This window comes from Pseudomonas sp. EA_35y_Pfl2_R5, assembly GCF_963970805.1.
GTDB lineage: Bacteria > Pseudomonadota > Gammaproteobacteria > Pseudomonadales > Pseudomonadaceae > Aquipseudomonas.
Map to the genome: position 1 here is coordinate 1 of NZ_CAXAOW010000004.1, position 55385 is coordinate 55385.

A 55385-nucleotide genomic window follows, 5' to 3' on the forward strand; every position below is an offset into this window, starting at 1 on the left:
ATTACTCACCATGTCGTCCACTCGCGCCCTGGCGAGCGGGTACGCCAGGGTGCTTTCCACATTCAGAATGTTAATGCCTACCACAGCCGACTGAAGAGTTGGATGACTCGCTTTCATGGTGTCGCCACCCGCTACCTCCCGAACTACCTGGGCTGGCGCCGCATGCTTGAACGCTATCAGCAGCGTATTCAGCCCGTTCACTGTATCCAGGAGGCGGTTGGTCGGACCATGCAACACGCGATTGGGACATAGCCAATAAAAAAGGGAGGCCTAAGCCTCCCTTCTTCATATCGTTGCCGCGCTTAGAACAGTACGCGGCTACGGATGGTGCCTTTAACGTGTTGCAGCTTCTCCAGCGCCAGATCGGAGTAATCGGCGTCGACGTCGATGACCACGTAGCCGACCTTGTCATTGGTCTGCAGGAATTGGCCGGAGATGTTGATGCCGTTTTCGGCGAACACGTTGTTGATCTCGCTCATCACGCCCGGGATGTTGGCGTGGATGTGCAGCAGGCGGTGCTTGCCCGGGTGCGCCGGCAGGGCCACTTCAGGGAAGTTGACCGAGGACACCGAGGTACCGTTGTCGCTGTACTTGACCAGCTTTTCAGCCACTTCCAGGCCGATGTTGGCCTGGGCTTCGGCAGTCGAACCACCGATATGCGGGGTCAGGATCACTCGGTCCAGGCCACGCAGCGGGCTTTCGAACTCTTCGTCATTGGACTTCGGTTCGACCGGGAACACGTCGATGGCGGCGCCAATCAGGTGCTCGTCCTTGATCGCGGCGGCCAGGTGATCCAGCTCGACCACGGTGCCGCGAGCGGCGTTGATCAGGATGCCGCCCTTTTTCATCGCGCGGATTTCCTTCTCGCCGATCATCCACTGGGTGGATGGCAGCTCAGGCACGTGCAGCGACACGATGTCGCACATGCCCAGCAGGTCGTGCAGCTTGGCGATCTGGGTGGCGTTGCCCAGCGGCAGTTTGGTCACGGTGTCATAGAAGAACACCTGCATGCCCATGGCTTCAGCGAGTACCGAGAGCTGGGTGCCGATCGAGCCGTAACCAACGATACCCAGCTTTTTGCCGCGGATTTCGAAGGAATTGGCTGCTGATTTGATCCAGCCGCCACGGTGGCAAGAGGCGTTCTTCTCGGGAATGCCGCGCAGCAGCAGGATGGCCTGGGCCAATACCAGCTCGGCTACCGAGCGGGTGTTCGAATACGGTGCGTTGAACACGGCGATACCGCGCTCGCGGGCGGCGTCGAGGTCCACCTGGTTGGTGCCGATGCAGAAGCAACCGACGGCCACCAGCTTGTTCGCGCAGTCGAACACTTCGGCTGTCAGCTGGGTGCGCGAGCGGATACCGATAAAGTGCGCGTCGGCGATCTTTTCTTTCAGCTCGTCGTCGGAGAGTGCGCCCTTGAGGTACTCGATGTTGGTGTAACCAGCGGCCTTCAGGGTGTCCACTGCATTCTGGTGGACGCCTTCAAGAAGAAGGAACTTGATCTTGCTCTTGTCGAGAGAGGTCTTGCTCATCGGAGTACCTGTTGTCCCACAAATAGTGTCAGGGAAGAGGCCGAGCGCCGCCGGCCGCAGGCCGCAGATCGGCGCGGGGGCACGATTCACGGGGGGCGTATGCTAGCATACGAGCCCCGCGAAACACCTACCCTGGCAGATGAAGCGTGCTCAGGGTGACCATGAATCGTTTGAGAGTTCCGTAGATGACCAACCCTGCGCTGATCGAAGAGCTGAAGACCCTGGTTGAGCCCGGCAAAGTGCTCACCGATGCCGATTCCCTCAATGCTTACGGCAAGGACTGGACCAAGCACTTCGCCCCAGCGCCGCTGGCGATTGCCTTCCCCAAGAGCATCAAGCAGGTCCAGGCTATCGTCCGTTGGGCCAATCAGCACAAGGTCGCGCTGGTGCCCTCCGGTGGCCGTACTGGGTTGTCCGCTGGCGCTGTGGCAGCCAATGGCGAAGTGGTCGTCGCCTTTGACTATATGAACCAGATTCTCGACTTCAATGAATTCGATCGCACCGCCGTTTGCCAGCCAGGTGTGGTGACCAAGCAGCTGCAGATGTTCGCCGAGGACAAAGGGCTGTATTACCCGGTGGACTTCGCCTCGGCCGGTTCCAGCCAGATCGGCGGCAATATCGGTACCAATGCCGGCGGCATCAAGGTGATTCGCTACGGCATGACCCGCAACTGGGTGGCCGGGCTGAAGGTGGTTACCGGCACCGGCGAGCTGCTGGAGCTGAACAAAGACCTGATCAAGAACGCCACCGGTTATGACATGCGCCAGCTGTTTATCGGTGCCGAAGGCACTCTGGGCTTCGTGGTTGAGGCCACCATGCGCCTGGATCGTGCACCAAAGAACCTTACCGCGATGGTGCTCGGCACCCCGGACTTCGACTCGATCATGCCGGTGCTGCATGCCTTCCAGAACAAGCTCGACCTGACGGCTTTCGAGTTCTTCTCCGACAAGGCCCTGGCCAAGATCATGGCACGTGGTGACGTGCCTCCAGCGTTTGAAACGGATTGCCCGTTCTACGCCCTGCTGGAATTCGAAGCCACCACCGAGGAAGTCGCCGAAGCAGCACTGGCCACCTTCGAGCATTGCGTTGAGCAGGGCTGGGTGTTGGACGGGGTGATGAGCCAGAGCGAGCAGCAGCTGCAGAACCTGTGGAAGCTGCGTGAGTACATCTCGGAGACCATCAGCCACTGGACGCCGTACAAGAACGATATCTCGGTTACTGTCTCGAAAGTTCCGGCATTTCTGCACGATATCGACGCCATCGTCGGCGAACACTACCCGGATTTCGAAATCGTCTGGTTCGGCCATATCGGCGACGGCAACCTGCACCTGAATATCCTGAAGCCGGAGAATCTGTCCAAGGACGAGTTCTTCGCCAAGTGCGCCACGGTCAACAAGTGGGTGTTCGAGACCGTGCAGAAGTACAACGGCTCGATCAGCGCCGAACACGGCGTGGGCATGACCAAACGCGATTACCTGACCTATAGCCGCTCGGAAGCCGAGATTGGCTATATGAAGGCGATCAAGGCGGTGTTCGACCCGAACGGGATTATGAACCCAGGCAAAATCTTCCCGCTCTGATGGCGTGGCGGCTGTTGCCTGCACCTTTGGTCGCAACGACAGCCCGTGAAGGTTCGTCCACCATGGGCGATCAACGATTCAGATCGTAGGGCGGGGTTACCGCTCTACGCCGCCTGCTCGCACAACGAGCGGCGTTATGCATTCCCATCAGGAGTTGCTTATGAGTTACCAGCATCAGTATGTCGATGGCACCCATATCCATTTCCCCATGGGCAAGGTGGTGTGTATCGGCCGCAATTACGCCGAGCACGCCAAGGAACTGAACAACCCGGTGCCAACCGAACCGTTACTGTTTATCAAGGCGGGCAGTTGTGTGGTGCCGCTGGATGACGGCTTCACCCTGGTCGAGGGCAAGGGTGACGTGCATTACGAAGCGGAAATTGCCGTACTGATCGGCAAGCCGCTGTCGCGTACGCCGAACGCCGAAGAAGTGCGTGATGCTATCTCCGGTTTCGCTCCGGCATTGGACCTGACCCTGCGTGACCTGCAGGCCACGCTCAAGGCCAAGGGTTACCCCTGGGAAACCGCCAAATCCTTCGACGGTGCCTGTGTGCTGGCACCGTTCGTACCGGGCGATGTCGTAGAAGACCTGGCCGATATCGGCATCCGTCTCTCGATCAACGGCGAGCTGCGTCAGGACGGCAGCAGCCGTGACATGCTCAACCCGATTCTGCCGATGATCCAACATATCTGCGGCCACTTCAGCCTGCAGCCTGGCGATGTAATCCTTACCGGTACGCCAGTGGGGGTCGGCCCGCTGCACAAGGGCGATGAGCTGGTGCTGGAGCTGGTTGGTCATAGCCACTTCGAGAGTCGCGCGCTCTGACTGCAATGCCTGAGTCGCCCCGTTGGTAACGGGCACCTGGAGGTGCCCGCTGACTGATGGCGTAACAGAAACTTAAGCGTTGCTCTCTAGTCTGATAGCCATCGTTCTTATTGGGTGTGTGCGATGTCGATCTGGATTTCTTGGTTGGCGCGTCTGCGCTGGCTAATCCTGCTGTTATTGCTTGTAGCCTGTGGGTTGCTGGTCAGTTATAGCCACTGGGACGATCGCCTGTCCTTCTGGGTTCACGAACAGCAGGTGAGCGCTGCCGAACAGTCGCGTAGCATCTGGCTGCCGGGCTATAGGGCCGTATTACAGGGCAAGCCGTTGCAGGGGCTGGATGAGGTGTCGGGACTCACCTACAGCGCCGCCAGCAATACCCTGTTTACCGTGACTGGCTACGATCCTCAACTGATCGAGTTGTCACTTGATGGTCAGGTGATGCGGCGTATCGATCTGCATGGTTTTGCCAATCCAGAAGGCGTGGAAATGCTCACTGATGGGCGTTTGGCGATCATCGATGAGCGCAAGCATACCCTGACAACTTTCAAGCTGGACGCTCTAACTCGCAGTCTGGAATTTGCCGACTATCCCTCGTTTGACCTCGGCTTTGCAGGCGCTGGCAATAATGGCTTCGAGGGCATCGCCTGGGACTCGCGCAATAAGCGTGTATTGCTAGGCAAGGAGCGTGCGCCTTTAGGGTTATTCAGCATGCCGTTCCCGGGTGAGGATGGGGCCGCAGGTACTTTGCAACCGCTGTCCTCGGAACGCTTGTTTCTGCGTGATATTTCTTCACTGACCTACGATGCCCGAACTGGTAACTCCCTGGTGCTTTCTGATGAGTCCCGCTTGTTACTGGAAGTGGACGGCGGAGGTGAGCCGGTCAGTTTTATTAGCCTGGCCACGGGCATGAATGGCCTGCGCAGTGGTATCAAACAGGCCGAAGGGGTAACCATGGATTCGGCCGGCAATATCTATATCGTCAGCGAGCCCAACCTGTTCTATGTCCTGCGCAAGGAGCCGGTGGCTGAACAGCCCGCTGCTGCGGATTAAGTTTGGCTTAAGCACCGTTTAAGCCTGGCTTCAGCTAGGCCCTCTAATCTGACCCCATCACCTAACTGATTAGAGGGTTACCCATGAAGCGTTTCACTTTGGCTCTGTTGCTGGTCCCACTGTTTTCCACTGCCGCGATGGCCACCGGTTACACCGGCCCAGGCGCCACTGCTCAGGTCACCACCGTGGCTGCGGCGCTGGACGCTGCCGACGATACGCCGGTAGTGCTGCAAGGGCAGATCGTCAAGCGTCTGCAGGATGAGCTGTATGAGTTTAAAGACGCCAGCGGCACCATCAATGTTGAGATCGACGATGAGCATTGGCCAGCCCAGGCCGTTTCCGAAACGGCTAAGGTGAAAATCACTGGCGAGGTCGACCGAGACCTGACCAGCCGCGAAATCGATGTCGAGTACCTCGAGCTAGTCAAGTAAGCCGCATCCATCATCTGCCCGCGTCAGCCCGAAGCTCTGCTTCGGGCTGACGCCGTTGTGTCCCCCGTTATTGTTGAGAGTGAAGCGCCATGCGAGATCATTTAACCCTGAAGCGCCTGTTACTCAGCCTGGTTGCGCTGGCGCTGTTGCTACTTGGCTTGGCCGCCCAGGAGTACCGTCTGTTTGAGCGTGCCTGGTTCAATGTGCAGCAATGGCAACAACCGGGCAAAGGGCTGCAAACTTCCGTGCTGTTGTCGGATTACCAGGTGGATATCGAGGCCAAGGTGATTCAGGGGCTAAATGATGATGTCTCTGCGCTGACCTACGATCCGGACCGCAATAGCCTGTTTACTGTGACCAACCAGAATCCGCAGTTGATTGAGCTGTCGCTGGATGGCGAGCTGTTGCGGCGTATCGACCTACATGGTTTTGGCGACGCCGAGGCAGTCGAGTACATCAGTCCTGGCTTGTACGTCATCAGCGATGAGCGCCAGCATCGTCTGATCAAAGTGCGGGTGGACGATGCCACCACTGAGCTGCATGCCGACCAGGCGCAGCAGTTCTCCCTGGGTATCGGCCTGAATGGCAACAAGGGCTTTGAAGGGTTGGCCTACGACTCGGTCGGCCAGCGCCTGTTTGTTGCCAAGGAGCGCGATCCGATGCGTATCTACGAGATTCACGGCTTCCCCCAGCGGGATCCGCAGCAACCCTTCGCGGTGCATGTGGTGGATGATCAGAAGCGCGATGCCGGGTTGTTTGTCCGCGATCTGTCCAGTCTGCAGTTTGATGAGCGCAGCGGCCATCTGTTGGCGTTGTCCGATGAGTCGCGACTGGTGCTGGAGCTGAATATCAAGGGCAAGCCGATCAGCAGTTTGTCGCTGCTCGGTGGGCGTAATGGTCTGAGCCGCAGTGTGCCCCAGGGAGAGGGCATCGCCATGGATAACCAGGGCGTGCTCTATCTGGTCAGCGAGCCCAATCTGTTTTATCGCTTCAAGAAACCAGGCGTCTAGCGCGTGACGTGACTGCTGCGACCGCCGGTGGCAGCAGGCGTGCGGTCTTCCATTCAAAGCCCAGGGTCAGGCCAATAGCGGCACAGGCCAGGCCGCCGGCCAGCCCCCACCACACGCCTTCAGCGCCCCAGCCCAGCGGGAAGGCTAGAGCCCAGGCCAGTGGCGCCCCAACAGCCCAATAGCAGCCGAGGCCGACCCAGAAGGTGGTCTTGGCATCCTTGAGGCCGCGTATCGCGCCCATGGCGATGGTCTGGATGCCGTCAAAAAACTCGAACCAGGCGGCAATCGCCAGCAGCGCTACGGCCAGGGATACCACCTCGGCATAGGTGCTGTCCGTGTGGTCGAGAAACAGTCCGACCACCCAGTGCGGCGCCAGCCAGAACAGGCAGGCGAAACCCAGCATGCACAGCGCGCCCAATCCCAGGCCCAGGCGACCGGCGTGGCGTGCCTGTAGCAGGCGGCCGGCACCGAAGTGTTGACCGATGCGGAAGGTTACCGCGTAGGAAATCCCCACCGGCACCATAAAGGCCACGTACACCGACATGATCGCGATCTGGTGCGCCGCCAGCTGGGTGCTGCCCAGCGCGCCCATGCACAGCGCGGCAAAGGCAAACAACCCGGACTCCACCGCATAGGTGCCGCCAATCGGCAGGCCCAGGCGCAGCAGCTCTTTCAGCTCGGCCCAGACCGGCCGCAGCAGCCCGCGCCATAGCGGGTAAGGGCTATAAGCGCTGTGGTGCAGCACATGCCAGGCCAGCAGCAGCGCCATGACATTCATCACCACGGCGGTGACTAGGCCGATGCCAGCCAGGCCCAGTGGCGGCAGGCCGAACCAGCCCTTGATCAGCGCATAGTTGAGGATGAAGTTGGCCAGCGCGCCGCCGATGCTGATGGCCATCACCGGGCCAGGGCGGCCGATGGCGCTGGTAAAGCCGCGCAGCGCCATAAAACTCATATAGCCGGGTAGGGCAAATACCAGGGTGGAGAGAAACTGCATGCCGCCACTGACGTTCTCCGGCTGCTGGCCGAAATACAGCAGCGCCGGGCCTAGGTTCCACAGCGCCAGGCCGGCCAGCAGCGCTAGACCCCAGCCGAGCCACAGACCGTTCTGCGTCAGTCGGGTAACGCCGGCGGCGTCTTGCGCGCCGTGACGGATCGCCACCAAATTGCCGACCGAGGCAATCACCCCAACGCAGAATATCGACACAAAGGAATAACTGGCCGCGCCCAGCCCGCCGGCCGCCAGGGTTGCGGGGCCGAGTAGGCCCATCATCACCGTATCGGTAAATACCATCAGTACATGTGCCAGTTGCGCAGCAATCAACGGCCCGGCGAGTTTCAGGATGGCGCGCAGTTCGTCACGAAGCGGATGCAGCATGATGAGTTCTACTCAGTTAGAAGGCTTGCCCGGGTCATCCGCGCAGGCAGAGAATGCGCCTATTCTCATAAGCCAGCCGTGGCAGCACAAAAGGATAATAGCGATGACACGCATGACTATTACTCATGGATTACGGTCGTGAGCCAGCGCTTGCCGCCGCTCTATGCCCTGCGCGCTTTCGAGGCGGCAGCACGGCACAGCTCCTTTACCCGCGCCGCCGAAGAACTGGCGATCACCCAGAGTGCGGTCAGCCGGCATGTGCGCACTCTGGAGGAGCACTTCGCCTGCCGGCTGTTCGAGCGCCGCGGCCGCAGCCTGCAACTCAGCGAAACCGCGCGCATGCTGCTGCCGGGGCTGCGCGATGGTTTTGAGGCGTTGGAGCGCGCCTGCAACACCCTGCGCGTCGACGACGCGGTGTTGCGTCTGAAGGCCCCGTCGACCTTGACCATGCGTTGGTTGCTGGCGCGCCTGTCGCGCTATCGCCTGAGCAGCGCCAGTGAGGTGCAACTGACCAGCGCCTGGATGGACGTGGACAAGGTGGACTTTCTGCATGAGCCGTTCGACTGCGCCGTGCTGCTCAGTCAGGGCGACTTCCCGGAGGAGTGGGAGAGCACCGAGCTGTTTGCCGAATGGTTGATTCCGGTCTGTGCGCCTGAATCCTTGAGCGAACAGCCCTGGGATCTGCCACGTCTGCAGGCCGCCGAACTGCTGCATCCGACGCCAGATCGCCGTGACTGGCGACAGTGGCTGCAGGCAATGGGCCTGGCGGATCAGGTGCCGCTCAAGGGCGGTCAGGTATTCGACACCCTGGAGTTGGGCATGGTGGCGGCGGCGCGTGGCTATGGCGTGTCGATCGGTGATCTGGTGATGGTCGCCGAGGATGTCGCGCAAGGGCGGCTCGGCCTGCCATGGCCCAGCGCGGTGCCCAGCGGTTGCAGCTACTACCTGGTATGGCCCAAGGCACGCCGAGGCCAGGAGCGTTTTCGTCGTTTGCGCGACTATCTGGTGGCGGATGTGGCGGCGATGCAGTTGCCCGTGGTCGAACGGGTGGGCAATCGGGCGCGTTAGCACGGCAGCGCATAAGGCGTAAAAAATATTGGACTATCGTTTGGCGGCTTTATCAGACTAATGCTGTTAAAACAGCAGCTTGCTTTGTTTTTTGGGCTGAGTTGTCTGCTGCTTGCGGTCTGATTTCTTAACAATACGCGCTTATTTGTTTGACATATTTTACGGCTTTGGCAGACTGGCTTCCGGGTTGTGACTGCCAGGTGAGCGTTTCTTGCGCAGCTGATGCCGCTGTGGCGGACATCTAGACAGGCACAATCAGCCGTAAAACAGAAGGCGCGCGACAGCCGTCAGCCTTCTGCACAACAACGGCAGCCAATCCCGGCTGCCCCAAGGTGATGTATGTCCAACAACAATACGAAACAGCGCCCAGGCGCGCGTAAACCGGTTGTCCTGATGTCCATGGGCGCTCAAGAGCGCAAAGGGCATGCCTATCAAGTCATGACCCACAAATACATATCTCCTCTGGTTGAACTGTCTGGCTGTGTGCCGCTGCTGGCGCCGAGCTGCTGCGGCGCCGACGATATCGAGCAATACCTGTCAATGGTCGACGGCGTGTACCTGACCGGTGCGGGCAGCAATATCGACCCAGCCCTCTACGGCCAGGAAAACCTGACTCCGACCAAGGGCCAGGATAAGGGCCGTGATCTGTTTGATATTCCACTGATTCGCGGCGCGTTGGCCCGTGGTCTGCCGCTGTTCGCGATCTGCCGTGGCATGCAGGAAATTAACGTGGCCCTGGGCGGCAATATTCACCAGAAGGCTTACGAGGTCGACGGCATTGATGACCACCGCGAGGACTCCGGCGATCCGGTAGATGTGCAGTACGCCGACAGTCATACCGTACAGGCGTTACCCGGCAGTTGGTTTGCCGAGTTGATGGGTGATGCGCCGTTTGCGGTCAACTCGTTGCATGGTCAGGCGCTGGACAAGCTGGGTGAAGGCATCGAAGCCTTGGCCCATGCCGACGATGGCCTGGTTGAGGCGATTCACCTGCCGGGCACTGAGCAGTTCACTCTGGCGGTGCAGTGGCATCCAGAGTGGCAGGCGGCGCAGAACCCGCACTCGGTGAAAATCTTCCAGGCGTTCGGTGATGCCTGTCGTGAGCAGCTGGCCCGCCGCGAGCAGTAAGGGTTCTAGCTCCATATAAAGAAGCCCCGCATGCGGGGCTTCTTTATGGCTGCGATTCAGGTACCGCTGATACTGAGGCGGTATTGCAAGGCTTCACCCAGGTGGCTGCGGTGGATATGCGCGGCACTGTCCAGGTCGGCCAGGGTGCGCGCCACCTTCAACACCCGGTGCGCCGCACGCAGGCTCAGGCCGAGGCGTTCGCAGGCGTTTTCCAGCCACTGGCGGTCTTCGCCCTGCAGGCTGCAATGCTGCTGGACGCCGTTAAGATCCAGATGCGCATTGGCGCAGCCCTGGCGTGCCTGTTGCTGCTGGCGAGCCTGTACGACCTGGGCGGCCAGTTCGGCGCTGCTTGGGCCGGGTTCGGCGTTGGCATCCAGCCGGGTGGTTTCCCGTGGCACGCTGAGGTGCAGGTCGATGCGGTCGAGCAGCGGGCCGGAGAGTTTGCCGCGGTAGCGCTGGATCTGCTCGCTGGAACAGCGGCAGCGCCCGGACGGATCGCCTAGATGTCCACAGGGGCAGGGGTTCATCGCCGCCACCAGCTGAAAGCGCGCGGGAAAGCGCACCTTGTCGCGGGCGCGGGCAATCACGATTTGCCCGCTTTCCAAAGGCTCACGTAAGACCTCCAACACTTTTCTGTCGAATTCAGGCAGCTCGTCCAGAAAAAGCACGCCGTGATGGGCCAAGGTAATTTCGCCAGGTTGCGGGCGACTGCCCCCGCCGACCAGCGCCGGGCCGGATGCACTGTGATGAGGCGTTCTAAAGGGCCTTTGCGGCCAGGCGCTTAGCGGCGTGTGACTGGCCACGGAATGAATGGCCGCCACTTCCAGTGCTTCCTGTTCATCCAGTGGTGGCAGCAGGCCCGGCAGGCGGCTGGCCAGCAGGGTTTTGCCGGTGCCGGGTGGCCCAGTAAACAGCAGGTTGTGCGAGCCGGCCGCCGCCACCAGCAGCGCGCGTTTGGCGGCGATCTGCCCCTGTACCTCGGCCAGATCGGGGTAGGGCAGCACTTGGCGCAGCAAGCCCTGAGCCTGATAGGGCGCAATCGGCGTTTGGCCATTGAGGTGGGCGGCGACTTCCAGCAGGTGCTCGACGGCAATCACCGTCAGCCCGGACGCCAGGCTGGCTTCTTCGGCATTGGCCTTGGGCACCACTAAGGTGCGTCCGGCGGCACGGGCGGCCAGGGCTGCGGGTAAGACGCCCTGTACTGGGCGGATCGCCCCGGACAGCGCCAACTCGCCGAGGCATTCGAGGTGTTCCAGCGCGCTGGCCGGCACCTGGCCACTGGCTGCGAGAATGCCGAGGGCAATCGCAAGGTCAAAGCGCCCGCCGTCTTTGGGCAAGTCCGCTGGAGCCAGGTTCAATGTGATCCTGCGTGGGGGAAAATCGAAGGCGCAGTTGAGGATGGCGCTGCGCACGCGGTCCTTGCTTTCCTTGACGGCGGTTTCCGGCAAACCGACCAGTGCCAGCGAGGGCAGGCCGTTGGCCAGATGGGCTTCAACAGTGACGGAGGGGGCTTCAACTCCCACCTGGGCGCGGCTGTGGACTATGGCCAGGGACATCGATCACTCCTTGATCGGCTGATGCATCCGCTGCGGGCGTTACTCGCTGGGGGCTGGGGCGTCTGCGCTGCGCGCTTCCATCTCGGCGACTTTAGCTTCGAGGGCTTCCAGGCGAGCGCGGGTGCGGGCCAGTACGACCATCTGGCTGTCGAACTCATCGCGGCTGACCAGGTCGAGCTTGCTGAAGGCGCTCTGCAATAGCACTTTGAATTGGGCTTCGAATTCGCCGCGGGGCAAGGGGGCGTCGCCGTTGAACAGGCGCGAGGCATGGGTGGTCAGGGCGTCTAACAGGGCTTTAGGTGGCAGCATGGTGAGGTTCCGTTTACAGGTGGCGGCAGTGTAGCACGCAGCTTTATCTGGCTTGCCGGGCGGGTCCGGAACGGCGTTGGCAGGTTCTGCACAGTTTTCGCGCGCTGCTTGGCGGGCCGTTGCACCGTTGTTGTGCGCTGGCTGTTGGCTATTACCGCGCTAAAACGCCTGTTTAACGGGTAACTGCATGAAATAAATCGGTTTTGCCTGATCTGGCAAGCTTTCTGCTTTGTCTCTGCTGACGCATGCACCGATGCAGTTCCGGTGCGTCAGGCGAAGCGGGGAAGTGTTTCGTCGGGAGCGGTTGGTGAGCATCGGTGCCGCTGGGTCAGGGCTGCGATGCATTACAAAAGCCAGGCACTGCGCTTAGACTTGGGCCGGGTTCGTAATTCCTGGGGCAAGTCCACCATACACGGGAGAGAGTTACATGAAGCTAGTCACTGCCATCATCAAGCCGTTCAAGCTGGACGACGTCCGTGAGTCACTGTCGGAGATCGGCGTGCAGGGCATCACTGTCACTGAAGTCAAAGGCTTCGGTCGTCAGAAAGGCCATACCGAGCTGTACCGCGGCGCTGAATACGTGGTCGATTTCTTGCCAAAAGTGAAAATCGACGTGGCCATCGCTGATGATCAACTCGATCGCGTGATTGAGGCCATCACCAAGGCTGCTAACACCGGCAAAATCGGTGACGGCAAGATTTTCGTTGTAAACCTGGAACAGGCGATCCGCATCCGTACCGGCGAAACCGGCACCGACGCAGTTTAAGCCTCCGAACGAACCCCACGCCCCAGGAGTTAAACCATGACTCTGCGAAAAATCGCAGGGCTAGGAGCCCTTTTGTCTCTCGTTCCTGGCTTTGCCATGGCAGAAGAGGCAAGCCTGAACAGCGGCGACACCGCTTGGATGTTGGTCGCCACTGTACTGGTGCTGTTTATGACCATCCCCGGTCTGGCGCTTTTCTACGCCGGCATGGTGCGTTCGAAGAACGTGCTGTCGGTGTTGATGCAGTGTTTTGCAGTAACCGGGTTGATCAGCATTCTGTGGGTCGTCTACGGCTACAGCCTGGCCTTTGATACCACTGGCATGGAGCAAGGGGTGGTCAACCTCAACTCCTTCGTCGGCGGTTTCTCCAAAGCCTTCCTATCTGGTTTGACCCTGGACAGCCTGGTGGCTGGGATTCCAGAGAGCGTGTTCATCACCTTTCAGATGACCTTCGCCATCATCACCCCGGCGTTGATCGTCGGTGCCTTTGCCGAGCGCATGAAGTTCTCGGCCATGCTGATCTTCATGGCGGTGTGGTTCACCCTGGTTTATGCGCCCATCGCGCACATGGTCTGGGGCGGCGATGGTGCATTGATGTGGGACTGGGGCGTGCTCGACTTTGCGGGCGGCACCGTGGTGCACATCAACGCCGGTATCGCCGGCCTGGTGGCCTGTCTGGTGCTGGGCAAACGCAAGGGCTTTCCAACGACTGCCATGCCGCCGCACAACCTTGGCTACACCCTGATCGGCGCAAGCATGCTCTGGGTCGGCTGGTTCGGCTTCAACGCAGGCTCTGCACTGGCCGCTAACGGTAGCGCCGGTATGGCCATGCTGGTAACCCAAATTGCCACCGCTACCGCGGCGCTGAGCTGGATGTTCGCCGAGTGGATCACTCACCGCAAACCAAGCGTTCTGGGCATTGCCTCGGGCGCTGTGGCGGGTCTGGTGGCGATCACTCCGGCGTCCGGTACGGCGGGGCCGATGGGCGCTCTGGCGATTGGTCTGGCAAGTGGGGCGATCTGTTTCTTCTGCGCCACCAGCCTGAAACGCAAGCTGGGTTATGACGATTCCCTCGACGTGTTCGGCGTGCATGCCGTGGGCGGCATTGTCGGTGCCATTCTCACCGGGGCGTTCGCCGCACCGGCCTTGGGTGGCTTCGGCACGGTGGAAGATATTCCGGCGCAGTTGTGGATCCAGTTCGAGGGGGTGGCCTTCACCGTGGTGTACACCGCGGTGGTGACCTTCGTGATTCTGAAAGTGATCGACCTAGTAATGGGCCTGCGTGTCAGCGAAGAGGAAGAGACCATCGGTCTCGATCTCGCCCTGCATAACGAGCGCGGCTACAACCTGTAAGCACACGGAGCGCGTCCGGCGCCAACCCGGACGTCTTAACCGAATAGCGCTAAAAAGCGCACGGCAAGAGGTGAACCATGGACAACACAGCATTGACTGCATTGCAGTACGGTTTTGATACCTTCTACTTTTTGGTTTGCGGCGCCCTGGTAATGTGGATGGCAGCGGGTTTTGCCATGCTCGAATCCGGTCTGGTGCGAGCCAAGAACACCACCGAAATTCTCACCAAGAACATCGCCCTGTACGCAGTGGCGAGCATCATGTACCTGGTGATCGGCTACCACATCATGTACTCCAGTCCAGAAGGCGGCATCCTGCCAAGCCTGGGCTTCCTGCTGGGTGACGAGAACAGCGTTGAGTCGGTTCTGGCTGGCGGTGACGATGCCCCTTACTACTCGGCTCGTTCGGACTTCTTCTTCCAGGTGGTGTTTGCCGCAACCTGCATGTCGATCGTTTCCGGTGCCGTGGCTGAGCGCATGAAGCTGTTTGCCTTCCTGGCATTCGCTGTGGTCATGACCGGTTTCATCTACCCGATACAGGGCTTCTGGAAATGGGGTTCGGGTTTCCTTAACGAAGCGGGCTTCCTCGACTTCGCCGGTTCTGGCGTGGTGCACATGGCCGGTGCGACTGCTGCTCTGGCTGGCGTACTGCTGCTCGGCGCACGTAAAGGCAAGTACGGCCCGAACGGCCAGGTCAACGCCATCCCGGGTGCCAACCTGCCAATGGCAGCGCTGGGTACCTTTATCCTGTGGATGGGCTGGTTTGGCTTCAACGGTGGCTCGCAGCTGAAGATGAGTACCATCGAAGATGCCAACGCCGTGGCCAACGTGTTCGTTAACACCAACATGGCGGCTGCCGGTGGCTTGATCGCGGCACTGATCGTGGCGCGCATCCTGTTCGGCAAGGCTGACCTGACCATGGCCCTCAACGGTGCCCTGGCTGGCCTGGTGGCAATCACTGCCGAGCCGCTGACCCCGACTGCCCTGCAAGCCACCCTGATCGGCGGCGTGGGTGGCGTGCTGGTGGTGTTCTCGATCCTTGGCCTGGACAAGCTCAAGCTCGACGATCCAGTCGGTGCCATCTCCGTTCACGGTGTGGTCGGTATCTGGGGCCTGCTGGCTGTCTGCCTGACCAATAGCGACGCCACCATTGGCGCACAGCTGTTGGGTATCGGCGCGATCTTCGCCTGGGTCTTTGTGGCCAGCCTGATCGTCTGGTCCATCATCAAACTGGTGATCGGCCTGCGTGTCAGCGAGGAAGAAGAATACGAAGGCGTGGACATCGCCGAATGCGGTATGGAAGCCTATCCGGAATTCACCAAGCGTTGATTTCCTCGGGTTTCAACAAGGGCGCCTCAGGGCGCCCTTTTTTATAGCCTGCCATCCCTGGCGGCCACCCTCCGGGCCGTCGCTGCGCGACGTTAAAAATTGCTCCAGGCAATTTTTTCTGCAGCCAGTTCAAGGTTGTGGTTTTTCAGCGTGCGCGCGGTTGTGATGGAGCGGCAACAGACCCTAGAATGCGCGCCGTTGAGCGCAATTTGCCGATGAGCAGCGCTCAGCCCAAGGCAAGGCCACTGGATTTTTTATCAGCGACGTTAGAAAGCTGACGCAGCTGGGCTATAACTACTCTGCTTTTCGCAAGTCATGAGGTTGGAACATGAGCGACGAAGATCTGGAACAAGACGAATTAGAAGGCGCCGACGAGGACGAAGGCGAGGAGCTGGCTGCCGCCGATGATGGCGATAGCAGCGATGATGGCGATGGTGACGACGAAGTCGTACCCGCCAGCAAAGGCAAAAAGGCTAAAGCCGCCGTCGACGTAGAAGAACTGCCGAGCATCGAAGCCAAGCAGAAAGAGCGTGATGCGCTGGCCCGCGCCATGGAAGAGTTCCTCTCCCGTGGTGGCAAGGTGCAGGAAGTCGAGCCGAATGTGGTCTCTGATCCGCCCAAAAAGCCGGACAGCAAGTACGGCAGCCGCCCTATTTAAGCGCTTGCCGTAAAAGTAAAAAGCCCGCAGGCCATAAGTCTGCGGGCTTTTTTGTGTGCGATGTCTTGTGAAGGCTGATTTTGTAGGGTGGATGACGCTTTATCCATCCACCGCTCATCGTCTGCCGGCGCCGTGCGTCTTCAGCCTACGTCCAGCTATGCAGTAACGTTGGCAGCTCGGCCAGGCTGCGAATTTGTCCGTCCGGCGTGTTGTCAGCTTCCCAGGCTTTGCCCTGGGGGTTGAACCAGATCGCTCGCATGCCGGCAGCCTGCGCGCCGCCGATATCGTCGCTGGGGTGATCGCCGATATGCACGGCGTGCTCCGCGGCGATTCCCGCGCGCTTCAGAGCTTCGGTAAAAGGTTTCGGGTCGGGTTTACCGACGCCAAGCTCCTCGGCGCAGAGGGCGAACTGGAAGTAATCGGCTAGGCCCAGGCGGCGCACATCGGCATTGCCGTTAGTGATCACCCCTAGCTGGAAACGATTGGCCAGGGCTTCGAGCGTGGGATGTACTTCTGCGAACAACTGGACCTGATGGCGTGCGGCGAGAAATACCTGAAAGCCGGCTTCGGCTAGCGCCTGTGCATCCGCGTTGGCATAACCGGCATCCGTCAGGGCGTGCAACAGAATGCGCCTGCGCAGTTCGCTAAGGCGATGCTTGAGCATCGGCTCGGCCTGCAGCAAGGTGCCGCGAATCGACCACAGGTGCTCCACTGGTACTGCCCCGAGGCGCGGCGCGTGCATTGCCAGCCAGTTGCGCAGCGCCGCTTCGGCGTCCTGCATCACCGGGGTGACATCCCACAGGGTGTCGTCGAGGTCGAAGGTAATCAGCTGAATGCTCATTCTGTACTGCCTTTGCGTTTGGCCCTGGGGTGCGCCTGGTCATAGACCGTGGCCAGGTGCTGGAAATCCAGGTGGGTGTAGACCTGGGTGGTGGCGATATCGGCGTGGCCAAGCAGCTCCTGCACCGCGCGTAGGTCCTGCGACGACTCCAGCATATGACTGGCGAAACTGTGACGCAGCATATGCGGATGCAAGTGCTGACCCAGCTCACGCACGCCGGCCTGGCGCACTCGCAGTTGCACGGCGCGCGGGCCGATGCGCCGGCCCTGTTGGCTGATAAACACCGCGCCATCTGCTGGGTTGGCCAGTGCACGCAGCGGCAGCCATTGCTCCATGGCCTCGCGTGCCATGCGCCCGAGCGGTAATTCGCGGGTCTTGTTGCCTTTACCGATGACGCGTACTAGGCCGGCGGGCAGATCGAGGCCTTCCAGATTGAGGCCCACCAGCTCCGATAGGCGCAAGCCTGAGGAGTAGAACAGCTCGAGCATGGCCTGGTCGCGGCGGGCAATAAAGTCGTCTTCCAGTGCGCCATCGAGCAGCTGCGCGGTGCGGTCGGCGTCGAGGGTTTTCGGCAGGCGACGTTCGCCCTTGGGTGGCATCAGGCCGCTGGCTGGATCACTTTGGCAATGGCTCTCGCGAATCAGGTAACGGTACAGGCCGCGGGTAGCCGAGAGCAGGCGCGCCAGGCTGCGGCTGGACTGACCCTGCATATTCAGGCGACCGACCATGCGGCGCAGGCGCGCGGTGTCGAGTGCCGCCCAGCTATCGATCTGCTCTTGGGTGCAGAGCCCTAGCAGCGTGCTCAAGTCGTGGCGGTAGCCGGTCAGGGTGTGAGGGGAAAGCTGGCGCTCGCTGCGCAGGTGTTCTAGGTAGGCATCCAATAGGTCTTGCATGGAAGCTCCCTGTGGCGTGCTCGGCGCGATATTTGCGACGTTAGCGTACCGAGCGAAGGGGGGTGGCAAAACCCGGCACCACACGACCCAGAACCTCGGCGATGTAACCGAGGAACAGGGTGCCCAGTGAGCTTTTGTAGTGCTGCGGGTCGGCGCTACCAATCGCCAGCACGCCATGCAGGCCTTGGTGGTTAATGCCCACCACCGCCGCTGAGCCGACCTGCGCGCCGTCTTCGCTGCCAAACAGGAAATTCAGCTCATGCTCGCGCAGCACGCCGCAGATGGTTTTGCCGCCGGCCAATAGACCGCCGATGGCTTGATGTGCTTCGGCGCTACTGACCGAACGGCCGACCGGTAGCGGCGCGTCGCTGAACAGAATCAGGCTAACGAAGGGCACCTGGAACTCACTGCGCAGGCTGTCTTCGACGCAACTGACCACACCTTCCAGGCTATTGGCGTCGAGCAGGTCGAGCACCAGGCGGCGGGTTTTGTCGAACAGACGATCGTTATCGCGGGCCACGTCCATCAGCTGCGAGAGACGATGACGCATCTCGATATTACGCTCGCGCAGCAGTTTCACCTGGCGTTCGACCAGCGACACGGTATCGCCGCGCTGGTGCGGAATGCGCAGCTCGGGAATCAACTCGTCGTGGTCGATAAAGAATTCCGGATGCAGGCGCAGGTACGCGGCAACTGTTTCCGAATCCAGTGGCTTGGGTGAATTCTGCTTGTCGGTCATAAACGAACCTGTCCTTCGTACACACGTACTGCGGGTCCGGTCATCATAACGGGCTGGCCGGGGCCTGCCCACTCGATACTCAGTTTGCCGCCGGGCAGTTCGAGCTGCACCGGTGAGTCCATCCAGCCCTGGCTAATCGCCGCGACCGCCGCAGCGCAGGCCCCGGTACCGCAGGCCTGAGTTTCTCCGGCGCCGCGCTCCCAGACGCGCAGCTTGGCCTGCTTGCGGTCGACCACTTGCAGAAAGCCAACATTGACCCGCTGCGGAAAGCGCGGGTGATGTTCGAGTTTCGGCCCCAGGCTGTGCACCGGCGCGTTGTCCACACTGTCGACGCGCAGCACCGCATGCGGATTGCCCATGGACACGGCGGCCAGCTCAACGGTTTGGCCGTCCACGGCCACGCTATAGCTCAGCGCCTGCTGTTCGGCCTGGAACGGGATATCGGCCGGCACCAGGCGCGGCGCGCCCATATTTACGCTGATCTGCCCGTCGTTGCGCACGTCCAGCTCGATAATGCCGCCCTTGGTTTCCACGCGGATCTGTTTCTTCACGGTCAGGCGCTTGTCCAGCACAAAGCGGGCGAAGCAACGTGCGCCGTTACCGCACTGCTCCACTTCCGAGCCATCGGCATTGAAGATGCGGTAGCGAAAATCCACGTCCGGGTTGCTCGGCGGCTCGACCAGCAACAGCTGATCGAAGCCCACGCCGGTGTGGCGATCGCCCCACTGCTTGGCGTTCTTCGGCTGGATATGCGCGTGCTGGCTGACTAGGTCGAGGACCATAAAGTCATTACCGAGGCCGTGCATCTTGGTAAAGCGCAATAACATCGCCTTGTCCTTTTAACTCGCGGGCGGCAGGCAGCTTTCGCCCGCAAAGAGTTCGCTGAGCGTCTCACGGCGACGCACTTCGAAGGCCTGGTCACCATCCACCATCACCTCGGCGGCGCGGCCGCGGGTGTTGTAGTTGGAACTCATGACAAAACCGTAGGCACCGGCCGAGCGCACGGCCAGCAGATCGCCTTCGGCCAGGGCCAGCTGGCGATCCTTGGCGAGGAAGTCGCCGGTCTCGCAGATCGGTCCGACGATGTCGTAGTTGCGGGTTGCGCTGTCGCGCGGCTGCACGGCCGCCACCTCCATCCAGGCCTGGTACAGGGCCGGGCGGATCAGGTCGTTCATCGCCGCATCGACGATGGCGAAGTCCTTGTACTCGGTGTGCTTGAGGTACTCGACCTGAGTCAGCAGCACGCCGGCATTGGCGACAATCGAGCGGCCCGGCTCGAATACCAGCGCCAGATCACGGCCGGCAATGCGCTCGCGCACGGCCTTGATGTAATCGCCGGCCAGCGGCGGCTGCTCATCGCGGTACTGCACGCCAAGGCCGCCACCCAGGTCCAGGTGCTTGATGCGGATGCCGTCGGCGGCGAGCTGATCGATCAGCGCGAGCAGGCGGTCGAGGGCATCGAGAAACGGCGGCAGGCTGGTCAGCTGCGAGCCGATATGGCAATCGACACCAACGATCTGCAGGTTTGGCAGCGCAGCAGCGCGGGCATACACAGCTGGGGCTTGCTCGATATCGATGCCGAACTTGTTTTCTTTAAGACCCGTGGAAATATACGGGTGGGTACCGGCGTCGACGTCCGGGTTGACCCGCAGTGAGATCGCCGCAGTCTTACCCAGCTCAGCGGCGACCAGTTGCAGGCGCTCCAGCTCGTCTGTGGATTCGACGTTGAAGCAGTGCACGCCCACTTCCAGGGCGCGGCGCATGTCGTCACGGCTCTTGCCCACGCCGGAGAAGACGATCTTGCTCGGCTCGCCGCCGGCGCTGAGCACGCGCTCCAGCTCGCCACGGGAGACGATGTCGAAGCCAGCGCCGAGGCGCGCCAGCACATTCAGCACACCGATATTGGAGTTGGCTTTCACCGCAAAACACACCAGATGCGGCATGCCCTGCAGGGCATCGGCATAGGCGCGGTACTGCGCCTCGATGTGCGCACGCGAGTAGACGTAGGTCGGCGTACCGAAGCGTTGGGCGATGGCGGACAACGCCACGCCTTCCGCGAACAGCGCACCGTCGCGGTAGTTGAAGGCGTTCATAAGCTGTCCTTATTCGGTTTGCGCAGGCGCTGGCTGGCTTTCTTCCGGCAGGTACAGCGGGCCTTTCTGGCCGCAGCCAGCAAGCAGGGCGCTGACGGCAAGCATCGTGATAAAGGCAGTAAACAACCGCTTCATGGTGGAATCCTTGTAATAAAGCATGATTGCGCCGGAGTATACCGACCCCCCGGCGCCTTGCCTATGCGCCGGGGTTCCCGTCTGACGGGGCTTTGCCTGTATCTTTGGCGATGCACCCATCACCAGTGATCAGGAGGCTGGATGGACAACCCTGTACCCGTGAGTAGCTCGGTTTCCGTTGCCTATCTGCAAGGTTTGCTCGATTACCTGGCGCGCCAGGGCGTCGACAGTGCTGAACTGCTGGAGCGGGTGCAGCTCAGCCCGCAGCTGCTCGCCCAGCGTGATCAGCGCATCGCCGCTAGCACCTACCTGGAGCTGCTCGGTCATGGCGTGCGGTTGACCGGGGATGAGCTGCTGGGTCTGCACCTGGGCGAGGCGGTGCGCCCCGGTTACTACGGCGTGCTCGGTTATCTGATCATGAGCTGCGCGACCCTCGCCGACGCATTGCATCGCCAGGCGCGTTACGCCGCGTTGGTCGGTAATCTGGGGCAGGTCGATCTGGCTGATGAGCCGCCGCGCCCAGGGCTGGAACCGCAGGTGGCACACAGCTGGCAGCCGTTGTTGCCGCAGCAGAAACGTCAGCTCAGTGAGGAGACATTGGCCGGCTGGGTAACCTTCGGCCACTGGATTAGCGGCCTGGACATTCCACCGACCGAAGTGCGCTTCCAGCATTCGGCCCCGGCGGATACCTCGGAATATCAGCGGATTTTTCGCTGCTCGGTGCTGTTCGATCAGGCCGATAACGCTCTGGTATTCCCCAAGCGCCTGCTCGCCACGCCGCTTGGTCAGGCTGATGCGCAGGTGCGGCTGATGCTCGATGCCTATGCTGATCGTCTGCTCGGTGAGATCCAGCAGGGTCACAGTGTGCTCGATCGCGCACGCCTGGAATTATCCCGGCAGTTGCCGGAAGTGGGCGCGGATTTGCAGCAAATCGCCGCGCGTTTGGCGCTCAGTCCGCGTACCCTGCAGCGGCGTTTGCGCGAAGCCGGGTTATCCTTTAATCAGTTGGTGGATGAAACGCGCCAGCAGCTGGTGCTGCATTACTTGCGCGACCCGGCGCTGGAATTGGCGGAAATCGCCTTCCTGGTTGGCTTCAGCGAGCCTGGCTCGCTGGCCCGCGCGTTTCGCCGTTGGACCGGGCAGAGCCCAGGCGAATATCGCCGTCAGCTGACGCCATGAAAGCGATTTGCGCCTTGCCTAGCCTTCGCTCGCCACGCTTTCATATGCGCCAGTTTCCATGACTTTTGCAGTCGCTGAATTTTTTGAGGTAGTCGTAATGAGTTTGACCGAAGCCCGCTTTCACGATCTGGTCGATGCCACCCAGCAGGCGGTGGAAGATATTTTCGATGACAGTGACCTGGACCTCGACCTGGAAAACTCTGCCGGGGTGCTGACCGTGCGGTTTGAAAACGGCACCCAGCTGATCTTCAGCCGTCAGGAGCCGCTGCGCCAACTATGGCTGGCAGCACGTTCGGGTGGCTTCCACTTCGACTACGACCAGGCCAGCGAGCGCTGGATCTGCGACAGCAGTGACGAGCAGCTGGGCGAAATGCTGGCGCGCATCACCCTGGAACAATCCGGTGCCGACCTTGAGTTCGAAGAACTCTGAGGTCGCGGGCCAGGAGGTCGCCTCGCCCTGTCGGCGTCAGTGTTGTCTGGATGATCAGGATATCTGCCTGGGCTGTGGCCGCACGCTGCAGGAAATTCTTGACTGGAGCAAGGCCGATATACCTGGCAAACGCGCTATCTGCACGGCTGCCGAGGCGCGCTTGCAGCAGCGCCATGGCATACCCTGACCGGGCGGTCTTGTTTATTTGAGTGGCTGTGATACGGTCGGCCCAACCTCTGCAAACCCCATCTCCTCGATGGGGTTTTGCTTTTTTGCCCCTAGGTAGGAGATGTATCCGCACCATGACCAGCGCACCCTCGATAACCATTACCCGTCTAGATCTGCAGCGCCTTGAGCATCTGCTCGACAGCCTGGATGACTTTGGTCCCAGTGCCGCCGCCTTGCAGGCCGAACTGGACCGTGCCGACGTGGTTGGCCATGACGAGGTGCCGGCCGGGGTGGTGACCATGAATTCGCGGGTGCATTGCCGTGAAGAAAGCAGCGGCAAGGATTACCACCTGACCCTGGTCTATCCGCAGGACGCCGGTGGTGAAGGCTGTGTGTCGGTACTGGCGCCGGTCGGCACGGCCCTGTTGGGGTTGTCCGTGGGCCAACATATCGACTGGGCCGCACCCGGCGGCAAGGTGCTCAAGCTGACGCTGCTGGCGGTGGAGTATCAGCCGGAAGCGGCGGGCGAATACAGCCGTGCCTAGTCTAGAGTAGAGCTACGCCAATCTCGGCATGGAGGCCGTATGTCCAGTCTACCGCTGTACTTCCCCCAAGGTTTTGCCCTCTCCAGGGCACTGCTCTGTGCGCAATTGGTCAGCTCGGCCTATGACCAATACAACCAATGGCAAGCACAGCAGCGCCCGCGGCGGCCCCAGGATTTCACCTGGCAGCCGCCTGTGTTACCTGGCTGGGGCTTTTCCGCGCCGATCTGGAGTGTGCTCAGCGAGCTGCACTTTCTCAACGAGTCGGAGCCCTTTGGCTTTGCCGCGCGTGACCCGCAGGGCGAGGTCTATCTGGTGTTCCGCGGCACGGACACGGCGCAGGACTGGCTGGATGATCTGGATGCCGATCAGCGCCCTTACCCCTGGCAAGCTGGCCTGGGTAATGTGCATGACGGCTTTATCAAACTCTATATTTCGCTACGCGATCAGGCCCTGCAGGCGGTCGACACTCAGCAGCCCGGCGGACCGCTGTGGGTATGTGCACACAGCCTGGGTGGCGCTTTGTCGAGCTTGGCCGTGCTGGATCTGCGTGAGCGCTGGCCGGATTTGCCGCTGCAACACTACAGCTTTGCCAGCCCGCGCCTGGCCGCACCGGATTTTGCCGCGTACTACAACGGGCTGCAGGTGCCGACCTTCCGCGTGGTGAACGACAGTGATCTGGTGCCGGAGGTGCCGCCGGGGGTTACCGGCAAGTGGCTGTATCAGCACCTGGGGCTGGCGGTGACCTTCAGCGCCAGTTACGCCTCGGTGGGCGACAATCACAGCCTGGCTGACTGCTACCTGTACGCGCTGCAGAACCCGCAGGCGCCGATGCGCGGTTGATCAGGCATGCGTCAGGCCTTCTGCAGCGCCTGATTAAGCGCCGCTTCCAGGCGGCTCTTGTAGCGCAGGTAATGCACGCTCTGCATATGCCCTTCGCCGAGTACCGCCGACAGGTCGAGGTCGGTGATATAGCAGGGGTAGCGTGCGCCATCGCGGCGTTGCGCGAGGATATGCTGGGCCACGGCGGCGAACAGGTCGCCAGCGTATTCCAGCTCGGAAAATTCGCGGTGATTGCAGTACAGGGTGACATGCGAGCGCTTGCCATCTGCCGGCTCGACGATGGCCTGCACGTCATAGAACGGGTGGCTGATCGGTGACAATGGCGGCGGCCGGCGTTCCAGACGCTGGGCGCGCAGGGGCGCGTCAGGCAGCACCTGGTAATACAGCACCTCCAGCGGCTGATGGGCTGGCAGATTATCCAGCGGCAGCAGGGCATTGCGCCGGTACAGCACCGATTGCAGAAAACGTTGCAATGGGGTCAGCAGGCTTTGCTCATCACGGAACGGCATCTGCTGGCGCCACAGCGCATTGTGCTCGTCGAGCACGCTGAGTTCGGCCGAAGCGCTACCTTCGTTAAGCCGGTAGAACACCTGAATACACTGCGGCCGGCCGAGCGGCAGGATCAGCGCCAGGTCTTCACCTTCCAGAGCGCTGCGGTCCAGATGCAGCTCGCTGTAGCCGGGCAGCTCCTCGCCCAGATGGTCGATCAGTGTGGGCAGGTCTTTCAGGCTGGTGTGGCTGACGTGGCCGGGCTTCAGTTCGAGCAGGTGGTACTGCTGTTTGATCTGCAGCAGGTAGCGGTTGGCTTGTTCACTGCTGAAGCTGCTAAGGGTTTCACGGAACAGCTCCTCGACCCGTTCGGCAATCGCCGTGGCGCGATTGCGGCAGAAGCAGCGCACGCGCAGGTTGGGTTTCCTGCCGCTGGCGGGCAGGGCATTGAGAAAATCGCGCAGGCAGTCGAGTAGCGCGTGTGGGCCGTCATAGCGGGTCACCAGCAGCTCGTTCCAGCTGTTCAGAGTGACCTGGTCGATGGTCAGAATCAGGTTTTCGCGCACGCCGGAATAACCCAGTGCATCGGTGCGCTCGGTGGTCATGTGCATGTTCATCTGGCTGAACTGCTTGAGCGGATCAACACCGACATTGACCAGCAACAGTATCTCGCTGGGCACACTGGCGCTGAGCAGGGCCGCTTCGTCAACCGCCGGCAAAGGTAGCGGCACCACCTGCTGTAGGCTGCTGAGCAAGTTGGACAGCTCATATTCGGTCAGGTCGCTGCTGCCTGGGTGCAGCGACAGCCGCGTGCTGTTGTCGATCACGCCATTGCGCTGGCACCAGGCGAGCAGTTCGATCAGCTCGCGCGAGCGCTTGAGCGGCGAGAAGTCCTCCAGGTCCTGGACGTTGACGCTGCCGCTGTAGAGCGCCCACAGCGTCTCATTGGGCTCATCCGGGTTGGGGCTTTGCGCCAGCGTCAGGATGTCTTCGGCGAGGTCCGGGGCGATGCCCGGGTTGATAAATTCGATCTTGCCGGCCTTGCGCTCGAACGCTGCATACAGACGGCGGCCGAGGATGCCCAGGTCGCGGCTGTTGAGCGAACTGCCGGCATGTTCGCTGCGGGCAAATTCGGAGAGAAAGCGGTAGCTGTAGGTCAGCTCGTTAACCAGCATGCGTCGTTCGGCGCTGACCTGGCGCACCTTCCACTGGCTGCGGCTGTCGAGCATCGCCAGCTGGCGGCTGTCCCAGTTCCAGTCCCGGGTCAGGCGTTCGAGCAGCAGGCGTTGCCAGCTCTTGCGGTTGTTGCGCGGCGGGCGGCTGAGCTTCTTGTCGACCTTGAGGTACAGGCAGCGGCGGATCAGCTCCAGGCGCTCATGCTCGCCGCGGGCCTTGAGGTATTCCTCGAGACGACGGTACACCACGATATAGGGATCGAGCTCATCAACGTCGAGGCGATTGGCGAACACCGCCTGTTTGAAACGCAGCGACAGGCATTCGACCTTGGGGTGTTCGCTGGCGTAGACCTCGGTGAGCAGCAGCTTGAGCACCGACTTGTACGGCGACTCGATGCCCTTGAACAGTTGCCACAGGCCGGCGCCGATAAACTCTTCCGGCGGAATGCGCGCCAGGTGGCCGAGGTCGAGCACGTCCTCGGCGCGGATAAAACGCTTGGCCAGCAACGTGCTGGTGTAATGCTGGTAGCGCTGCTCTTCATACACCGGCACTAACCACCACAGCGGCGTGCGTCCGCCGAGCCAGATAGCGGTGCGGTAGAACTCGTCGAGCAGCAAGTAGTGCTGGGTGGTGCCGCAGTCGTCCGAGGTCAGTTGCGCTTCGCGTTCGCCCTGGGTAAAGCGCGCCGGGTCGATCAGAAAGAAATGCGCTTCGGCGCCAAAGGTGGCCGCCCAGCTTTCCAGCAGTGCGCATTTTTTGTTCAGTTCATGCAGCTGTTGCTGGCTCAGGTCGCTGGCGTGGCACACCCACAGGTCCATATCGCTTTGCTCAGCTTGGGCCACGGTGCCGAGGCTGCCCATCAGAAACAGGCCGTGGATCGGCAGCGCCTGTTTGCCGCGATACGGCTTGTAGGCGAATGAGCGGGTCAGGCGCTGTACTTCGGAGAGCAGTTCGTCATCCGGCTCGAAGCCACTGAGGCCGGCCGGAGTCAGCCCGGAAACGTAGCCCGGCAGCAGCGGATGATTGACGTGAAACAGCAGCGGCAACAGCTTGAGTACCAGCTGCTGGCGTGTAGACAGTGCCTGCATGGCGCGTTGCAGACGGCCCTGGTTGAGTTTGAGGAAGCGCGCACGCAGCTGCGTCAGTACCTTGCGGTCGATACCGTCGTCAATGTCTGGGCGAATTTCCTCGGTACGACTCATGCTCAGGCTCTGCAGGGCGGTGCGTGATCATGCCTTGCCAGATGGCTGGCGGGCGGCGGTGAATACTGGGTTATCGCCTGCGTTGCGGGCAGCTTGAGGAAGCCGTTGCAACGCAGGCTAGGTTGGCTCAGAAGCGGTTTCGATCGCGCTCTAGTTGACGAGATTTGCGGGTGCTTATTAGGCCGCTTCAGTCACATTGAGAATGGTCAGCAGAGTTTGCGCGTGTTCGGCGGCGTCGAGGCCCAGGCTGGTCAGATAACCGCCATCTGGCTGGTTGATCAGGCCTTTGTCGTGCAGGCGTTGAGCGGCGGCAATCGCCGAGGGGGTGGCGGTGTGGTGAACCTTGATTCCTTCCTGAGTGGTACCCAGGTTGAACAGCGCGAGGATTTCCAGTTCGGCAATCAGTTCAGAGGTAAAGGCCATAAGTACTCCAGCTTCTTGTTTTAGTGAGCTGCGGCCGGCGGCGGCAGCACCCGCTGCGGTAAATCGGCTGAAACAACAGGCAGCCTGCGAAGGCAGTGTAGTGAAGCCCCAGGCAGTCTGCTGTGACCTGATGCTGCCAGAAGTTGGCGTGTTGTGGGGTAAATTTTTCCGAGCCGTTTACGGCGCCTGTTCAGGCAGCTCGGGCAGAGCGCGCAAGCCTTGCTCATAGCGGGCGAGATCGAAGGGTCGGTCGTCACGCAGCATGACGTCGATCTCATCGGCCAGCACCAGGGCCATCAGTTCGATAATCTCTTTGCGCGCGTAGCCGACCAGACTCAGCTTGTTCAGCACCGCCTGGACGAAAGCCGGTTCGCCGGCTTCCAGCTGGTTTTCGATGGCCTGGAGCAGGGTGTCCTGGGCGAAATCCTCGTCGTCTTGCTCGCTCATGTGCGACTCCGGTAGATGGCGGTTCAGCCTTGGGCAAAATCCGTAAGGGCTTGGCCGGTAAGGCGGTAGGTGGTCCATTCGTCCTGCGGGCGGGCGCCGAACGATTGGTAGAAGTCAATGGCTGGCTGGTTCCAGTCCAGCACGGCCCACTCGAAACGGCCACAGCCTTTGGCCACGGCCAGTTGTGCGAGATGACGCAGCAGGGCTTTGCCTGCGCCCACGCCGCGTTTTTCTGGGCTGACGTAGAGGTCTTCAAGGTACAGCCCGTGTTTACCCAGCCAGGTCGAGTAGTTGAAAAAGTACACGGCATAGCCAATGGGTTGGCCGTCATGCTCGCAGATCAGCGCGCGGGTGCTGCTCTCTGGACCGAACAGGCTTGCCTCGATGCCGGCAGCGTCGGTCTGCACCTCATGCTCGGCTTTCTCGTAGATCGCCAGGTCGGTGATAAAGCGCAGGATCAAAGCGGCGTCTGTGGCGGTTGCGGGGCGGATAGTTAGAGACATGGGTACTTAGCCGTAGAGAAAAAGCAGAAAAGTGAGCGGCAGGCCGACCATACACAGAACGCCAAAAGCGCTGACCCAGCTGCTGCGTGGGGCCATCGGGTCGGACACACGCAGTGGCAGGCGCGGATAGTTGCCCAGTGTCAGCAGGCGCAGCATCAGCCAGCCGCTTGCGTAGAAGAGGTAGCCGAAAACCAACTCCAGTAGGACCTCTGCCAGGACAGCCAGGCCGCGTAGCAACAGCTCGAACATGGGACGTCCCTTTCCCTTTGTCAGTCGGCGATCAGCGCGTCGCCAGCAGTGCCTGGCCGCGCGCGACTGCGGCAAGAACCTGTTTCGGTGCGGTGCCGCCGATATGGTCGCGGGCATTCACCGAGCCTTCCAGGGTCAGCACGGCAAACACGTCCTGCTCGATCTGCTCGCTGAACTGGCGCAGTTCTTCCAAGCTCATCTCGGCCAGATCCTTGCCGCTGTCGACGCCGTACTTCACCGCGTGGCCGACGATCTCGTGGCAGTCGCGGAACGGAAGACCTTTGTGCACCAGGTAATCGGCGAGGTCGGTGGCGGTGGAGAAGCCGCGCAGGGCCGCTTCACGCATGATCGCGTGCTTGGGCTTGATCGCCGGAATCATATCGGCAAAGGCGCGCAGCGAGTCGCGCAGGGTGTCGGCGGCGTCGAACAGCGGTTCTTTGTCTTCCTGGTTGTCCTTGTTGTAGGCCAGTGGCTGGCCTTTCATCAGGGTCAGTAGGCCGGTTAGCGCGCCGAATACGCGGCCGGTCTTGCCGCGCACCAGCTCAGGTACGTCGGGGTTTTTCTTCTGCGGCATGATCGAGCTGCCGGTGCAGAAGCGATCCGGCAGTTCGATAAACTGGAATTGCGCGCTGGTCCAGAGCACCAGCTCTTCGGAGAAGCGCGATAGGTGCATCATGGCAATCGAAGCGGCGGCGCAGAATTCGATAGCGAAGTCGCGATCCGATACGCCGTCCAGCGAGTTGCCGCCAACAGCGTCGAAACCCAGCAGCTGCGCGGTGACCTCGCGCTGAATCGGGTAGGTGGTGCCCGCCAGCGCTGCCGAGCCCAGTGGCATGCGGTTGGTGCGTTTACGGCAATCGACCAGGCGCTCGTAGTCGCGGCTGAGCATCTCGAACCAGGCCAGCAGGTGGTGGCCGAAGGTCACGGGCTGCGCGGTTTGCAGATGGGTGAAGCCGGGCATGATGGTCTCGGCTTCACGCTCGGCTTGCTCCAGCAAACCCTGCTGCAGGCGGGTGATTTCGGCGAGGATCAGGTCGATCTCGTCGCGCAGCCACAGGCGGATATCGGTAGCCACCTGGTCGTTACGGCTACGGCCGGTGTGCAGCTTCTTGCCGGTGACGCCGATGCGATCCGTGAGTCTGGCCTCGATGTTCATGTGCACGTCTTCCAGATCGACGCGCCAGTCGAACTGGCCGGCTTCAATTTCGCCCTGAATTTGCGTCAGACCGTCGACGATGGCGTCGCGCTCGGCGTCGTTGAGTACGCCGACTTTGGCCAGCATGCTGGCGTGGGCGATGGAGCCCATGATGTCGTGGCGATACAGGCGCTTGTCGAATTCGACGGAGGCGGTAAAACGGGCAACAAAGGCATCGACTGGTTCGCTGAAGCGGCCGCCCCAGGATTGGTTGGTTTTTTCAGTGCTCATGGGCTTCGCTCGGCTGGTGCGCTAAAACGGGCTGGCCGCTTTGGGGCGGCCGGCAAGACGGAAAAGTGCGCTGATAATAACAGGCTGGCCGGCAAATTCGCCGCGTCGCTTTGTCGGTGGGCGCAGCTAGGCTGCAGTAGAGCAATGTTGCGCCGTTCACAGTTTTATCGCGGCGGGCGCATTTCGGTGCTTTATTTTGCCCGGTCGCAGCTGTCTATCTTGCTGCTGGGGCGGGTCACGCGGAAACTGCGGCGATGAAAATAAAAAGCGCTTTATCAGAAAAACAACCACCACTGGTCGATGACTTCTTCGTGCCCGAGCTTTGTCAGCCAGAAGCCCTGCTGAGCATGGTGCTGCTGGCCGAGTTGCTGGTGTTGGTGCTGGTGTTGTCCGAGCCGATGCTGCCGGGTTTCGACTGGGTGCGCCTGGCGCTGACTTCACTGTTTGTGCAATGGATCGTGCTGCTCTCGGCCGCCGTGCTGTGCCGCCTGCGCCCGTTGATGGCGCGCATGCCGGCAGCCACAGCCGGCGCCTTGTGCTGCGCGATTGTGGTCGCCCTGAGCCTGATGTGTACTGCTGTGGCGGACTATTACGAACTGGGCGGGCCGTTGCCGCGTACCGGCGAGGTCAACCTGTACCTGCGCCATGCCTTGATCAGCCTGATCATGTCTGCGTTGCTGCTGCGTTACTTCTACCTGCAAAGTCAATGGCGTAAGCAGGAGCAGGCGGAGCTGCGCGCACGCATCGAGTCGCTGCAGGCACGCATTCGCCCACACTTTCTGTTCAACAGCCTGAACAGCATCGCCAGCCTGGTGGTGGTCGACCCGTACAAGGCCGAGCAGGCGGTGCTGGACCTCTCCGACCTGTTCCGCGCCAGCCTGGCCAAGCCCGGTAGCCTGGTGCCTTGGCGTGAGGAGTTGGAGCTGGCACAACGATATTTGTCGATTGAGCGCTATCGGCTCGGCGAGCGTCTACAGTTGCAGTGGGAGATTGTCGATGTGCCGGACGACCTGCCGATTCCACAACTGACTCTGCAGCCCTTACTGGAAAACGCCTTGATCTACGGCATTCAGCCGCGCATCGAGGGTGGCCTGGTGCGGGTCGAGGCGAGTTATCACGAGGGGGTATTCCAGCTGTGCGTGAGCAATCCATACGAACAACTAGGCGAGGAGCCGCCATCGCGCGGCACGCACCAGGCGCTGACCAATATCGATGCACGGCTAGTGGCACTTTTCGGGCCGCAGGCCAGTCTCAGCGTAGAGCGCCGTGACGGACGCCACTTCACTTGTCTACGCTATCCTTGTGCGAGACCCAAGCAGGAAGCCCGTGCACTATGAATGTCCTGATTGTCGATGATGAACCCCTGGCCCGAGAGCGCCTGAGCCGCATGGTGGGCGAACTCGATGGCTATCGTGTACTTGAGCCCGCAGCCAGCAACGGCGAGGAGGCCCTGAGCCTGATCGACAGCCTGAAGCCGGATGTGGTGTTACTGGATATCCGTATGCCTGGCCTGGATGGCCTGCAGGTAGCGGCCAAGCTGTGTGAGCGCGAGGCGCCACCAGCGGTGATTTTTTGTACTGCCCATGATGAGTTTGCTTTGGAAGCCTTTCAGGTCAGCGCCGTGGGTTATCTGGTCAAGCCGGTGCGTGCGGAAAGCCTCAGCGAGGCACTGAAAAAAGCCGAACGGCCCAACCGCGTACAGTTGGCCGCCTTGACCCGCCCGGCAGTGGACAGCGGTGGCGGCCCGCGCAGCCATATCAGTGCGCGCACTCGCAAAGGTATCGAGCTGATCCCGCTGGATCAGGTGATCTACTTTATTGCCGATCACAAATACGTGACCCTGCGCCATGCTGGCGGCGAAGTGCTGCTGGATGAACCGCTAAAAGCGCTGGAAGACGAATTTGGTGATCGCTTTGTGCGCATCCACCGCAATGCACTGGTTGCCCGTGAGAGGATCGAGCGCTTGCAGCGCACGCCACTTGGGCATTTTCAGCTGTTCCTCAAGGGCATGAACGAGGAAGCGCTGATTGTCAGCCGCCGGCATGTGGCCGGGGTGCGTAAATTAATGCACAACCTCTGAGGTTGACCGGACAACCCGGATGACTCCGGGTCGCAGGCCTGATCTGGGCCAGCCTGTTATTATCCTTGGCAGTTCGTTTTCTGGAATTGCCCATGTCTCGCGAAATTCGCATCGCCACCCGTAAAAGTGCCCTGGCCCTGTGGCAGGCCGAACACGTTAAAGCCCGCCTGGAGCAGGCGCACCCTGGCCTTAAGGTCAGCCTGGTGCCCATGGTCAGCCGTGGTGACAAGCTGCTCGACGCGCCGCTGGCGAAGATTGGCGGCAAGGGTCTGTTTGTCAAAGAGCTGGAAACCGCGATGCTGGAGAACCAGGCCGACATCGCCGTGCATTCGATGAAGGATGTGCCGATGGACTTCCCCGAAGGCTTGGGCCTGTACTGCATCTGCGAGCGGGAAGACCCACGTGATGCCTTCGTTTCCAATACATATGCCAGCCTCGATGCATTGCCCGCCGGTAGCGTGGTTGGTACGTCCAGCCTGCGCCGTCAGGCCCAACTGCTGGCGCGCCGTCCGGATCTGAAAATCCAGTTCCTGCGTGGCAACGTCAACACTCGTCTGGCCAAGCTGGACGCCGGCGAGTACGACGCCATTATCCTCGCCGCCGCTGGGCTGATTCGCCTTGGTTTTGCAGAGCGCATCCGCAGCTCAATCAGCGCCGAAGACAGTCTGCCAGCGGGTGGCCAAGGCGCAGTGGGTATCGAGTGCCGCACTGCCGACAGCGAAATCCATGCCCTGCTGGCGCCTTTGCATCATCGCGATACCGCCGTGCGGGTGACCGCCGAGCGCGCGCTGAACAAACATCTGAATGGCGGTTGCCAGGTGCCAATCGCCTGCTACGCGGTACTGGAAGGCGAGCAGCTATGGTTACGTGGCCTGGTTGGTCAGCCGGATGGTGGTTTGCTGCTGCGGGCGGAAAACCGTGCCCCGGTCGAGCAGGCTGAGCAGCTGGGTGTGCAGGTCGCTGAGGCCCTGCTGACCCAGGGCGCTGCGGCCATTTTGCAAGCCGTTTACGGCGAGGCCGCTGCCGAGTGATGGGGTGGCGTTTGCTGCTGACGCGACCGGCCCACGAATCGGCCGCGCTGGCAGCAACCTTGGCGGAGCAAGGCATCTACAGCAGCAGCTTGCCGCTGCTGGCCATCGAAGCTCTGAGCGAAAGTGCCGAGCAACGCGCAGTGGTTGCCGAACTGCAGCGTTACTGCGCAGTGATCGTGGTGAGCAAGCCGGCGGCGCGGTTGGGTCTTGAGTTATTGGATCGTTATCAATCGCCGGTGATTGCCGAGCAACCCTGGTTTAGCGTTGGTGCGGCCACGGCGCAGATTCTCCAAGAGCATGGTCTGCAGGTGCATTACCCCGAGCATGCCGATGACAGTGAGGCCCTGTTGGCATTGCCGCAGTTGCAGCAGGCGCTGATGGCCACCAGCAATCCGCGAGTATTGATCCTGCGCGGTGAGAGTGGCCGAGAGTTACTGGCCGAGCGCTTGCGCGGCCAAGGCGTGCAGGTGGACTATCTGCCACTGTATCGCCGGGTACTGCCGGCTTACCCGCCAGCAGCACTGGTTGGGCGGGTCCAGACTGAACGCCTGAACGCTCTGGTGGTCAGCAGTGGGCAGGGCTTCACGCATTTGCGCGAGCTGGCCGCTGACGCCTGGACCGATCTGGCTCGACTACCCTTGTTTGTACCCAGCCCGCGAGTTGCCGAGATGGCCCGTGCAGCGGGTGCACAATTTGTTGTGGACTGCCGTGGCGCGAGCGCCGCGGCGTTGCTGACAGCGTTGCAGGCGCAACCTGTCCCGATCTCTGACGCAAAGGATGGATACGTGAGCGAAGCAACTACGCCGAAAGAGCAAGCCCCGAACGATCACGCCATAAAACAACCTGAACAGGCACCGGTGGATGGTGCCGCGGCTATGCCGGTTAATCCACCTACCGCAAGTAAACCGGCTTCGCGCGGCAATGCTCTGGCGCTGCTGGCCTTGTTGGTTGCTGCTGCTGGCGCTGGTGCAGGTGGTTGGGGACTTTGGCAGTTGCAGGCACTGGACGCTCGCGAGCAACAACAGCAAGGCCAGCTGCAGGAGGCGCGCAGCGAAGCGCAAAGCCTGGCGCACACTGGCGAGAAACTGGAGCAGCGGCTGGACCAGCTGCCGAGTGTTGAGGAGCTGGAAACCCGCCGCCGTTTGTTGGCCCAGCTGCAGGGTGATCAGCAACTGCTCAACCAGCGCCTGGAAACCGTGCTGGGAGCCAGTCGCCAGGATTGGCGTTTGGCCGAGGCCGAGCATTTGCTGCGTCTGGCCAGTTTGCGTCTGTCTGCTTTGCAGGACATCAACAGCGCCACCGCACTGGTGCAGGCCGCCGATGAAATCCTCCATGAGCAGGATGATCCAGCTGCGTTCGCCGCTCGCGAACAGCTGGCCAAAAGCCTGCAAGCACTGCGTTCGACCGCCAACCCGGACCGTACTGGGCTGTTTCTGCAGCTCGGCGCCCTGCGCGAGCAGGTGGCGCAGCTCAATGCCCAGGCGCCTAGCTTCAGCGCTGACGGTGGCGTACTCAGCGAGCTGGCCGATTCAGGGGTGGTCGAGCAGCAATGGTGGCAGCGTGGCCTACAGACCCTGTCGGAATACTTCCGCATCGACTTCAACGCTGACCGCAATATCCGCCCGATGCTTGCCGGGCAGAGCCTGTCCCAGGTGCGCCTGGCTCTTAGCCTGGCACTGGAACAGGCGCAGTGGGGCGCGTTGCATGGCCAGAGCGAGGTCTATCGCCAGGCCTTGCAACAGACCCGTGAAGTGCTGGATGCGCACTTCGATGTGGACAACCCCAATAGCCGCGCCCTGCGTGCGCGCATTGATGAGCTGGCCGAGCAGCCGATTGCGGTTACGCCGCCTGACCTCAGCCCGACGCTGAATGCCGTACAAGCCTATATCCAGGCCAAGCAGACCGCGCGCAGCCAGCAGAAGGTCGAGTCTGAACCCGCCGCAGAGGCCACCGATGATGTCGAGGCGCAACTGCAGGAGGCGCTGCAATGAAGCGCATCTACTGGTTGCTGCTGATTCTGGCGGTGGTTGCTGGCGTCGCCAGTCTGGTGCTGTTCGGTTTGCCGCTGGCCGAGCACAAGGGCTATGTGCTGATTGCCTTCCAAGGTTTTCGTTATGAATCCAGCCTTTGGGCTTTTGTCGTCTTGGTGTTGGTGCTCTGGTTGCTGGTTTCCCTTGTGCGTTTGAGCGTACGGCTGCTGGTCACGTCCGGCGGTCTGCTCAACCCCTGGTCACGCTTGCACAGCCGTCGCCGAATGCGTCTGGCGTCCGAGCAGGGTTTTCTCGATCTGGCTGAAGGGCGCTGGGCGCGTGCCCTGCGGCGTTTGAAGCAGGCGGCAAGCAGCTCGCCGCAGCCCTTGAGTTATTACCTGGGCGCCGCACGCGCTGCACATCAGTTGGGGCATCACAACGACAGCGACGACTTGCTGGAGCAGGCGCTCAACCGCCAGCCGCAGGCGGAACTGGCAATTGCCCTGCAACATGCCGAACTGCAACTGGCGCGTGGCCAGACCGATGCCGCATTGGAGACTTTGCAGGCCATGCGCTCGCGTCATCCACATCACCATCTGGTGTTGCGTCAGTTGCAGCAGCTCTATCTGCAGTCGGGAGATTGGCCGGCGCTGCTCGGTTTGCTGCCTGACCTGCGCAAGGAGAAAGCCCTGGGCAATGCCGAATTGAGCGCGCTTGAGCGTCAGGCCTGGCGTGGCCGTTTGCTGCAGGCCGCCCGGCCGGTTGACGGTGACGCTCAGGCAGCGCTGCAAGCCTTGCAACACGCCTGGCAGACTATGTCGACGGCGCTGCATCAGGAGCCCGAGCTGTTGGCTGTGTATGCCGAGCAACTGCGCCAATTGGGCGGCGAAGCAGAGGCCGAAGAGCTGCTGCGCAGCTTCTTGAAACAGCATTACGACACCGCTCTGGTGCGCCTCTATGGTTTGCTGCATGGGCGGGATCTGGGCAAACAGTTGCAAGTGGCCGAGGGCTGGTTGAAGACGCACCCACAGGATGCCGGTCTGCTTCTGACCCTGGGGCGGCTGTGTATACACAGTCAGCTGTGGGGCAAGGCCCAGGACTACCTGGAAAGCAGCCTGGCATTTCAGCGCCACCCGGAAACTTGCGCCGAGCTGGCACGCCTGCTGGCGCAACTGGGGGAGCTGGAGCGCAGCAACAGCCTGTACCAGGAAGGTCTGCGCTTGCTTGATGCGCGCTTGTGCACGGCGGCTTTGCCTGCCGCGAGTTGATTTACGAGGTGTGTATGCGGACGCTGTTGATCTTTTGCCTGGTGCTGCTGGTGGGTTGCGCCAGCCCGCAGGTAAATGATTACGTCAGTGAGCAGCCGCGCCTGGAACTGAGCGATTACTTCAATGGCAACTTGCAGGCCTGGGGCATGTTTCAGAACCGTTCAGGCGAGGTGGTCAAGCGCTTCCATGTGGTCATGACCGGCACCTGGGACGGCGATGTGGGCGTGCTCGACGAGCGCTTTACTTACAGCGATGGCAGCACAGAGCGGCGCGTCTGGACGCTTAAAAAACAGGCCGACGGCAGTTGGCGCGGTACGGCCGACGATGTGCAGGGTGAGGCAGTTGGGCAGGTCGCTGGTAATGCCTTGCATTGGCGATACAAGCTGCGGCTGAAGGTCGATGATTCAACCTATGTGGTTGATTTTGATGACTGGATGTTCCTGATGGATGGCCAGGTGATGCTCAACCGAGCGCGTATGTCGAAGTGGGGCATTGATCTTGGTCAGGTCACTCTGAGCTTTTACAAGCCCGCAGCGGTTGAGAGGTCTGAGTAGTCGCCAGTTAAACGCTTGTATGAAATTTTCTCCAGCGCTACCTTGAAGGCCTAAGCCTGCGGGAATAATCTGGCTCACAGATACCGCCGGAAAGTTGCCGTTTCACGGTTGTCTTCCCAGACCTTGCACGGACTGACAAAAAACTGTCTCGATGCGGGCGTACAACACTAATAGCAATAGGGAAGTAGAGGTCATCATGCTCGAGAGTTGTCAGAACGCCCAGGAACGTTGGGGTGGGGTTCACCTGCTGATTGACCGCTGGCTGCAAGAGCGCAAAGAGCTGGTGCACGCCTATGCCGCCATCAACGATTCGCCGCAAGCGCCGAGCGCCAATGCAGAAGCCTTGCAACGCTTCTGCGAAATCCTCGTTGATTACGTATCCGCTGGGCACTTCGAGGTCTACGAACAGCTGACCAGCGAAGCCAAGGCCTTTGGTGATCAGCGTGGCCTCGAACTGGCCAAGCAGATCTATCCGCGTATTGAGGTGATTACCGAGGTGGCGCTGGCTTTCAATGATCGCTGTGACAATGGTGATTGCAGCGATTCGGTCTCTCTGTTGGATGAGCTGAAACGCCTGGGGCAATTGCTGCACGAGCGTTTTGAGTTGGAGGACTGCCTGATCGAAGTCCTGCATAACGCCCATCAGGAGCAGGCTGCACCTGCCCTCTGATGTATTGACTCGTTACTCCTTGGTGTCGAGCAACTCCAGTTCGAACACCAGGGGCGAGTAGGGCGGAATCAAATCCCCCGCGCCTTCTTCGCCATACGCTTGAGCCGATGGAATCACCAAGCGCCATTGCGCGCCCACCGGCATCTGCTGCAGTGCACTGCGCCATCCGGCGATCACGCTGTCCAGGCGAAACCATTGCGCGGTCTGACTTTCGTCAAACTGACTGCCATCCGCCAGAAACCCTATATAGCGTACTTGTATGCGGTCCTTCGGGCCGGGCTTGCGGCCGTCGCCGGCGCGCAGCTCCTGCATCAGTACGCCATCTTGCAATACACGCACGCCAGCCTTGGCTTTCTCCGCGGCGAGAAAACGCTGCTCGGCAGTCTTGGCTTTTTCGATGCGTTCCGGGGCGCTGGCCAGCTGCGCTTCATGTTCGGCCAGCAGGCTTTCGATGCGTTTGGCATCCACTGCCAGTGGCTCATTACGGTAAGCCTGGCGTAAACCGTCGAGCAGCGCTTGCAACTCCAGATCCGGTACCTCGTCGCGCAGCCGCTCACCAAGTTTTACCCCTAGGCTATAGGCCAGGTCATGGGCGTGCTCGTCTGCTTGAGACAAGGGCGTGAGCAGGCAGAGCAGTAGCAGGGCGAAACGTGGCATGGGTGTTCTCCGGCGAAGATGCGCCGATTATGCCAGCCAGTTGCGGCAAGGTGGCAAGGCGGACAAGAGGAGGACTAGTATGACGCCATCTTCATCCGCCAGGAGGCGTGTCATGTCGGCAACAAAGAATGCAAAGAAGAAATCAGTGAGTACCCCGTTGCACCTGTTGCAGCAACTTTCCAGCAGCCTGCTTGAGCATCTTGAAGAGGCCTGCACTCGTGCCTTGGTTGATGCCGAGAAACTGCTCGCCAAGCTGGAAAAACAACGCGGCAAAGCCCAGGAAAAACTGCATAAAGCCCGTAGCAAAATGCAGGATGCGGCGGTAGCCGGCAAAGCCAAGGCGCAGGCCAAAGCTAAAGAAGCCGTGGCCGAACTGGAGCAACTGCTCGATACCCTGAAAGACCGTCAGAGTGAAACACGTACCTACATCGCCAGCCTCAAGCGTGATGCTCAGGAAAGCCTGAAATTGGCCCAGGGCGTGGGCAAGGTTAAAGAAGCTGCAAGCAAAGCGTTGGACAACCGTTCGGCCAAGGCCGCTGCAGCAAAACCTGCTGCCACGAAAGCCCCGGCCAAGCCAGCGGTCCGCAAACCAGCGGTGAAGCCTGCCAGTAAGGTGGTTGCGCCAGCTGCCAAGGCACCGGCTAAAGCGCCTGCTAAACCTGCTGCTAAAGCGCCGGCCAAGGCTGCAAGCAAAGCTCCCGTCGCAGCAAAACCAGCCGCCAAGGCGCCCACCAAAACTGCGGCGAAGAAACCAGCTGCTGCCAGCGCGGCCAAGCCTGCGGCGAGCAAGCCGGTGGCACAGCCCGTCAAGGCAGCTGCTAAACCTGCCGTTAAGAAAGCGCCTGCGGCTAAACCTGCCAGTACGCCTGCAGCCAAACCGGCCGTAAAACCTGCGGCGAAACCCGTGGCGAAGCCTGCTGCGAAAAAACCAGCCGCCAAGCCTGCGGCTAAACCGGTTGCCGCCAAGCCGGCCGTTGCTAACGCGCCGATTGCCGAAGCGCCTGCCGCACCTACCGGCAGCGCCCCGGCAAGCGCCGTTTAAGCGCTGAGCTGTGTCGCCGCGATGCGCAGCGTTTGCAGCGCATCGCGGTTGTCGTCTTGGGGAGCTAGGCGTTCCAGCCAGTTCGGCGGCCTGTCCGCCGCGCCGTTTGACCAATCTTGAGTGCACGCCGCTAGGCGCTCCAGCTGCTCGCGCTCTGCGGCCAGCTCCAGCTGTTTGATCTGTTCGCGTAACGCCGCCATAGCTCTATCGCTATGCGCCTGCTCGCGCCAGCGCTGCCGCAATTGCCGTAGCGGCACCACCACCTGCTGTTGCCAGGGCTGGGCTAACGCGCGCAACGCCTCGGTACGCTCGTCGGTACAGGCAACTTTTCGGCGCTCCAGCCAGGCAGCGCACAGCAGCAGGCACACGTCTGCTCCTTGCTCTTGCAGGTGCAGGCACGCGGCCTCGACGCCAGGGCGTTGATACAGTGCTTCGGCGAATCGCCACAGGTCAGTAGGCATGGTGCTTTCCGGGTTTCACTAGGGTCTGTTCCCGTTTCATTCACGGCCGCGCCGGAGCCTGTTTTTGCGCGAGGCAAGGCACGAGACACCAAGTTTGGTTGTTCCAAATGAGTGTCGAGAAACGCAGTCTCGCGGCAACGCGGCTCGCGATGAAACGGGAACAGACCCTAAAGGGACTCTGGTAGACTCCGCCGCCATTATGATCCGACTCCAGAACCTGACTTTACAGCGTGGCCCTCAGCGTCTGCTAGAAGATGCCGAGATGACCTTGCACCCCGGCCACAAAGCCGGCTTGATCGGCGCCAATGGCGCCGGCAAATCCAGCCTGTTTGCCCTATTTCGCGGCGAGCTGAGTGCGGACGCGGGCGACTGCCTGATTCCTGCCGATTGGCGCGTGGCTCACATGCGCCAGGAGATCGACGCGGTCGAGCACCAGGCGGTGGACTATGTGCTCGATGGCGACGTACGGCTGCGCCGCGTGCAGGCCGAGTTGGTGCAAGCCGAAGCCGCGCATGACGGCGCAGCTGTGGCGCGGTTGCACACTGAACTCGATACCCTCGATGGCTACAGCGCCGATGCCCGTGCGCGCAAGCTGCTCGCCGGCCTGGGTTTTGACAGCGCGCAGATGGATCGCCGCGTCGGTGATTTTTCCGGTGGTTGGCGCATGCGTCTGAACCTGGCTCAGGCGTTGATGTGCCCGTCTGACTTGTTATTGCTCGACGAGCCGACCAACCACCTCGACCTCGACGCAATCCTCTGGCTGGAAAGCTGGCTGAAAGGTTACCCCGGTACTTTGCTGCTGATCTCCCATGACCGCGATTTCCTGGATGCCGTAGTGGACCATGTTGCCCACCTCGATCAGCAGAAACTGACTCTCTATCGCGGTGGTTATTCGGCCTTCGAGCGCACCCGTGCCGAGCGTCTGGCGCAGCAGCAACAGGCGTACGAGAAGCAGCAGGCGCAGCGCGCGCACATGGAAAAGTACATCGCCCGCTTCAAGGCCCAGGCCACCAAGGCGCGTCAGGCGCAGAGCCGGATCAAGGCGCTGGAGCGCATGGAAGAGCTGTCGGCAGCGCACGTCGATTCGCCCTTCGACTTCAGCTTCCGTGAGGCGGACAAGATATCTAGCCCGCTGCTCAGCCTCAGCGAAGGTCGCCTGGGTTACGGCGACAAGGTGGTGCTGGAAAAGGTCAAACTGAGCCTGGCGCCTGGTGCGCGCCTGGGCCTGCTCGGGCCGAACGGCGCGGGAAAATCGACCCTGATCAAGAACCTATCGAACGAACTGCAGCCGCTCAGCGGCCATCTGCAGCGTGGCGAGAACCTGGTGGTCGGCTATTTTGCCCAGCATCAGCTCGATGCTCTGGATGATAAAGCCAGTCCACTGCTGCATTTTCAGCGCCTGGCACCGACCGAGCGCGAACAAACGCTGCGCGATTTTCTCGGTGGCTTTGACTTCCGCGGCCCGCGCTGTGACGAGCCGGTGCTGAATTTCTCCGGCGGTGAGAAAGCCCGTCTGGCCCTGGCGCTGATTGCCTGGGGCAAGCCCAACCTGTTGCTGCTGGATGAGCCGACCAACCACCTCGACTTGGAAATGCGCCTGGCGCTGACCATGGCGCTGCAAGAATTCAGCGGCGCGGTGGTGGTGGTGTCGCACGATCGGCATCTGCTGAAAAGCACCACCGACGAGTTCCTGCTGGTTGCCGATGGGCTGGTGCAGCCGTTCGACGGTGATCTGGAGGACTACGCGCGCTGGCTGGTGGATTACCGCACGCGGCAGGCGCCGACGAGCAGTGGCGAAAGCAACCCGGATAAATCCGACAAGCGTGTGCAGCGCCAGGCCGCCGCCGCTTTGCGTCAGCAGCTGGCACCGCATAAGCGCGAAGCCGACAAGCTGGAAAAAGAGCTGGGCCAGTTGCACGAAAAGCTCGCTACCGTCGAAGCCCGCCTGGGTGATAGCGACATCTACGAAGCAGCGCGCAAGGACGAATTGCGTGACGCCCTGGCCGAGCAGGCCAAGCTGAAAAGCCGCGAAGCTGATCTGGAGGAGCGCTGGATGTTCGCCCTGGAAGCCCTCGAAACTCTGCAGGCCGAGCTGGAGGCCGCCACTTGAACATCAGCCTGCCAACCCTGGAGTGGCTGATGGCTTGGCAAGAGCCGCTGCTACGAGCCGGTCAGGTGCTCCTGATTGTGCTGCTGGCCTGGCTGTTTCAGCGCATTCTCACCCGCGGTATCACCCGTCTCGGTAATCGCTATCCGCAATTGCCCGCCGAATTGCTGATGCCGCTGCGCGGTCTGCTGCGCTGGCTGATTCTCGGTAGTGCCTTTATGTTGGTGCTGGAGCGCCTGGGCGTTTCTGCGCAGGTGCTGTGGACCGCGCTGACCGGCTTTGCCGCCGTCGCTGCGGTGGCTTTCTTCGCGATCTGGAGCGTGTTGTCCAACATGTTCTGCGCGCTGCTGATTTTCGCCATGGGGCCCTTTCGTATCGGCGAGTGCGTTGAAGTGCTGGAAAGCGCCGACAAGCCCGGTGTGCGCGGGCGAGTGGTGGCGATCAACCTGTTCTATACCACCCTAGAAGATCTTAGCGGTGATGCGCCTGGTGCCTGGGTGCAGATCCCTAATAGCCTGTTTTTCCAAAAAGCCGTACGTCGCTGGCGCAATGGCGAACTCCCCACACCGCGTAATTCCGAGGTTTAAGCAATTATGGAATGGCTGGCCAGTCCTGAACTCTGGGTCGCGTTTCTGACCCTGACTGCCCTGGAAATTGTCCTGGGTATCGACAACATCATCTTTATCTCGATCCTGGTCAGCCGCCTGCCCAAGCATCAGCAACCCAAGGCGCGTTTCTTCGGCCTGGCCCTGGCCATGGGCACGCGAATTCTGCTGCTGCTGTCGATCAGCTGGGTGATGCGCCTGACGGCCGACCTGTTCCATGTGTTCGACCAGGGCTTCTCCGGGCGTGATTTGATTCTGTTCTTCGGGGGGCTTTTCCTGTTGTGGAAGAGTACTGCGGAGATCTTCCACAGCCTGGAAGGCGAAGAAGAAGCCCAGGCCGTGGGTGGCAAGACCTACGGCTTTATGGGGATCATTGTGCAGATCGCGATCATCGACATCGTGTTCTCCCTGGACTCAGTCATCACCGCCGTCGGTTTGGTCGATAACGTACCCGTCATGGTCGCGGCCATTGTGATTTCGGTGTTCGTGATGATGCTGTCGGCCGGCACCATCAGTGATTTCATCGACAAGCACCCGAGCCTGAAAATCCTCGCCCTGTCGTTCCTGATCGTGGTCGGTACCGTGCTGATCGCCGAAGCCTTCGAGGTGCATGTGCCGAAGGGTTATGTGTACTTCGCCATGGCCTTCTCGCTGGCGGTAGAGGCCGTCAATATCCGCATGCGGGTGGCCCGCTCACGGGCGCGCAAAGAAGCAGAGCTAGAGCCGGTGCAGCTGCGTAAAGGCTCGCCGGACTGATGAGCCGGCTGGGCGAGTAACCCAACAAGGGGTAGGCTAGCGGCCTACCCCTTTTTATTTTCTGTTTGAGGTATCTGCCATGGCACTGGAAACCTGGCTTGCATTCTTTGTGGCTTGTTGGGTCATCAGTTTGTCGCCGGGCGCCGGGGCGATTGCCTCGATGTCGGCCGGGCTGCAATACGGCTTTGTGCGCGGTTACTGGAATGCCCTGGGTCTGCAGCTGGGCCTGGCTTTGCAGATCGCCATCGTCGCCGCTGGTGTCGGGGCGATTCTGGCGGCGTCGGAATTGGCCTTCAGCCTGATCAAGTGGTTTGGCGTGGTGTATCTGGTGTACCTCGGCTATCGCCAGTGGCAGGCCTTGCCTAGCGATATGACAGCGCAAGCCGAACGCCCCATCGGCCGGCCGCTGACCCTGGTGCTGCGTGGCTTCCTGGTCAACTTTAGCAACCCCAAGGCGATCGTCTTTATGCTCGCGGTGCTGCCGCAGTTCCTTAACCCGCAAGCACCGCTGTTGAGCCAGTACCTGGTGATGGGCGTGACCATGATCTGCGTCGATCTGATCGTGATGGCCGGCTACACCGGCCTGGCCGCGCGGGTACTGGGTGCACTGCGTTCGCCACATCAGCAGAAACTGATGAATCGCACCTTTGGTGCGCTGTTTGTCGGCGCGGCGGCCTTGCTGGCCAGCGTGCGCCGCGCGCCGGTCTGATCTTCGCCGGTATCGCTACCAGGGAATTGGCTGGCCGTCCCAGCCCCAGAAGCTGCCGGTTTGCGGCGGGCCGTGCTGTTCGATCTGCGCCAGCAGGCATTCGGCTGAATAGCTCGGGGTAAACAGCTTGTCGGCTGGCACATTGGCCTGGAAGGGTTTCGACAGTTCGGTGTCAGTCGTACCAGGGTGCAGGCTGAGTACGCAGCTGTTGGGGTTGATCCGGCTCAACTCGATGCTCGCGGTGTGCAGCAACTGATTCAGCGCAGCCTTGCTGGCGCGGTAGCTGTACCAGCCGCCGAGGCGGTTGTCACCAATCGAGCCGACCCGTGCCGACAGCGCCGCCACTGTGCAGGCATGCTGGCCACGTAGCAGCGGCAGCAGGTGCTTGAGCAGCAGAATCGGCGCAAAGCTGTTGCGCTGAAAGGTCGCCAGCAGCCCCTCAAGCGTGATCTGGTTCAGGCCCTTCTCGGCTTTCGCCGCGCCGTCCTGCAGTACGCCAACCGTGCACAACAGCAGATGCAGGCGCGGGATGGCGGCGTGCAAATGCGCGGCCAGAGCGCTCAGCGCCGCCTCATCGCATACATCCGCATCCAGGCAGTGCAGACGTTGGCCGTATTGCGCTTGCAGTTCAAGCAGGCCGGACGCCTGACTGGCCTGGCGGGCGATGGCCCAGACCCCGGCGACATCGGCGCGGGCGAGCAGTTGGGTGGTCAGCGCCAGGCCAATCCCCCGGCTGGCGCCACAAACCACGACATGCGCTGGTTCTTCCAGGTGTTGCCAAAAACTCATCGCATCACTCCTGCGGCGTTGCGACGATCCGTCGCGGGCCATGGTCGATCAGTGGTTGAGGAAAATCGTTAGGAGGGTAACAATCGAATGTCATCCATTCGTATTTGGTATCCACTCCTATATGACTTCCGTATTGCGTTTCTGCAGCTGGTTGCTGGTGCCCGTGTTGGCACTCTGCAGCCTGGCTGTTATGGCCGAGCCCATCGAGGGCGCGGCGCAAGCTCTGCATCTGCTCGGTTACCTGGGCGCTGATTACCCGGCCACCGTGGCCAATGGTCAGGTGATCGACTCCGGCGAATACCGCGAGCAGCTGGAGTTTATGACTGTACTGCAAGGTCTGATTGTTGCGCTGCCAGCGCGTAACGAACAAGCCGAACTGGAGCAAGGCGTGGCCAGTCTGCGCCAGGGTATCGAACAGCGTGTCGAGGGTAGCCAGGTTGCGCAGCAGGCCCGGCAGTTGTCCGCCACCTTGGCCACGGTCTATGGCGTCAGCCAGACCCCGGCCATCACCCCTGACCCCAGCCGTGGCGCGCCGCTGTTTGCCCAGCATTGCAGTGTGTGCCATGGCGATAGCGGCGCGGGTGACGGGCCGGCGGGTATCGGCCTGGAACCGCCACCGGCCAACCTGCGCGATTTGGCGCGGCTTAACCGATTGAGCCTGTATGACCTGTTCAACACCATTGGCCTGGGTATCGATGGCACCGATATGGCGGCCTTTGCCGATCAGCTGGATGAGCGCCAGCGCTGGGACTTGGCCAGCTATATCGCCGGCTTCAGCGCCGGGCCGGTTGCTGCTGGCGAGCCATTCAAAATGGCGGCGCTGGCCGGCATGACCCCGGATGAAGTGGTCGCCGCGCAGGGTGAGGAAGCGGCTGCGCGCTTCCGTGCTCAGCGAGCCCAGCCACCGGTGCAGCAGCGCGGCCCGCTGCAATTGATCGAGCACACCCGCGCGACCCTGGAGCAGAGTCTGGCGGCTTATCGCGCCGGTGAGCACGAGCAGGCCTATGACCTGTCCGTCGGCGCTTATCTGGAAGGCTTCGAACTGGTCGAAAGCGCCCTGGATAACCTCGACTCGGTGCAGCGCAAGACCACCGAGCGGGCGCTGATGGCCTACCGCCAGGCATTGCAGGATGGCTTGTCGGTGCCGCAGGCGGCGCAGCGGCTGGAGCTGGCCAAGGCCGAGCTGGCGAGGTCTGCCGCCTTGCTCGATAGCGACGGCCTGTCGAGTTCGCTGAGCTTCTTCTCCAGCCTGCTGATTCTGCTGCGTGAAGGGCTGGAGGCGATTCTGGTGTTGGCGGCGATCCTCGCCTTCCTGCGCAACACCGGGCAGCAACAAGCGGTGCGCAGCGTGCACATCGGCTGGGGCCTGGCGTTGTTGGCTGGGGTTGGCACCTGGGCGCTGGCGGCCTATCTGATCGACGTCAGCGGCGCGCAGCGTGAACTGCTGGAAGGCGTGACGGCGCTGTTTGCCAGCGTGATGGTGCTCTGGCTCGGGGTGTGGATGCATGACCGCCGACATGCGGCGGCCTGGCAGGACTACATCAAGAGCAGCCTGGTCGGCGGTGGCGGGCGTTTTGGTTTTGCCGTGCTGGCGTTTTTCTCGGTGTACCGCGAGTTGTTCGAAGTCATCCTGTTCTATGAAACCCTCTGGCTACAGGCCGGCCCGCAAGGCCACGGGATGGTTCTTGCTGGCGCGGCGGCGGCGCTGGTGCTGCTGCTCGGCTTGGCCTGGGTGATCCTGCGCGGCTCGCGCAAACTGCCGCTGGCGACCTTCTTCGGCGTCAATGCCGTGCTGCTCTGCGTGCTCTCGGTGGTATTTGCCGGCCATGGTGTCGCGGCACTACAGGAAGCCGGGGTGCTGGGTACGCGGCCGGTGGCATTCTTCGAGTTTGACTGGCTGGGCATTCACGATGATGCCTACAGCCTGGCGGCGCAGGCTGCGGCGTTGGCCGCCATCGCGCTGCTTTACGGGCGTAGCTGGCTGGGCGAGCGTCGCCGTTTGTCTCAGGCTTGAAGCGCAGCTGCTGCCGGCATGGCTTAACATGCCGGCTTTGCTGTCTCTGGAGAATGCTGGGTGATGCGAGTCTGGATTGATGCCGATGCCTGCCCCAAGGCGGCCAAGGATCAGGTGGTGAAGTTCGCCTTGAAGCGACGCTTCGAGGTGCTGCTGGTGGCGGGGCAGGCGCAAATCAAACCCGCGTATAGCTGTGTGCGGCTGATCGTGGTGCCCAGCGGCCCGGATGCGGCCGATAATTACCTGGTGGAGCATGCGCTGCCGGGTGAGCTGGTGATCTGCAGCGACGTGCCGCTGGCCGACCGTCTGGTGAAGAAGGGCGTCGCGGCCCTCGATCCGCGCGGCCGCGAGTTTGATGAGCGCAATATGGGCGACAAGCTGGCGGTGCGTAACCTGTTTACCGAGCTGCGTGAGCAGGGGCAGGTTGGCGGCGGTCAGCCGCCTTATGGCGAGCGCGACAAGCAGGCATTCGCCAATTCACTGGATCGTATTCTTACCCGTCTACAACGCTAGGCCCTGCTCAAGGCCTCGCGAGCTAGAGTCCTGCAAGGCGAAAACAGGCGAGGAAGCGGAGTGGACTTTTGTACATGAGCATTCCGAGCCTGTTTTTAACGCAGCAGGGCCGACTCGTAGCGGACGTTGAGCAGGCTCTAGACTGGCGCATAACGCTGGCGGTAATGCCCACCATTCAGCCAGGTATGCAGTTCCCCCAGTGGCAGTGGCTTGCTGAACAGGTAGCCCTGCAGCAAGTCGCACTGCTGCTCCTGCAGAAATATCATCTGCTCGACGTTCTCCACGCCTTCGGCAACCACCCGCAGTTTGAGTTTGTGGGCCATGGCGATGATCGCGGCAGTAATCGCCATGCCGCTGCTGGAGCCGGGGATTTCGCGGATAAAGCTGCGGTCGACCTTGAGGCTGTCCACCGGCAGGCGGCTGAGGTATTGCAGGGATGAGTAGCCGGTGCCGAAGTCATCAATGCTGATGGTCATGCCCAAGGCGCGGATCTTGTCGAGTTGCGTCTGCGCGGCGCTCAGGTCGTGCATCAGGGCGTTTTCCGTAACTTCCAGGGTTAGCGAGCTGAGCGGCAGGTCGGCGCGTTGCAGTTCGATTTCCATGGCCTTGACCAGGTGCGGCTGCAGTAGGCTTAGGGCCGAACAGTTTACCCCCAGGTGCATCTGTCGGTAGCCATTGTTGTGCAGCCATTTGAGGTCACGGCAGGCGCGCTTGAGCACCCAGATATCCAGTTCATGGATAAAGCCGTGCTGCTCGGCAATCCGTACAAAGCGCTCTGGGCTGATGACCCCCAGTTCGCTGTGCTGCCAGCGCACCAGGGCTTCCAGGGCCACTACCTGATCACCGCGGGTCGACAGTATGGGTTGGTAATACACCTGCAGCGTGTCGCGGTTTAGTGCCAGGCGCAGCTCCTGTTCCAGGCTCAGCTCCTGCTGGGCGTCGTGCTCCAGCTGGGTACTGAAGCCCAGGCAGTGATTGCGCCCTTGGCGCTTGCAGTGGCCGAGGGCAATGCCGGCCTGCTTGAGCAACTGGCCTGCATCATTGGCATCCTGCGGGTAGCGGCTGATGCCGATGCTGGCGGTCAGGCTGAGTTGGCCGCTTTCCAGGCTGAAGGGTTGGCGGATCTGCGTGAGGATGCGCTCGGCCAGTTGGCTGCCTTGCTGCAACGGCACGTTGAGGGCAAAGGCGCAGAACTCGTCGCCGGAAAAGCGCGCCAATAGGTCTTCGCGACCCAGTGCGCTGCGGATGCGCGCGCCCACCTGTTTGAGCAATTCATCACCGCGACCATGGCCGAGGCTGTCGTTGATCCGCTTGAAGTTGTCCAGGTCGATAAACAGCAGCGTGGCGCCGTGCGGCGGCGCGGTGGCGAGGGTGGTGTCGAGCATCTGGCTGAAGGCCTGGCCGTTGAGTAGACCGGTCAGGCCGTCGTAGTGGGCCAGGGTGTCGAGTTGCTGGGCCAGCTGGTGTAGCTGACGCCGCTCCTGACGCAGACGCTGATCGGCCCAGCCGGCCAGTGCGCCAATCAGGATGATCAGTAGGGCAATCAGGGCAATCGCAGCGCCGAGCAGTTGATGGCCTTCCTGGCTGGCGGCTGGTTGTAGCGTGACATCCAGCGGCACGCTAAGGGTTAATGCGGCCATGCCTGTGAAGTGCATGGAGGCAATCGCACCACCCATGATCAGGCTGGCTAGCAGTCGCAGCCAGTTGGCGCGGCGGCCGCTTTGCCCGCGAAAATAACCGGCCAGCAGCAAGGCCGCGAGCGAGGCGGCGATGGCGATCAGAATCGACAGCAGGAACAGACCGGGATCGTAGTGCTGGCTGGCCGCCGAGCGAATCGCCGCCATGCCGGTGTAGTGCATGCTGGCAATGCCACAGCCGGCGACGATGGCGGCTGCCACCGTTTGCCAGAGACGCAGCCGCTCGTGGCCCATCACCCGCATCACTACATAGGACACGGCAATGGCGATCAGTAGGGAAAACAGGGTGATGCCGAGGTCGTATCTGAATGGCAGTGGTGCGGAAAAGGCCAGCATGGCGACGAAGTGCATCGACCAGATTCCGCCACCCAAGGCCCAGGCCCCGACCCAGCGCCACAGTTCTCGGCTCTGCTCACGGCTGACGCGTTCGGCCATATTTAGCGCGGTAAAACCGGCGGCACAGGCAATCAGGTAGGACAGCAACACCAGCAGAGGGTCATGGCTGCAGTCGAGAAGGACCATCTGGTCCGCTGCGGGTGGGCTGAATAGAGGCAGTGAAAACATGCATGGCTCCAACTACAGGCCGGTCATGCAGCCATTGGATTTGCCAAACAGTGTAAGCCTGCGCGGGCGCAAAGCCCACTTGTGCCTGCGCCTAGCCGCACAGATAAGTTCCGGTGCCGACGGCCACCAGGGTTCCGTCATCGCTGTGCAATTCACTGCGCACCACCGCCACCTTGTTGCCGGTGCGCAGCAGTACCGCGCTGGCGGTAAAACGCTGGCCCCGACCGGGGCGCAGGTAATCGATACGCAGGTCGATGGTGCCAAGTTTGGACAGCCGCGCCATGCGCTCTGCGCTTGTCAGGTGCTGGTGCTTGTCGAACGCACCGATCAGCGCCATGGCACCACCAGCTACATCTAGCAGGGAGGAAATCACCCCGCCATGCAGAATGCCGTGAACGAAGTTGCCGATCAGCTCGGGCTTCATCGGCAGGTGCATGGTCACGCGCTGAGCGCTCAGTTCATCCAGCTCGATGCCGAGCATCTGGTTGAAGGGAATGCGCTGAAAGAAACTGCTAACCGCTTGCTGCAGCTCGGCGGTGAGCTCGAAAGGTGGGTTGCTCATGGGAGTCGTGCCTGGGCGGATGGACGATCAACCTGCCGCACTGGGGCCGCTGTGACCAGTGGCGCGGCCGGAGTACCGCGCGCATTGGCGTGATTGGCTTGCTATCGGCCTGCTCCGGTGGCTGATCAGGCCGTAGACTCAGGCTGGGTGGCTAAGTTCGAGTATCCGATCCACCAGCTTGTTGATTCCCGAGGCGGCTTCGCTGATCGACTGGGCGAGCATATAGGCTGGGGTGGTCACCAGCTTGCGCTCGGCGTCTTCGACGATCTCGCTGACTTCGCATTCATGGTGCTCCGCGCCCATCTGCACCAGGGCAGCGGCGGTTTCATGGTCCTTGCCGATGGTGCAGATTACGCCTGTGCCGAAGATCTTCGCCGCCAGCGCTGGGGAGATACAGATCAGGCCGACCGGCTTTCCGGCCTTGACGAAGGCCTGGGCGGCGCTCAATACGTCCGGCTGCACCGTGCAGTTGGCACCGCTGATGGCGAAGTCGGAGAGGTTCTTCGCTACGCCAAAACCGCCGGGCATAATCAGCGCATCGAAGTCGCCGACATGCAGTTCCTTGACGTCCTTGATTTGGCCGCGGGCGATGCGCGCCGACTCCACCAGTACGTTGCGCGTTTCGTCCGTCTCGTCGCCGCTGTAGTGATCGACCACATGCAGTTGCGCCACGTTGGGGGCAAAGCACTGCACTTGCGCGCCGCGCTGATCGAGGCGCAGTAGGGTGATCACGCTTTCATGGATCTCCGCGCCGTCATAGACGCCACAGCCGGAAAGAATCACCGCAACTTTCTTGTTCATCTAGTTCTCCTGAATTGCCAGCCGTATCGGATTGAGTCGTGTTCTGTCGTCGCCTGAGCCGTAATGTCGCCATATGCCACCTAGGTTGGCATGGTGCGCCGCGAGGCGGATGTAGCGCTGGGCTAGGATTTATTGAGCAATCCTAGCCGTTAGCCTCGTGCAGCGATATGGCGATTCTATGCAACCGGTGAAACCATGAATTACATCCTTTATGCCGTACCGTTCTTCTTTGCCTTGATCGCTTTAGAGCTGTTGCTCGACCGCTGGCGCGGGGTCAGCACCTACCGCTTTTCCGATGCCGTTAACAGCCTCAGCGCTGGGGTGTTGTCGACTACGGTGGGCTTGCTGACCAAGGTCGTCGGCCTGCTCACCTACACCTTTGCCTGGCAACAGTTGGCGCTGTTCGAACTGTCGGCCAGCAGCCTGTGGGTCTGGGTGTTCGCTTTCGTCTTCTACGACTTCTGTTACTACTGGAACCACCGCTTGGGTCATGAGCGCAATGTGTTGTGGGCCGCGCACTCGGTGCACCATCAGAGCGAGGACTACAACCTCTCTACTGCGCTACGGCAGACCAGTACCGGGTTTATCTTCGGCTGGATCTTCTACCTGCCGATGGCCGTGGCCGGCGTGCCGCCGCTGGTATTTCTGACCGTGGCGGCGCTGAACCTGCTCTACCAGTTCTGGGTGCATACCCGGCATATCCCAAAACTGGGCTGGTTCGAGTGGGCGTTTATAACCCCGTCCAACCACCGTGTGCACCATGCGCAGAATCTTGTTTATATGGATCGCAATTATGGCGGCGTGTTCATTCTCTGGGATCGTCTGTTCGGCACCTTTCAGGAAGAGCTGGATGAAGAGCCGGTGATCTTTGGCGTAACCACGCCGCTGGCCAGCTGGAACCCGCTTTGGGCCAATGCGCAGTTCTATGTCGCACTGTGGCGTGATGCGGTACGTACCGAATCGTGGTGGGACAAGTTGCGAATCTGGTTTATGCGCACGGGCTGGCGCCCGGCTGACGTTGCAGCCAAGTATCCACAGAGCAAGCCGGACCTCAGCCAGTTCGTCAAATTCGATGTGCCGCTGAGCCTGGCGCAGAAACTTTATGCCGGTGTGCAGTTCAGCCTTTATGTGGCAGGCGGCACGCTGCTGCTGGGTATGGCCGGCGAGCTAAGCCTGGCGCAAACGCTGCTTGGCGTGGCCTGGATGGCGGTGGGCTTGTACATCATCGGCAGCTGGCTGGAAAACCGACCTAACGCCAAACGTCTGGAAATGCTGCGTCTGCTGCTCAACCTACCGCTGGCCTGGCTGGCGTTGCAGCTGGGCCTGCTACCGGCCCAACCGCTGATTTGGGGACTGTTGTTGGGTTACAGCCTGCTCAGCCTGGGTGCACTGTTCTGGACCCCGCGCGGGCAGAATGCCGTTCCCGCCTAAGCGTTATTCATGGTTGGACCCCACAACGGTGGACAGGCGCAGGCCTGCTCCACCGTTGTGCTTTCCGCGCTGCGAAAACCCGGCTGGGCTTATGCGTGTGCAACATATCTTCGACATAGTTGCGGCGCTATGCTGGTTGGCCTTGCGGCAAGCGGTCGCAGCGCTGTCGTGAGTTGTCATACTTTGGTCATAATGACGGCTTATAACTGTCACACTCGCCCGTCGCTACGGGCTTCGGAGCCTGCCGTGAGCTTTACCCCTGCCAATCGCCTGTTTCCCGCCACTCGCCTGCGTCGCAACCGCCGTGATGACTTTTCCCGGCGTTTGGTGCGGGAAAACCGCCTGAGTGTCGATGACCTGATTCTGCCGGTATTCGTCCTCGACGGCGAAAACCGCCGCGAAGCGATTGCTTCGATGCCCGGCGTCGAGCGCCTGTCGATCGACCTGCTGCTCAAGGAAGCCGAGCACTGGGTCGCCCTGGGCATTCCGGCGCTCGCGCTGTTCCCGGTGACGCCGCTGGAGAAGAAATCCCTGCTGGCTGAAGAGGCCTGGAACCCGGACGGCATCGCTCAGCGTGCAATCCGTGCCCTGCGCGCCAAATTTCCCGAGCTGGGGGTGATCAGCGACGTGGCGCTGGACCCGTTCACCACTCACGGACAGGACGGCATCCTTGATGAATCCGGCTATGTGCAGAACGACGTCACCGTTGATGCGCTGGTCAAGCAGGCACTGTCACATGCCGCCGCCGGTGCCCAGGTGGTGGCCCCGTCAGACATGATGGACGGCCGCGTGCAGGCGATCCGCGAGGCGCTGGAGCTGGCCGACCACAGCAATGTGCGCATCATGGCCTACTCGGCCAAGTACGCGAGTGCCTACTATGGCCCGTTCCGTGACGCGGTGGGTTCGGCGGCCAACCTGGGCAAGGCCAACAAGGCCAGCTATCAGATGGACCCGGCCAACGGCGATGAAGCGCTGCACGAAGTGGCGGCGGATTTGGCCGAAGGCGCAGATATGGTCATGGTCAAGCCGGGTATGCCCTATCTGGACATCCTCTGGCGGGTCAAAGCGGAATTCAAAGTGCCGACCTTTGTCTATCAGGTCAGCGGTGAGTACGCCATGCATATGGCGGCGATCCAGAATGGTTGGTTGGGCGAGGCAGTAATTCTCGAATCACTGACCGCCTTCAAACGTGCGGGTGCCGATGGCATCCTGACTTATTTCGCCGTGCGCGCGGCAGAACTGCTGAAGCAGGGGCAATAGCCCCGCCAGGACTTTGTAATGAACACCGAAGGACTCAGTACCCCTGAATTGCAAGACGCCCAGCCGGTCGTCGACGAGGTTGTAGCCGTGGAAGTGCCTGTCATCGAAGCCCCTGCGCCGGTCGCCCCGGCGCCAGTGGTGATCCATAACCTGGATGACAGCAGTCTGTACATTCACCGCGAGCTGTCGCAGCTGCAATTCAATATCCGCGTGCTGGAACAGGCGTTGGATGAGTCCTATCCGCTGCTGGAGCGGCTGAAGTTTCTGCTGATCTTCTCCAGCAACCTCGACGAGTTCTTCGAGATCCGCGTGGCCGGCCTGAAGAAGCAGATCAACTTCGCCCGTGAACAGGCCGGTGCCGATGGCCTGCAGCCACACCAGGCGCTGGCGCGGATTGCCGAGCTGGTGCACGAGCAGGTGGACCGGCAGTACGCCATCCTCAACGACACCCTGTTCCCGGCGCTGGCCAAGCACAACGTCAACTTTATCCGCCGGCGTTTCTGGACGGCCAAGCACAAGGCCTGGGTACGCCGCTATTTCCGCGACGAGATCGCCCCGATCATCACCCCGATCGGCCTCGACCCGACGCACCCGTTCCCGCTGCTGGTGAACAAGAGCCTGAACTTTATCGTCGAGCTGGAAGGCATCGACGCCTTCGGTCGCGACTCCGGTCTGGCGATCATCCCAGCGCCGCGACTGCTGCCACGGATCATCAAGGTGCCGGAAGAGGTTGGCGGCCCTGGCGACAATTTCGTGTTCCTTTCTTCCATGATCCATGCCCACGCCGATGACCTGTTCCAAGGCATGAAGGTCAAGGGCTGTTATCAGTTCCGCCTGACCCGTAACGCCGACCTGTCGGTGGACACCGAGGACGTCGAAGACCTGGCCCGTGCCCTGCGTGGCGAGCTGTTCAGCCGTCGTTACGGCGATGCGGTGCGCCTGGAAGTGGTCGACACCTGCCCGCAGCCGCTACTGGATTACCTGCTCAAGCAGTTCAGCCTGACCGAGGCCGAGTTGTATCGGGTCAATGGTCCGGTCAACCTGACCCGCCTGTTCAGCATCACTGGCCTGGAAAGCCATCCGGAGCTGCAATACACGCCGTTCACCCCGGTGATCCCCAAGCTGTTGCAGAACGCCGAGAATATTTTCAGCGTGGTCAGCAAGCAGGACATCCTCCTGCTGCACCCCTTCGAGTCGTTCACCCCGGTGGTCGACCTGCTGCGCCAGGCGGCGAAAGACCCGCACGTGCTGGCCATCAAGCAGACCCTGTACCGCTCCGGGGCTAACTCGGAGATCGTCGACGCGTTGGTCGAGGCAGCGCGTAACGGTAAGGAAGTTACGGCGGTAATCGAGCTGCGTGCGCGTTTCGACGAAGAATCCAACCTGCAGCTGGCCAGCCGTCTGCAGGCTGCAGGTGCGGTGGTGATCTACGGCGTGGTGGGTTTCAAGACTCACGCCAAAATGATGCTGATTCTGCGCCGCGAGGCGGGCGATATCGTTCGTTACGCGCACTTGGGTACCGGTAACTACCACGCCGGCAACGCCAAGCTGTACACCGACTACAGCTTGCTCACTGCCGACGTGGCGCTGTGTGAGGATGTGTCCAAGCTGTTCAGCCAACTGATCGGCATGGGCAAGACCCTGCGCATGAAGAAGCTACTGCACGCGCCGTTTACCCTGAAAAAGACCCTGCTCGACATGATCGCCCGCGAAACTGCCCTGGCCGCCGAAGGCAAGCCGGCGCATATCATCGCCAAGTTCAACTCGCTGACCGATCCGAAGATCATCCGCGCGCTGTACAAGGCCAGTCAGACCGGGGTGAAGATCGATCTGGTGGTGCGCGGCATGTGCTGCCTGCGTCCGGGCATTGTTGGGGTCTCGCACAATATTCAGGTGCGCTCGATCATCGGCCGTTTCCTCGAGCATACGCGGGTGTTCTATTTCTCCAATGGCGGCGAGGAGAAGATCTACCTGTCCAGCGCCGACTGGATGGAGCGCAACCTCGACAAGCGCGTCGAGACCTGCTTCCCGGTGGAAGGCAAGAAGCTGATTCTACGGGTCAAGAAGGAGCTGGAAAGCTACCTGACCGACAACAC

At 61.3% G+C, this 55385-nt stretch carries 55 protein-coding genes and 2 pseudogenes (1 of these 57 running past the window's edge); 35 read left to right on the top strand and 22 right to left on the bottom strand.

Features of this window, described 5'->3' with window-relative positions:
- Nucleotides 1-252 (top strand): annotated as a pseudogene (locus AACX99_RS09995) (IS1595 family transposase); the annotation flags it as partial.
- A gap of 50 nt (nucleotides 253-302) precedes the next feature.
- On the opposite strand, the gene serA reads toward AACX99_RS09995, so the two are convergent.
- Nucleotides 303-1532: a phosphoglycerate dehydrogenase gene (serA, locus tag AACX99_RS10000; RefSeq protein WP_339411488.1), complete on the bottom strand. Its 1230-nt coding sequence runs from the start codon at nucleotides 1530-1532 to the stop codon at nucleotides 303-305.
- Nucleotides 1533-1717: 185 nt separating this feature from the next.
- Here serA and AACX99_RS10005 point away from each other — a divergent pair, with 185 nt between their 5' ends.
- The 5 genes from AACX99_RS10005 (at nucleotide 1718) to AACX99_RS10025 (ending at nucleotide 6429) form a co-directional block, all read left to right on the top strand.
- Nucleotides 1718-3112, top strand: a complete 1395-nt coding sequence (locus AACX99_RS10005; RefSeq protein WP_339411490.1) for an FAD-binding oxidoreductase — start codon at nucleotides 1718-1720, stop codon at nucleotides 3110-3112.
- 160 nt (nucleotides 3113-3272) lie between these two features.
- The gene (locus tag AACX99_RS10010; RefSeq protein ID WP_339411491.1) at nucleotides 3273-3938 is read left to right on the top strand and encodes a fumarylacetoacetate hydrolase family protein; all 666 of its coding nucleotides are present in this window, start codon (nucleotides 3273-3275) and stop codon (nucleotides 3936-3938) included.
- Nucleotides 3939-4061: 123 nt separating this feature from the next.
- A complete protein-coding gene (locus AACX99_RS10015) occupies nucleotides 4062-4988 on the top strand; it encodes an SdiA-regulated domain-containing protein (protein WP_339411493.1) in 927 nt (308 codons plus the stop codon).
- Between the two features lie 83 nt (nucleotides 4989-5071).
- Nucleotides 5072-5419 carry a NirD/YgiW/YdeI family stress tolerance protein gene (locus AACX99_RS10020; protein WP_339411494.1) on the top strand — a complete coding sequence of 116 codons (348 nt, stop codon included), beginning with the start codon at nucleotides 5072-5074 and terminating at the stop codon, nucleotides 5417-5419.
- 89 nt (nucleotides 5420-5508) lie between these two features.
- Entirely contained in the window at nucleotides 5509-6429 is a 921-nt protein-coding gene (locus AACX99_RS10025; RefSeq protein ID WP_339411495.1) for an SdiA-regulated domain-containing protein, read from the top strand.
- On the opposite strand, the gene AACX99_RS10030 is transcribed toward AACX99_RS10025, so the two are convergent.
- Nucleotides 6410-7807 carry a NorM family multidrug efflux MATE transporter gene (locus AACX99_RS10030; RefSeq protein WP_339411496.1) on the bottom strand — a complete coding sequence of 466 codons (1398 nt, stop codon included), beginning with the start codon at nucleotides 7805-7807 and terminating at the stop codon, nucleotides 6410-6412. The genes AACX99_RS10025 and AACX99_RS10030 overlap by 20 nt on opposite strands.
- A gap of 138 nt (nucleotides 7808-7945) precedes the next feature.
- Between AACX99_RS10030 and AACX99_RS10035 the strand changes: the two genes are divergently transcribed.
- Both AACX99_RS10035 and AACX99_RS10040 read left to right on the top strand, forming a co-directional pair.
- Nucleotides 7946-8875 carry a LysR substrate-binding domain-containing protein gene (locus tag AACX99_RS10035; RefSeq protein WP_339411497.1) on the top strand — a complete coding sequence of 310 codons (930 nt, stop codon included), beginning with the start codon at nucleotides 7946-7948 and terminating at the stop codon, nucleotides 8873-8875.
- 339 nt (nucleotides 8876-9214) lie between these two features.
- A complete protein-coding gene (locus AACX99_RS10040; RefSeq protein WP_339411498.1) occupies nucleotides 9215-10003 on the top strand; it encodes a gamma-glutamyl-gamma-aminobutyrate hydrolase family protein in 789 nt (262 codons plus the stop codon).
- Between the two features lie 56 nt (nucleotides 10004-10059).
- Here the strand turns inward: AACX99_RS10040 and AACX99_RS10045 are convergent, their stop codons facing one another.
- Nucleotides 10060-11559, bottom strand: coding sequence for a YifB family Mg chelatase-like AAA ATPase (locus tag AACX99_RS10045; RefSeq protein ID WP_339411499.1), 1500 nt, complete (start codon nucleotides 11557-11559; stop codon nucleotides 10060-10062).
- Nucleotides 11560-11598: 39 nt separating this feature from the next.
- The gene (locus AACX99_RS10050) at nucleotides 11599-11868 is read right to left on the bottom strand and encodes an accessory factor UbiK family protein (protein ID WP_339411500.1); all 270 of its coding nucleotides are present in this window, start codon (nucleotides 11866-11868) and stop codon (nucleotides 11599-11601) included.
- Nucleotides 11869-12295: 427 nt separating this feature from the next.
- Between AACX99_RS10050 and glnK the strand changes: the two genes are divergently transcribed.
- The 4 genes from glnK to sutA all read left to right on the top strand — a co-directional run bounded on the left by glnK (nucleotide 12296) and on the right by sutA (nucleotide 15970).
- On the top strand, nucleotides 12296-12634 hold the full coding sequence (gene glnK / locus AACX99_RS10055; protein ID WP_021700071.1) for a P-II family nitrogen regulator: 339 nt from the start codon (nucleotides 12296-12298) through the stop codon (nucleotides 12632-12634).
- Between the two features lie 36 nt (nucleotides 12635-12670).
- Nucleotides 12671-13984: an ammonium transporter gene (locus AACX99_RS10060; RefSeq protein ID WP_339411503.1), complete on the top strand. Its 1314-nt coding sequence runs from the start codon at nucleotides 12671-12673 to the stop codon at nucleotides 13982-13984.
- Between the two features lie 77 nt (nucleotides 13985-14061).
- Nucleotides 14062-15312: an ammonium transporter gene (locus tag AACX99_RS10065; RefSeq protein WP_339411504.1), complete on the top strand. Its 1251-nt coding sequence runs from the start codon at nucleotides 14062-14064 to the stop codon at nucleotides 15310-15312.
- A 328-nt stretch (nucleotides 15313-15640) separates the two neighbouring features.
- Nucleotides 15641-15970, top strand: a complete 330-nt coding sequence (gene sutA / locus AACX99_RS10070; RefSeq protein ID WP_339411506.1) for a transcriptional regulator SutA — start codon at nucleotides 15641-15643, stop codon at nucleotides 15968-15970.
- Nucleotides 15971-16115: 145 nt separating this feature from the next.
- Here the strand turns inward: sutA and AACX99_RS10075 are convergent, their stop codons facing one another.
- Genes AACX99_RS10075 through lptM form a run of 6 tightly spaced genes read right to left on the bottom strand, consistent with a single transcriptional unit; the run spans nucleotide 16116 to nucleotide 20671 of the window.
- On the bottom strand, nucleotides 16116-16811 hold the full coding sequence (locus tag AACX99_RS10075) for an HAD family hydrolase (protein WP_339411508.1): 696 nt from the start codon (nucleotides 16809-16811) through the stop codon (nucleotides 16116-16118).
- Nucleotides 16808-17704: a tyrosine recombinase XerC gene (gene xerC / locus AACX99_RS10080; RefSeq protein WP_339411510.1), complete on the bottom strand. Its 897-nt coding sequence runs from the start codon at nucleotides 17702-17704 to the stop codon at nucleotides 16808-16810. Before xerC ends, AACX99_RS10075 begins: the two co-directional genes overlap by 4 nt.
- Nucleotides 17705-17744: 40 nt before the next feature.
- Entirely contained in the window at nucleotides 17745-18443 is a 699-nt protein-coding gene (locus AACX99_RS10085; RefSeq protein ID WP_339411512.1) for a DUF484 family protein, read from the bottom strand.
- A complete protein-coding gene (dapF, locus tag AACX99_RS10090; RefSeq protein ID WP_339411514.1) occupies nucleotides 18440-19270 on the bottom strand; it encodes a diaminopimelate epimerase in 831 nt (276 codons plus the stop codon). The genes AACX99_RS10085 and dapF overlap by 4 nt, the downstream gene beginning before the upstream one ends.
- Nucleotides 19271-19282: 12 nt before the next feature.
- Complete coding sequence (gene lysA, locus AACX99_RS10095) at nucleotides 19283-20536, bottom strand: diaminopimelate decarboxylase (RefSeq protein WP_339411516.1); 1254 nt, start codon at nucleotides 20534-20536, stop codon at nucleotides 19283-19285.
- 9 nt (nucleotides 20537-20545) lie between these two features.
- Nucleotides 20546-20671, bottom strand: a complete 126-nt coding sequence (lptM, locus tag AACX99_RS10100; RefSeq protein ID WP_339411518.1) for an LPS translocon maturation chaperone LptM — start codon at nucleotides 20669-20671, stop codon at nucleotides 20546-20548.
- A gap of 141 nt (nucleotides 20672-20812) precedes the next feature.
- Here lptM and AACX99_RS10105 point away from each other — a divergent pair, with 141 nt between their 5' ends.
- The 5 genes from AACX99_RS10105 to AACX99_RS10125 all read left to right on the top strand — a co-directional run bounded on the left by AACX99_RS10105 (nucleotide 20813) and on the right by AACX99_RS10125 (nucleotide 23833).
- Nucleotides 20813-21850 carry an AraC family transcriptional regulator gene (locus AACX99_RS10105; RefSeq protein ID WP_339411520.1) on the top strand — a complete coding sequence of 346 codons (1038 nt, stop codon included), beginning with the start codon at nucleotides 20813-20815 and terminating at the stop codon, nucleotides 21848-21850.
- A gap of 97 nt (nucleotides 21851-21947) precedes the next feature.
- The gene (gene cyaY, locus AACX99_RS10110; protein WP_090254611.1) at nucleotides 21948-22280 is read left to right on the top strand and encodes an iron donor protein CyaY; all 333 of its coding nucleotides are present in this window, start codon (nucleotides 21948-21950) and stop codon (nucleotides 22278-22280) included.
- Entirely contained in the window at nucleotides 22261-22467 is a 207-nt protein-coding gene (locus AACX99_RS10115) for a DUF1289 domain-containing protein (RefSeq protein WP_339411524.1), read from the top strand. Before cyaY ends, AACX99_RS10115 begins: the two co-directional genes overlap by 20 nt.
- A gap of 115 nt (nucleotides 22468-22582) precedes the next feature.
- On the top strand, nucleotides 22583-22993 hold the full coding sequence (gene rnk / locus AACX99_RS10120) for a nucleoside diphosphate kinase regulator (protein ID WP_339411526.1): 411 nt from the start codon (nucleotides 22583-22585) through the stop codon (nucleotides 22991-22993).
- Between the two features lie 39 nt (nucleotides 22994-23032).
- Complete coding sequence (locus AACX99_RS10125) at nucleotides 23033-23833, top strand: lipase family protein (RefSeq protein ID WP_339411527.1); 801 nt, start codon at nucleotides 23033-23035, stop codon at nucleotides 23831-23833.
- A gap of 11 nt (nucleotides 23834-23844) precedes the next feature.
- Here AACX99_RS10125 and AACX99_RS10130 read toward each other — a convergent pair whose 3' ends face one another.
- The 6 genes from AACX99_RS10130 to argH all read right to left on the bottom strand — a co-directional run bounded on the left by AACX99_RS10130 (nucleotide 23845) and on the right by argH (nucleotide 29748).
- Nucleotides 23845-26700, bottom strand: coding sequence for a class I adenylate cyclase (locus tag AACX99_RS10130; RefSeq protein WP_339411529.1), 2856 nt, complete (start codon nucleotides 26698-26700; stop codon nucleotides 23845-23847).
- A gap of 177 nt (nucleotides 26701-26877) precedes the next feature.
- A complete protein-coding gene (locus AACX99_RS10135) occupies nucleotides 26878-27123 on the bottom strand; it encodes a TIGR02647 family protein (RefSeq protein WP_339411531.1) in 246 nt (81 codons plus the stop codon).
- A gap of 177 nt (nucleotides 27124-27300) precedes the next feature.
- Complete coding sequence (locus tag AACX99_RS10140) at nucleotides 27301-27570, bottom strand: hypothetical protein (RefSeq protein WP_339411533.1); 270 nt, start codon at nucleotides 27568-27570, stop codon at nucleotides 27301-27303.
- A 23-nt stretch (nucleotides 27571-27593) separates the two neighbouring features.
- Nucleotides 27594-28073: a GNAT family N-acetyltransferase gene (locus AACX99_RS10145; protein WP_339411535.1), complete on the bottom strand. Its 480-nt coding sequence runs from the start codon at nucleotides 28071-28073 to the stop codon at nucleotides 27594-27596.
- A gap of 6 nt (nucleotides 28074-28079) precedes the next feature.
- Nucleotides 28080-28322, bottom strand: coding sequence for a hypothetical protein (locus AACX99_RS10150; protein WP_339411536.1), 243 nt, complete (start codon nucleotides 28320-28322; stop codon nucleotides 28080-28082).
- Nucleotides 28323-28353: 31 nt separating this feature from the next.
- Entirely contained in the window at nucleotides 28354-29748 is a 1395-nt protein-coding gene (gene argH, locus AACX99_RS10155) for an argininosuccinate lyase (protein WP_339411537.1), read from the bottom strand.
- A 254-nt stretch (nucleotides 29749-30002) separates the two neighbouring features.
- Between argH and AACX99_RS10160 the strand changes: the two genes are divergently transcribed.
- The 8 genes and pseudogenes from AACX99_RS10160 to rsd all read left to right on the top strand — a co-directional run bounded on the left by AACX99_RS10160 (nucleotide 30003) and on the right by rsd (nucleotide 37321).
- Nucleotides 30003-31085: a sensor histidine kinase gene (locus AACX99_RS10160; protein ID WP_339411539.1), complete on the top strand. Its 1083-nt coding sequence runs from the start codon at nucleotides 30003-30005 to the stop codon at nucleotides 31083-31085.
- Nucleotides 31082-31828, top strand: coding sequence for a LytR/AlgR family response regulator transcription factor (locus AACX99_RS10165; protein ID WP_339411541.1), 747 nt, complete (start codon nucleotides 31082-31084; stop codon nucleotides 31826-31828). Before AACX99_RS10160 ends, AACX99_RS10165 begins: the two co-directional genes overlap by 4 nt.
- A 92-nt stretch (nucleotides 31829-31920) precedes the next feature.
- A complete protein-coding gene (gene hemC / locus AACX99_RS10170) occupies nucleotides 31921-32859 on the top strand; it encodes a hydroxymethylbilane synthase (protein ID WP_339411543.1) in 939 nt (312 codons plus the stop codon).
- Nucleotides 32859-33611 (top strand): annotated as a pseudogene (locus tag AACX99_RS10175) (uroporphyrinogen-III synthase); the annotation flags it as partial. The gene hemC and the pseudogene AACX99_RS10175, both read left to right, overlap by 1 nt.
- A 33-nt stretch (nucleotides 33612-33644) precedes the next feature.
- Nucleotides 33645-34850, top strand: coding sequence for a uroporphyrinogen-III C-methyltransferase (locus AACX99_RS10180; RefSeq protein ID WP_445261858.1), 1206 nt, complete (start codon nucleotides 33645-33647; stop codon nucleotides 34848-34850).
- Nucleotides 34847-36097, top strand: a complete 1251-nt coding sequence (locus AACX99_RS10185) for a heme biosynthesis HemY N-terminal domain-containing protein (RefSeq protein WP_339411545.1) — start codon at nucleotides 34847-34849, stop codon at nucleotides 36095-36097. The genes AACX99_RS10180 and AACX99_RS10185 overlap by 4 nt, the downstream gene beginning before the upstream one ends.
- Before the next feature lie 14 nt (nucleotides 36098-36111).
- A complete protein-coding gene (locus AACX99_RS10190) occupies nucleotides 36112-36651 on the top strand; it encodes a DUF3833 domain-containing protein (protein WP_339411547.1) in 540 nt (179 codons plus the stop codon).
- A gap of 196 nt (nucleotides 36652-36847) precedes the next feature.
- Nucleotides 36848-37321, top strand: coding sequence for a sigma D regulator (gene rsd / locus AACX99_RS10195; protein WP_339411549.1), 474 nt, complete (start codon nucleotides 36848-36850; stop codon nucleotides 37319-37321).
- A 12-nt stretch (nucleotides 37322-37333) separates the two neighbouring features.
- Here the strand turns inward: rsd and AACX99_RS10200 are convergent, their stop codons facing one another.
- Entirely contained in the window at nucleotides 37334-37978 is a 645-nt protein-coding gene (locus AACX99_RS10200) for an FKBP-type peptidyl-prolyl cis-trans isomerase (RefSeq protein WP_339411550.1), read from the bottom strand.
- A gap of 112 nt (nucleotides 37979-38090) precedes the next feature.
- Here AACX99_RS10200 and AACX99_RS10205 point away from each other — a divergent pair, with 112 nt between their 5' ends.
- Complete coding sequence (locus AACX99_RS10205) at nucleotides 38091-39020, top strand: AlgP family protein (protein ID WP_339411551.1); 930 nt, start codon at nucleotides 38091-38093, stop codon at nucleotides 39018-39020.
- On the opposite strand, the gene AACX99_RS10210 is transcribed toward AACX99_RS10205, so the two are convergent.
- The gene (locus AACX99_RS10210; protein ID WP_339411552.1) at nucleotides 39017-39481 is read right to left on the bottom strand and encodes a TIGR02444 family protein; all 465 of its coding nucleotides are present in this window, start codon (nucleotides 39479-39481) and stop codon (nucleotides 39017-39019) included. The genes AACX99_RS10205 and AACX99_RS10210 overlap by 4 nt on opposite strands.
- 199 nt (nucleotides 39482-39680) lie before the next feature.
- Between AACX99_RS10210 and AACX99_RS10215 the strand changes: the two genes are divergently transcribed.
- The 4 genes from AACX99_RS10215 (at nucleotide 39681) to rhtB (ending at nucleotide 43658) form a co-directional block, all read left to right on the top strand.
- Nucleotides 39681-41591: an ATP-binding cassette domain-containing protein gene (locus AACX99_RS10215; protein ID WP_339411553.1), complete on the top strand. Its 1911-nt coding sequence runs from the start codon at nucleotides 39681-39683 to the stop codon at nucleotides 41589-41591.
- A gap of 29 nt (nucleotides 41592-41620) precedes the next feature.
- Complete coding sequence (locus tag AACX99_RS10220) at nucleotides 41621-42175, top strand: mechanosensitive ion channel family protein (RefSeq protein ID WP_339411861.1); 555 nt, start codon at nucleotides 41621-41623, stop codon at nucleotides 42173-42175.
- Nucleotides 42176-42181: 6 nt separating this feature from the next.
- Complete coding sequence (locus AACX99_RS10225) at nucleotides 42182-42949, top strand: TerC family protein (protein WP_339411555.1); 768 nt, start codon at nucleotides 42182-42184, stop codon at nucleotides 42947-42949.
- A gap of 79 nt (nucleotides 42950-43028) precedes the next feature.
- Nucleotides 43029-43658 (top strand): homoserine/homoserine lactone efflux protein, encoded by a 630-nt coding sequence (rhtB, locus tag AACX99_RS10230; RefSeq protein ID WP_339411557.1) that lies wholly within the window; start codon nucleotides 43029-43031, stop codon nucleotides 43656-43658.
- A gap of 15 nt (nucleotides 43659-43673) precedes the next feature.
- Here rhtB and AACX99_RS10235 read toward each other — a convergent pair whose 3' ends face one another.
- Entirely contained in the window at nucleotides 43674-44447 is a 774-nt protein-coding gene (locus AACX99_RS10235) for an SDR family NAD(P)-dependent oxidoreductase (protein ID WP_339411559.1), read from the bottom strand.
- Nucleotides 44448-44568: 121 nt separating this feature from the next.
- On the opposite strand from AACX99_RS10235, the gene AACX99_RS10240 reads away from it, so the two are divergent.
- Together AACX99_RS10240 and AACX99_RS10245 are read left to right on the top strand one after the other, a co-directional pair.
- A complete protein-coding gene (locus AACX99_RS10240) occupies nucleotides 44569-46461 on the top strand; it encodes an FTR1 family protein (protein WP_339411561.1) in 1893 nt (630 codons plus the stop codon).
- Between the two features lie 63 nt (nucleotides 46462-46524).
- On the top strand, nucleotides 46525-46974 hold the full coding sequence (locus AACX99_RS10245) for a YaiI/YqxD family protein (protein WP_339411563.1): 450 nt from the start codon (nucleotides 46525-46527) through the stop codon (nucleotides 46972-46974).
- A 137-nt stretch (nucleotides 46975-47111) separates the two neighbouring features.
- Here AACX99_RS10245 and AACX99_RS10250 read toward each other — a convergent pair whose 3' ends face one another.
- The 3 genes from AACX99_RS10250 to elbB all read right to left on the bottom strand — a co-directional run bounded on the left by AACX99_RS10250 (nucleotide 47112) and on the right by elbB (nucleotide 50598).
- Nucleotides 47112-49235: a putative bifunctional diguanylate cyclase/phosphodiesterase gene (locus AACX99_RS10250; protein ID WP_339411565.1), complete on the bottom strand. Its 2124-nt coding sequence runs from the start codon at nucleotides 49233-49235 to the stop codon at nucleotides 47112-47114.
- A gap of 91 nt (nucleotides 49236-49326) precedes the next feature.
- Nucleotides 49327-49797 carry a thioesterase family protein gene (locus tag AACX99_RS10255; RefSeq protein WP_339411566.1) on the bottom strand — a complete coding sequence of 157 codons (471 nt, stop codon included), beginning with the start codon at nucleotides 49795-49797 and terminating at the stop codon, nucleotides 49327-49329.
- Nucleotides 49798-49935: 138 nt separating this feature from the next.
- Complete coding sequence (gene elbB, locus AACX99_RS10260) at nucleotides 49936-50598, bottom strand: isoprenoid biosynthesis glyoxalase ElbB (protein ID WP_339411567.1); 663 nt, start codon at nucleotides 50596-50598, stop codon at nucleotides 49936-49938.
- 195 nt (nucleotides 50599-50793) lie between these two features.
- Between elbB and AACX99_RS10265 the strand changes: the two genes are divergently transcribed.
- The 3 genes from AACX99_RS10265 to ppk1 all read left to right on the top strand — a co-directional run.
- Nucleotides 50794-52029, top strand: coding sequence for a sterol desaturase family protein (locus AACX99_RS10265; protein WP_339411568.1), 1236 nt, complete (start codon nucleotides 50794-50796; stop codon nucleotides 52027-52029).
- Nucleotides 52030-52275: 246 nt separating this feature from the next.
- Nucleotides 52276-53289, top strand: coding sequence for a porphobilinogen synthase (gene hemB, locus AACX99_RS10270; RefSeq protein ID WP_160086719.1), 1014 nt, complete (start codon nucleotides 52276-52278; stop codon nucleotides 53287-53289).
- A gap of 18 nt (nucleotides 53290-53307) precedes the next feature.
- Nucleotides 53308-55385: the 5' portion of a polyphosphate kinase 1 gene (gene ppk1 / locus AACX99_RS10275; RefSeq protein WP_339411571.1), read on the top strand. It continues 127 nt past the right edge of the window; only the first 2078 of its 2205 coding nucleotides appear in the window; the start codon lies at nucleotides 53308-53310; its stop codon lies beyond the right edge, outside the window.

Coding starts and splice junctions, on each gene's coding strand:
- AACX99_RS10065 (WP_339411504.1), top strand. CDS start 14,062: ATGGACAACACAGCATTGACTGCATTGCAGTACGGTTTTGATACCTTC.
- AACX99_RS10185 (WP_339411545.1), top strand. CDS start 34,847: ATGAAGCGCATCTACTGGTTGCTGCTGATTCTGGCGGTGGTTGCTGGC.
- AACX99_RS10130 (WP_339411529.1), bottom strand. CDS start 26,700: ATGAGTCGTACCGAGGAAATTCGCCCAGACATTGACGACGGTATCGAC.
- AACX99_RS10250 (WP_339411565.1), bottom strand. CDS start 49,235: ATGTTTTCACTGCCTCTATTCAGCCCACCCGCAGCGGACCAGATGGTC.
- AACX99_RS10020 (WP_339411494.1), top strand. CDS start 5,072: ATGAAGCGTTTCACTTTGGCTCTGTTGCTGGTCCCACTGTTTTCCACT.
- hemC (WP_339411543.1), top strand. CDS start 31,921: ATGTCTCGCGAAATTCGCATCGCCACCCGTAAAAGTGCCCTGGCCCTG.
- AACX99_RS10145 (WP_339411535.1), bottom strand. CDS start 28,073: ATGTCTCTAACTATCCGCCCCGCAACCGCCACAGACGCCGCTTTGATC.
- AACX99_RS10160 (WP_339411539.1), top strand. CDS start 30,003: ATGAAAATAAAAAGCGCTTTATCAGAAAAACAACCACCACTGGTCGAT.
- AACX99_RS10030 (WP_339411496.1), bottom strand. CDS start 7,807: ATGCTGCATCCGCTTCGTGACGAACTGCGCGCCATCCTGAAACTCGCC.
- AACX99_RS10245 (WP_339411563.1), top strand. CDS start 46,525: ATGCGAGTCTGGATTGATGCCGATGCCTGCCCCAAGGCGGCCAAGGAT.
- AACX99_RS10165 (WP_339411541.1), top strand. CDS start 31,082: ATGAATGTCCTGATTGTCGATGATGAACCCCTGGCCCGAGAGCGCCTG.
- elbB (WP_339411567.1), bottom strand. CDS start 50,598: ATGAACAAGAAAGTTGCGGTGATTCTTTCCGGCTGTGGCGTCTATGAC.
- sutA (WP_339411506.1), top strand. CDS start 15,641: ATGAGCGACGAAGATCTGGAACAAGACGAATTAGAAGGCGCCGACGAG.
- AACX99_RS10190 (WP_339411547.1), top strand. CDS start 36,112: ATGCGGACGCTGTTGATCTTTTGCCTGGTGCTGCTGGTGGGTTGCGCC.
- AACX99_RS10265 (WP_339411568.1), top strand. CDS start 50,794: ATGAATTACATCCTTTATGCCGTACCGTTCTTCTTTGCCTTGATCGCT.
- cyaY (WP_090254611.1), top strand. CDS start 21,948: ATGAGTTTGACCGAAGCCCGCTTTCACGATCTGGTCGATGCCACCCAG.
- rnk (WP_339411526.1), top strand. CDS start 22,583: ATGACCAGCGCACCCTCGATAACCATTACCCGTCTAGATCTGCAGCGC.
- AACX99_RS10140 (WP_339411533.1), bottom strand. CDS start 27,570: ATGAGCGAGCAAGACGACGAGGATTTCGCCCAGGACACCCTGCTCCAG.
- AACX99_RS10045 (WP_339411499.1), bottom strand. CDS start 11,559: ATGTCCCTGGCCATAGTCCACAGCCGCGCCCAGGTGGGAGTTGAAGCC.
- AACX99_RS10015 (WP_339411493.1), top strand. CDS start 4,062: ATGTCGATCTGGATTTCTTGGTTGGCGCGTCTGCGCTGGCTAATCCTG.
- AACX99_RS10220 (WP_339411861.1), top strand. CDS start 41,621: ATGGCTTGGCAAGAGCCGCTGCTACGAGCCGGTCAGGTGCTCCTGATT.
- AACX99_RS10150 (WP_339411536.1), bottom strand. CDS start 28,322: ATGTTCGAGCTGTTGCTACGCGGCCTGGCTGTCCTGGCAGAGGTCCTA.
- AACX99_RS10225 (WP_339411555.1), top strand. CDS start 42,182: ATGGAATGGCTGGCCAGTCCTGAACTCTGGGTCGCGTTTCTGACCCTG.
- xerC (WP_339411510.1), bottom strand. CDS start 17,704: ATGCAAGACCTATTGGATGCCTACCTAGAACACCTGCGCAGCGAGCGC.
- AACX99_RS10200 (WP_339411550.1), bottom strand. CDS start 37,978: ATGCCACGTTTCGCCCTGCTACTGCTCTGCCTGCTCACGCCCTTGTCT.
- AACX99_RS10255 (WP_339411566.1), bottom strand. CDS start 49,797: ATGAGCAACCCACCTTTCGAGCTCACCGCCGAGCTGCAGCAAGCGGTT.
- AACX99_RS10135 (WP_339411531.1), bottom strand. CDS start 27,123: ATGGCCTTTACCTCTGAACTGATTGCCGAACTGGAAATCCTCGCGCTG.
- AACX99_RS10025 (WP_339411495.1), top strand. CDS start 5,509: ATGCGAGATCATTTAACCCTGAAGCGCCTGTTACTCAGCCTGGTTGCG.
- AACX99_RS10075 (WP_339411508.1), bottom strand. CDS start 16,811: ATGAGCATTCAGCTGATTACCTTCGACCTCGACGACACCCTGTGGGAT.
- AACX99_RS10240 (WP_339411561.1), top strand. CDS start 44,569: ATGACTTCCGTATTGCGTTTCTGCAGCTGGTTGCTGGTGCCCGTGTTG.
- AACX99_RS10105 (WP_339411520.1), top strand. CDS start 20,813: ATGGACAACCCTGTACCCGTGAGTAGCTCGGTTTCCGTTGCCTATCTG.
- lysA (WP_339411516.1), bottom strand. CDS start 20,536: ATGAACGCCTTCAACTACCGCGACGGTGCGCTGTTCGCGGAAGGCGTG.
- lptM (WP_339411518.1), bottom strand. CDS start 20,671: ATGAAGCGGTTGTTTACTGCCTTTATCACGATGCTTGCCGTCAGCGCC.
- AACX99_RS10205 (WP_339411551.1), top strand. CDS start 38,091: ATGTCGGCAACAAAGAATGCAAAGAAGAAATCAGTGAGTACCCCGTTG.
- argH (WP_339411537.1), bottom strand. CDS start 29,748: ATGAGCACTGAAAAAACCAACCAATCCTGGGGCGGCCGCTTCAGCGAA.
- AACX99_RS10010 (WP_339411491.1), top strand. CDS start 3,273: ATGAGTTACCAGCATCAGTATGTCGATGGCACCCATATCCATTTCCCC.
- dapF (WP_339411514.1), bottom strand. CDS start 19,270: ATGTTATTGCGCTTTACCAAGATGCACGGCCTCGGTAATGACTTTATG.
- serA (WP_339411488.1), bottom strand. CDS start 1,532: ATGAGCAAGACCTCTCTCGACAAGAGCAAGATCAAGTTCCTTCTTCTT.
- AACX99_RS10235 (WP_339411559.1), bottom strand. CDS start 44,447: ATGAGTTTTTGGCAACACCTGGAAGAACCAGCGCATGTCGTGGTTTGT.
- AACX99_RS10210 (WP_339411552.1), bottom strand. CDS start 39,481: ATGCCTACTGACCTGTGGCGATTCGCCGAAGCACTGTATCAACGCCCT.
- rhtB (WP_339411557.1), top strand. CDS start 43,029: ATGGCACTGGAAACCTGGCTTGCATTCTTTGTGGCTTGTTGGGTCATC.
- AACX99_RS10005 (WP_339411490.1), top strand. CDS start 1,718: ATGACCAACCCTGCGCTGATCGAAGAGCTGAAGACCCTGGTTGAGCCC.
- AACX99_RS10085 (WP_339411512.1), bottom strand. CDS start 18,443: ATGACCGACAAGCAGAATTCACCCAAGCCACTGGATTCGGAAACAGTT.
- AACX99_RS10215 (WP_339411553.1), top strand. CDS start 39,681: ATGATCCGACTCCAGAACCTGACTTTACAGCGTGGCCCTCAGCGTCTG.
- glnK (WP_021700071.1), top strand. CDS start 12,296: ATGAAGCTAGTCACTGCCATCATCAAGCCGTTCAAGCTGGACGACGTC.
- AACX99_RS10040 (WP_339411498.1), top strand. CDS start 9,215: ATGTCCAACAACAATACGAAACAGCGCCCAGGCGCGCGTAAACCGGTT.
- AACX99_RS10050 (WP_339411500.1), bottom strand. CDS start 11,868: ATGCTGCCACCTAAAGCCCTGTTAGACGCCCTGACCACCCATGCCTCG.
- AACX99_RS10060 (WP_339411503.1), top strand. CDS start 12,671: ATGACTCTGCGAAAAATCGCAGGGCTAGGAGCCCTTTTGTCTCTCGTT.
- rsd (WP_339411549.1), top strand. CDS start 36,848: ATGCTCGAGAGTTGTCAGAACGCCCAGGAACGTTGGGGTGGGGTTCAC.
- AACX99_RS10125 (WP_339411527.1), top strand. CDS start 23,033: ATGTCCAGTCTACCGCTGTACTTCCCCCAAGGTTTTGCCCTCTCCAGG.